Genomic DNA, 57671 nt, shown 5'->3' on the forward strand with positions numbered 1-57671 from the left:
GGAATGACATCTTTATTAACAGCCAGTACAATAAACAATGAAATCAAACCAGTTCCTTTACCAAACAAAGCAAATCTTCTGGACGAACATCCCGAAAACAAACTCTATCATAGCTGGGTTGACTTGACAGAAAAAGATATGTTTCTGAAAATGCTCGATCCCTCAGACATTTCATCAGGTAATGTGGTATCGCTTCTCAACTCCAATTTCATAGATGATATCGCTGTAAAAATGATACAATCGGATATAAAAAAATGGAAAGCAGCACCACCCTTTTTTGAAATGCCTGTGAAAGTATTCACTACACTTTCTAACTTAAACGGATTTAATTACAATACCGATTTTAACGGAGGCATCCGAAAAGAAAAATACAATATGGCAGTCCATAATGACTATGCTTGTTTTGAACTTTTTGACGAAAATACACAAACTCCTCTAACATTGGGCTGGATGCCGTTGAATTTCAAAACCGGAGATTTTATAAAAACTGCACGAGATGCGGCAATGGCTACTGGAGCATTTCCTGTCGGTCTAAAATCAAGAATTCTGGAAAGAGACTCATCATATGTAAATGCTATTCCGTGGCTAAAAGACATTTTCCAGAATAGTCCAGTTACCGAAAATCCGCTAAAAACACTGAATGTTGATGGAGGAATGATAAATAATGAGCCTTTTGAAAAAGTGAGATACCTGCTGGATGAAATTACAATAAAGCAAAGAAACTCCGAGTATAACACTCTGAATAAGGATGAAAAACAAGAATTCCTTAATGAGATTAACTCACTTTACAAAAATTTTGAAAATACGGTTTTAATGATTGATCCTTTCCCTAGTCTGGATAAAACAGAAGACTTTAATTACAGTCAAAACCTAACGAATATTATATCCGAAACTTTTTCGGCAATGACAGCCCAAATGCGTGCAAAACCAATAAATTACCGCAGCGCAATGGAACAGGATGATGCCAGTCAATTTATAATTTCTCCTTCTCGAAAAAGAGAAGATATCGATGGTACGTTCAAAGATTTTTTTGGAGAAAAAGCAATCGCTTGTGGGACAATGGGCGGATTTGGCGGTTTTTTGAATAAAGAATTTAGAATTCATGACTACTTTTTAGGAAAATACAATTGTGAAATGTTTTTGAGAAAGTATTTTACAATTCCAGAAGAGGCACTGCTGGCAAACCCAATATTTTCAGAAGGATACAGCGGAGTCGATAAAAGCAAATATGCAGTTGTAGGTGCCGATGGAAAAAGAAGCTATCCGATTATCCCCATTTTCAAGCCCGAAGCAGCACCAGATACATTTCCGATACCTACTTTTTCCTGTGGTGGAAATTGGCCAAAAGTCTCAGAAAATTTCATCAACGGATATGAAAAACCAGTAAAAAACAGAGCCGAAAAAATTATATTAAATATTGTAAAACTAAGTTCGACAACTCTTTTCCTACTAAAAGTTGGTTCTTTTGCAATACTCAATAAAATAATATGGAAAAAAGTGGCCAGCTCAATTAAGAACTCTCTTTACAAATCGAATCTAATAAGCAATTATTCTCCAAATCGAGAGGAAACGTATTAAAAACGAGGGAGAAACAGTTTTTTGAGGTAATTTTAAGAAAACGATTTCGCTGATTACCAATATTGTAATTATATCCGCTGTAATTAATCCGCAGAAAATAAAAAATATTATTAATTTTTATTTAATTTGCGATACAATTTAATAATCGCCATAATGATAAAGATCACCAGACTCTTTGATTTTCCTTACTATCAGCTAGAAAATTACAACAAATCAGATGCTTTGGTGACAAAGCAAAACGGAGTTTGGGAGAAAACCTCAACCCAGGAATATATAGATAAAGCAAATGCTGTTTCGAGAGCACTGCTAAGAATGGGCGTACAGAAAAATGATAAGATTGCAGTCATTTCCAGCAATAACAGAACAGAATGGCATATTATGGATGTTGGTGTTTTACAGACAGGCGCTCAAAATGTCCCTATATATCCAACCATTACCGAAGAAGATTATGAATATATCCTGAATCATTCGGAGGCCGTGTATGTATTCGTTTCGGATATAGAAGTTTTCAATAAAGTAAACAATATAAGAGCCAATGTTCCTTCGCTAAAAGAGATTTATTCTTTTAATGAAATTGATGGATGCAAAAATTGGAATGAATTACTGAAATCAGGCGAAGACAAAAGCAATCAGAATATTTTAGAAGATATAAAAAACAATGTAAATCCAGAAGATTTAGCCACAATCATTTATACTTCGGGAACAACCGGAAGACCTAAAGGCGTAATGCTTTCTCATAAAAATATTGTTTCCAATGTTTTGGACAGTGCAGACAGAATCCCTTTTGATCCAGGAGTAAGCCGTGCTTTGAGTTTCCTTCCTATCTGCCATATTTATGAGCGAATGGTAACTTATATTTATCAGTTTTATGGCTGTTCTATTTATTTTGGCGAATCCATAGAAAAAATATCCGATAATATAAAAGAAGTAAGACCATCAGTAATGACTGGCGTACCAAGACTTATTGAGAAAGTTTACGAAAAGATTATTGCCAAAGGTGCTGACCTGACCGGAATCAAAAAGAAACTTTTCTTTTGGGCTGTTGAAGTGGGTTTGAAATATGAGCCTTATGGCGTAAACGGATTCTGGTATGAGCTACAGTTAAAACTAGCCCGAAAACTGATTTTCAGCAAATGGAAAGAAGGACTTGGCGGAAAATTAGATTTAATAGTAAACGGAAGTGCTGCATTACAGCCAAGATTAGCAAGAGTTTTTGCCGCTGCAGAAATATACATTATGGAAGGCTACGGATTATCTGAAACTTCTCCTGTAATATCTGTAAATGATTTTAGAAACAAAGGCTTTAAAATTGGCACTGCCGGTAAAATCATAAATAATGTAGAAGTAAAAATTGCCGAAGACGGCGAAATCCTCTGCAAAGGTCCAAATGTAATGATGGGCTATTACAAAGACCCTGAAAAAACAGCCGAAGCCATAATTGACGGTTATTTTCATACTGGAGATATCGGAAATGTTGATAAAGACGGATTTTTATCGATTACTGACCGCAAAAAAGAAATGTTTAAAACCTCTGGAGGAAAATATATTGCTCCGCAGCTTATTGAAAACACGATGAAACAGTCTCGTTTTATCGAACAGATTATGGTAATTGGTGACGGTGAAAAAATGCCTGGCGCATTCATACAGCCGAGTTTTGAATTTGTCAAAGAATGGGCTAAATTACATTCGGTTCAATTAGGCACAACCAATCAGGAGATTATTTCCAACCCAAAAGTGATAGAAAGAATCCAGCAGGAAGTTGATACTCTAAACGAAAAATTCGGAAACTGGGAACAGGTCAAACGTTTTGAATTAACTGCTGATGTCTGGTCAATAAACGGCGGACATCTCACTCCTACTCTAAAATTAAAGCGTAAAATCATCAAAGAAATTTACAAAGATCTTTATCAAAAAATTTACGGGCATACACTGTAAATAGTTTGACATACTAAAAAATAAAGTCCTGACGGTTTTCTGTCGGGATTTTTTTTTAACAAAACTTTTAATTCGAAATAACAGAAATTCTTTAAATAATTCTATTTTTGAAAGAACGCAGATAAATAAACTTCTTGTTATTACTATTTACAAAAAACTATGAAACAATACACAGAAATCATTGACTGGATGGAAGTTTGGGAATTTTCCAAACAATTTATTTTGCCAAATATCGGGTTGTTTCTATTTTGGACAGTACTGTTTGTTATGCTCGGACTAATTTTGAGCATCGTTTTGAATATTGTTTTGTACAGAAAAAACTTTTTTGACCGTGACAAAAAATATTACAACTGGATTGTAAAACTATGGATTCCTTATTTGATAATTGTTTTTCTGTATTTCTTCAGTATGATTGGTCTGCTGTACGGAGGGCATTCCATTATGGAAAAAGAAAATAAAAATATAGCAGCACATATTTATTCGAATACAATTGGGACTGCTTTTTCATCAGAGAAAGAAAAAAAAGATTTTTTGCATTCCCTCCAAAACATATCCAATTCTTCAGAAGGTGTCAGCAGATCCATGGCACAAGCTCTGGCTGTTTATATCAAACAAAATAACAGTGGCTTTGCATCTGTAGATAAACTTAAGAATTCCTCGACCTCCTATCTGCTCAAAAAATACGAATCAGATGTTTATAGCGCCTGTGTATACGGTTTCATGAAAGTGGCGGATGATAAGGCAGATATGAAAAACGTAAAAAACATTGATTACGCTCAATTCAAATCTCTTTTAAAAAAATTAGATCAGGCAGAACCTCAAAAAATTGAACTTTCATTACAATCTGAAATGGGACATAAACTGCAGTCTGTCCTTGATTTTGTTTTTAAAGAAATCCTGAAACATGAATTACTATTTTTCGTGTTTTTTCTATCACTTCCCTTTATTGAATACCTGATTTATTCCAGACTTGTAAAAAGACCGGAAACTGATCAGAATACAGCTTCTGTCTGACTTTTATTAATCGAAATAATTTAACCAAAAGTAAAAAGGCTGTCTATTATAGCCTTTTACTTTTGGAACAAATACTTTTTTATTTTCTTTTTACTTTAAGTTTATAATACATTACATCTTTGATGATAGATTTATTCTTTTTGTTAAAATAAATTAACTCAGAAACAATTTCAGGTCTTTTGTTAACTCTATCAGCTACAATTTCATAGGCAATGTTTTTAGTTATTCCTTCTAAATTCTGATTCCTTTTAAACTCATGTTTCATTACCTGCAGAAACATTTCAGAATTCTCCGGCGACACCTCTGCATTGTAAATTGATATTATGGATTCTGATAATTTTTCAGTCGATTTGATGTTTACAAAATAGTTGTTTAAACAATTGGCCGCATCTTTGTTGTTTTTCCAGCCTGTCAAAAGTATCTCCTGTGCTTCGTTTATATCATTGATTTTATCTTTGTAAATAAAGGAAGCTTTCACGTATTGGTTATTCCTTTTATAATTTTCTATAACTATACTATAATGCTTGTCAGCCTCTTCTTTGTTTTTCAAAATACTATACAAATCACCTACTTTTTCATGCTGGTTAAGTTCAATATATAGTTCGATTGCCTGTTTGTAAACATGTCCTTTTTCATAACATTCGGCAGATTTGTGTTTATTATTCAAGTATTTTAAATAAATAGCAGCAGCTTCACTATACAATTCTCCTTTTTCAAGTACCTCCGCCGCCTTAGAATGATTTTTAAGCAGTTTCATATAAATATGTGCTGCTTTTATGTAATCTTTCTTTTCAATAAACTTCTCTGCCAGTTTTTCATACCGGCTTTGAATAGTCGCAAACCTTTCAGAATCAATTAAAGCAGAACTTCCTCCCGAATATTTTTTAGATTGGGAATAGTCTATAGAAGGACTGGAAGAGTAGCTGCTATTTATTGCCATTACAACAATTAAAGCGAGCAGTAAAATGACGATAAATATTACTACAACTGGGTTAGCACCTAAATGTACACTGTTAAAATCACATCCTCTGATATTAAATAGAATGAATAGTACAAAAATTATCCTAAAAACAATTACATAAGATTCGCTTCCTGATCTATTAAATATATTCTCTTTGCCTCCTGCAAAAGAGCCTCCGCCGGAATTATTTCCTTCAAAAGAAAACTGTCCATTATAACCTCCTCTTGCTGAACCTAATATATCGAGCGGAATTGCCATTTTTAAAGCTAATTCTGGATTTTCATCAAAAAATTTTAAGAACTTATCCATCTCATCTTGGTTTCCTTTCATAATCTCCCGCAGATCAAAAGGCAGCTCATTCATGGCTTCTTCTTCTGAAAACGGCTGTTCAATAACCTCTAAAACCTTTTCGGGATCTACTTCATAACGCAATGACGAAATATACTGAGGTATGGCAATTGTTTTTGATGGCTGCTGTATTTCAGTATTCCTTACAACTGGTGTTTCTAGTATATCTATCCACGAAACTTCCTCTTTTAATTCAATCAAACCAATTTCAGGATGCAAAAAATGATAGTTTTCTGAAAACAGGTTATGCCATTCAGTTTTTGTCAATTGCGGTGTCACGATTGCATTTTCAGGGATAAATAATTTATTTTCAATCAATTGACAAAAATTATTTTTACCAATCTCATCAATTTTACTTTTCTCCTGATTAAATACTATCAAACAGCCAAATAACTCATTAGCACGAATAGCCGGAACGGGGAAAATTTTTACTGCGTCAAGAGTTAACCCTAAATTTTGAACTTCACGAAGCCATACTTCCGCTGAGGCACTTTTAATTAAAATGCCTCCCTTCGGATATGTATTTTTAGAATTTATTCTAAGTTTAAGTTCCATGCTGTTTTATATTATGTATAAATGGCTCTATATATTTTTCCATGAACTCTTTTTCTTTTATGCTTTCCATAACAGAATCAGAAATAAAATAATCATTCCCCGAATACTCAATTTCTGTCGCCATAACGGTTCTTCCGTCAATTATAAAAGGAATATAAAATTTAGGTATTTCGTCATTGCTGCTTTCAAAAATCAGAATTCCGTCTTTATTGGTTACTTTACTTCCATCTTTAGACTCAAAAAACAATGTTTCTATATAACAAACCGCTCCCTTGCTTTCTATAATTTTTTTTAGTTCTTCAGCGTTTTCCCTTGTTACATTATTTAAAACAACTCCAAGTTCATCTTCAACAATTTCTTTACTTTTAACCAAAGACTGACCCGTATTTTCTTTTATTACTTTAACAAGATCCAAAAATGATTCTCCTCTGTTTTTTAGAATAAGATTAACCTTTTCATCAAAACGTATGGAGACATCTCCAGACTCGCCAGCATAATAGTAATGTTTCTTTGAAAATTCTAAATGAACGAAATCGAATCCGTTAACTTCTATGCGATTGTTTACAATTGAAAAACCTTTTATCCTTTTAATTACACTGTATTTAAATTTACTTTTCATAAAATTATCAATAAAGGAAGTTCGTTTTCGAGTATAATTTAAAAAAGCTTCTTTTACAACATCCCTGTCCGCATACTCTGTTTTTAAATCATCATGGATTTTCAAATATGACACATCATCAGTTAAATAGAACTCCCCGCTAAATTCAAATGCGGTAATTTTTGTACCGCTCAGTTCACTATAAGAAAGTACACCATTCTTTAACTCTTGCGTATCAAGATTCATTATACTAACATTCTGCTCACGATCATGGTAAAAACATAAAAATAGTTTTTGTCCATTGCTATTTATTTTTATTGCCAACACACCATCTCCAAAAGGAAGATTTGATGCTATTTTTTTTAATCCTTTGTTAAAATCAGTATCAGTAAATAGAAATAAACTTCTATTTATATACATATAGTAATCCTTACCATCATGAAAAATATTTTTATAATTTCTTTCAACCGGATATAGCAGCGGAATTTTATCTATTGATGTATCTCGAGTTTTTCGAGGTAAATCCTTCTTTTCTTTGTACCACAATTCATCCAAAGGCATTATAATCTGCAGGAGCATTTTCCTGCCTTTATTCTGATTTTTATAAATCTTGATACTTTCCATCTCCATCTCGAAAACGTACTTAATTTCAGAAAAATATTCACTCAAAACCTTTTGCATAGGAGCCAGTTTTAAACTTTCTTCTGAAGAAAAAAGAAAAACTTCCTGATTTTTACTGCTAATTTCATTTTGCTGAAAGAAAGAATTAATTCCTATTGAGCAGTCCAGTTTAATACTAAGCTCGCCCAACGCATTAATTACCTCATGAACATTTTCTAAAGAGACTTGTTTAAAATCCTGTCCAACCACAAAAATTCTGCATTTTATATCTGTTTTAGGATGTCTTGCAATAGCAATGGCCGAAGCATAAGATAAAATCTTAGGGTTTCCCCAATTCTTAAGAGATACATCGATTAACAAAATCCGCTCAAACTTATCTGCTTCCGGCGGAACTTCTCTTTGAATATACAATGCTTCATTATTTGCAATTCGGGACATAAACACATCATCATCATAAGCAAATTCAGAAATAACCAATTTATCAAAATCTCCTTTATTGGTTAAATCCGAAATCCCTCCCATTGGCTGTTCACTGGGATGATTATGATGCAGCGGAATATGCAATCCCGACCATAATCTCCTAATAAGACTTCCAACCTGAAACGTACGGTCATCCTGAATAAGTTCTTCGACAAAATCAGCAGAATCTGACAGATTCTTTTCTTCTAAAATTTCCTCTTCCAGTTTATCTTTCAAGTCCTCATACGGCACACCTTCCATCGCATTTAAAATTGACTGTACTTTTGGAAACCTTACTTTCAGCATAGCCAGCGTTCTGAAGTCCTTTATGAAATTAGCTTCATTAAATTCTTCTTTAACTGATGCTCTTACCAGATGATGCCTGTGATTTTTATATTCATCCAGAATTTTCTCAGCTCTATCAGAAGAAATTCGGTTATGACATTCCTCAAAAATCGTCTGAAACAGTTTTAATCTTTTTTCTCCGCTTTTATAGTCATCAGGCAAAGCCGAAAGCTGTTTCATAAACCCAATCGCAGCTCCTAATCTAAAGGAATGTTCAACGGGAAAAGTTTTGCTTATTTCTCTGCTTTTTGCCCATGTATCGATCATAGCAATAGCCTGATCACTGTCATGATTGGTCGCAATTATCGCCAGCAATAAGGTTCCAAACGGCGGAATACTATTTTGAGAAAGATGCTCTAAAATTTCAAAGACAAATTTTTCATAAGCAATAGTCGGTCCATTCGGAATTGTAATCGTCTCAAATACGCTGTCCGAAGAAAATATTTGATTGTCCCATTCCCAGAAATAGTCGGCAAATGATTGAAAATATCTTTGAAATTCCATTTTATTTTATGAAAAAGTTAAGCGAAATGAACTAATTGACAGTTCTTTAATATTATTTTTAAGTATGGAAGAATAGCTGCTGTCCTTGTTCCAGAATATGATATTCTCTTCAAAAGGATTTAATTGTTTCTGAAGTATTTTTGTCAAAACATTCCATTCAAAATCATATCCGGAAGGAATTAAAAAATTGTTATCAAACCAATACGAATCACCTTTTAAGGGCAGTAAAGGAGTTCCGATAATCAATACTTTTTTATCAATTACAACCCAGCGCAATGGCTCCAGCCTATATTTTGGTGCTGTTAAAATATATGACTTCGCTTCCTCATAATCTGCCAATAAAGCATAAGCTTCTTTTACATTTTCTGAAGGCTTTAAAACCATTTTTATTTTTTGATCAATACCAAAAAAGTTATGATTAAACTTTGGAAGAGAAACAGGCAAAGCTCTCAAAATGGGTGTCCACAATAATCCAGAAGGAAGTTTTTTTACTGGTAAAAGTTTATCTTTTTCAAAAAGTAAATTCTCCTTTAACACAAATATTTTTGCATACGGAATCTGCAGTATTTCGACCGAATTAATTTGTTCGGTAGAAAAATCTTTAACCCAGATTGTATTAGTTTCATAAGCTGTTTTAAGGTTTTCCCAATGACGTATTGTGCCTAAAAACTCTTTGTGTTCTTTATTGATTTCTAAAAAATACATATTAAATAGTTTGTAGAATTCTCTGCCACAAAGACTCTATATGATCCTGAATGTATTTTTTCTTTTCTGCGTCTTTAATCCAATCACAGCGCGTTTGAATATATCTCAGTTTGTCTTTAATCACATTTTGTTCCTCAAAAGAAAGATTCTCATCCTGCCATTTTTCGGTTAAAAAACAGACTTCTTTCATCACACTTTCTGAGTCAGGCGTTTTATTGTACAAGGCCTGCGGATGTGCTGATTCAGAATTATCTTTCTCAATAATTTTATTAATTATTCCTTCTAATATCTCAATTTGTTCCTCATTGTCCCAGATATATTTCAGCACCCAAAAATCAGATACAATCGCTTCATTTCTGCCGCACATTAATGCACTGGCAGCGATAAGATTCTGAAGTTTTACGGCACGTCTGTCCGATACTTTTATTCCTGTATTTCTAAGACTGTGAATTATATCAACATATTCATTTCGTACAGCAGTCAAATCAATTTTACGGCAAAGCTGCTGCAGATCACGAACCTCATCAGCCGAAATTGTCGGTGTTTCTTTTGAATCCGCACTTTCTAATTTCCATCCTGCTAATAATACCTGATGCAGTAAATCTGGTTCTACATAGTCACATTTTATACGAATTAAGAAACGGTCTAATAATGCGTTCAATGCTTCATCTTCCGGCAAAACGTTACTTGCACCAACAAACATAAGTGCTGGTAATTTTTTAGTTTCTTTACCGCGTCGAAATATTTTTTCGTTAAGTGCCATCAGCAAACTGTTCAAAATTGCCGAGTTAGCATTGAAAATCTCATCAAGGAAAACCATTGAAGCTTCTGGCATCATACCTTCTGTATTTGTTATTAATTCGCCTTCTTTAAGTTTGCGAATATCAAAAGGTCCAAAAATTTCATTTGGTTCTGTAAAACGGGTTAAAAGATATTCGAAGTTTTTATCTCCTTCAATTCCTTTGGACAATGATCTGATAATCGCACTTTTGGCAGTTCCCGGAGGCCCAAGTAAAAAAGCATTTTCTCTTGCTAATAAGCCAATCCCCAACAGATCAATAATTTCATTTTTTCCAACAAAAGTTTCTTTTATATGCTTTAAAACAGCATTTAATTTATCGGTAGCATTCATTTATTTACTTCTAATTTTTATTCGTTTAATTAATTTACAGCTGGGCCCAGAATATTTTTTTATAATCTCCAAATCCTATTTCTAATTGCTTTTTGATGAAATCAGATTGAGCAGATTTCACTGCTTTTCTATGTACAATACGATCAATATAAAGCTGCAGCAGACATTCATTTACCGAAACAATATCGTAGTTTATACTTTCAGTATCAATATCAAATCCAATAGCGGAATAATGAAACTGAATTAAATGTTTTTCTAAAATAGGAATCACTAAATCCTCTGGATCTATTCTTTTCATTTCAGCAGCAATCTGTGGCAAAAAACGCAGACATAGATCAGCGGAAATAATTGCAGAAGCATCCTGCTGTCCTTTCCATTTTGGCAAAAGCAGTTCCAAATCACTTATTTTATGTGCTCTGTTCAATAATAGCTGGGCAGCTAAATATACCGTTTTGGCAGCCCACAAAGCAGCCTCTTGATTAAAAACCGGTACGATTCCAGGGTATTCTAAAATTTCCCTGTCATATTCCATTTCTAAAAACAAAATAGTTTCTGTTTCTTCTTTTTTTGAAATAGTAATTAATTTATCATACAAAATAACCTGTTCGATAGTTCTAAGATGGTAAATGGTATCTAAAAAAGGTATTTTCGTTTCATTCATAATTCTAAATTATGTTTCTTTCTATTAAAAATTTATTTATTAGAGAAAACCCTTTAATAAACATATTCCTGCTAAACTGCTTAATAGCAAATATATCATTAAATCTGGCATTTGCTGAAAATTATATAATTAAAAAAGCTGTATTCTCTAATGAAAATAGAAACTGCAGATACCAAATAACTGCAGTTTCCTTCTATAGCTCTCTTAATCGGCGGCAGCTATTTTCTTTTAAAAAAATCTAGTTTTTCAGACACCAATGCAAAATTTTAGCGATGTTTTTTGCGTCATCAATGCCTCTATGATGAGTTCCTTCTAACGGAATAGTAAGCAAATGCAGAGCGCCGTTCATTCCAGTTGGTTTTACTAACCCAAACTTCTCTTTAAAAAGCTCTTTTACATTAATATGCTCTGCTCCCATCGGATAAGGAACTCCAAACAATTTACACTGTTTTGTAAGCATATTCAAATCGTACTGGCCGTAACTAGCCCAAGTGTACAAATCCGGATTGTACTCATCAATCAGCTGATTGACGGCATCTTCGAAACTAACTCCGTTTTTATCCAGTAAATCCTGGGTAATTGTGGTCAGTTCGGTACAAAAGGAACTCACCGCTGAACGCTGCGGTTTTATCAATATTCCTTTATTCTTAGAAATTACGCCGGTTTCTGTATCCAGAACGGCCAAGCCAATTTCAATAATTTCGTTTTGCTGGCCCTGCGGAACTGTGCCCTGCCAGCATGTGGCTTCTAAATCGATAATAATAATTTTATCTGTAGTTTTCATTTTTTCTAATTTTTAAAAAATTTACAATTCTCTGTCTCCAAAAGGAGCTTTCCAGTCTTTCTTCAAAATGAGTTCTTTCACTTCATTATAAGAAAGCGGTCCATAATTATGACAGTCAACCCCAACATCAAAAGAGCGGGAAGTTTCGTCATCAAACAAATGGCCGTGAGAGTGGCCGTATAAATGCCAAGTACCTCTAAAAGAACTTCTCCAGACTTTCATTGCGTAGTGAAATAGGATTATTTTTTGTCTTCCGTTTGAAGCGTCTTCATCGGTAACACTTAATTCGTAGTAATCCTTAATCCATTCAAATCGTTTCGCATAACTCAGTGCTGATTTATCGTGATTGCCTTTCACCAGGAAAATAGAACCATTTAACTGGTCCAAAATTTCTTTTGTCCGTTCTGGTCTCGCCAGCGAAATATCCCCTAAGTGATAGACAATATCCCGCGGACTCACCTTTTCATTCCATCGTTTAATGAGTTCCGCATCCATTTCTTCTACCGAAGCAAACGGCCGTTCACTAAACCTGATTATATTCGTATGACCAAAATGATGATCAGACGTAAAAAATATATTTTGATTCATTTTTTAATTTTTTAAACTGAAACCATTCTTTACACAAATGATTTCTCTTATTCTTTTCTTTAAATTCATAATCAAATATTCAAATTACACTGCGCAATTATTTTGCGCAGTGTAAAAAAATTAATTGATCCATTCAATTACAGCCGACAAATAAGCTTGTCTGACTTCTTCAAACCTTGTTATGTTCGGAATATGATTCACTTCTAATAAATATTTAGAGCCGTCTTTTGCCACGATGTAATCATTTCCAATCATATCCATTTTCAAAGCTTCTTTAATATGAAGTGTATCAGCAAGCAGATCATCATCAACAGGCATAAAACCAGCATTATCAGGATGAATCGATTTCAGCCAATTGTCTCCTTCTAACTTAATCTGCCAGTAGATATCTCCTATCATCATAATCCGAACGGCTTCGCCTTCATAATACGGTTCAATGGTAGCGGTAAACTCACTTTCCCACTCTCCTGTAAAACGGTGTTTGTTTTCACCGCAATGCCAGTTGCCCCATTTTGCAACTGTATCATTCGCAGTACTTACAGAAGCCCCGGCACTTACAAAACCTCTCGGTGCGCTAAACCTTGACAGAGATAAAGCTTTTACCAGACAAGGAATCTTAAATCGGCAGTCCAGCATAGCAGAAGCTTTAGGATAACAATCTCCATTCCAAATGGCAAGACCTGAAATAAAATCAAAATCATTATCGTAAATTCCGTAGTAAACCACTTTATCTACAGGCAGCATTCCAATTCCATTCGATTTTTCCATATACAAAACAGTATCTTTTACCACAATTTTTGGTATTGACTGGTGCCAGATAATATGACCGGAATATTGCGCTTTTATGCTATCATATTCTTCCTGTTCAATTCCTACAAGGGCTATACGGTTGTATTTTTGTTTCATCGTTATTAAATTTTAAATGTTACTTGTATTTATTTTTTATACTGCTTCAAGTTTCAGGCGTTTAATTCCAAAATCTGTTTTTCTCAATTTACACATCCTTCCATCTGAAACGTGGTGGAAAACAATTCCTTCAATATCATTTTCTGACAAAAATGTTTCCAAATCATCAAATTCAAGACTTACAAAATCAAGGATTTCACTGCCGTGTTTTACCAAAGTATGTTTGTCAAACTTTTCAGGATTTCCCTGTACTTTGGGGCCGCACAATTCGTAGGTTCCGTCTGTTTTATTTTCTAAACGATCGAAAGCTTCAAAGAAATGTTTGTCTTCCGATTTTGAACGGTCACATTTTAACCAGTGCGGGTGATGCCCTGAAATTGGATCTGCTTCCTGACACGGAATCGCTCCTGCCGGAATCGTCCTTCCTTTTTTAGCATCGAATCTTTTAAATATTTCTCCTCCAATAATAGCTGCAGATGTACCGTCAAATTTTCTGGTCGCAATGGCTTGTCCATCAAAAACCCAATTGTTTTCAATATTGATTTTATTAATTACTCTTCCTAAATCAGCAGGGTTTTTAGCAAATAATGTACTTATCTTTTTCATTGTTTATTTTTTAATTAAACTTTTCTTTTTGTACAGGAAGATAGACTTGAACCCTCAAAAAACTGATCCTAAATCAGCCGTGTTTACCATTTCACCATTCCTGCTTTTAATTAATCCTCAGGATTCAAACCTGAAATTTGTGGAAATAGTAGGATTCGAACCTACTCAGTCAAAAGACAGCGGTTTTACAGACCGACCTAACTCTCCAGCTTTAGCGTATTTCCATTTTGTCTGAGAAACAGTCCCGATAGCTATCGGGAGAACCTACAGCCTCCTGCGTCCAAAGCAGGTAAACTGCCAATCGTTATCTTCCCAGTTATTTTTTGGGTGTTTTCGGGGATCGAACCCTGTTCTTCGGATTCACAGCCCGAGGCTTTACCAAATAAACTAAAAACACCGTGTGCGGCTCATACGGGAGTCGAACCCGTTTCTCCCGAGAGACAGTCGGGAAGGTTAGCCAGTAACCCCAATGAGCCAGTTCCTTCTAGAGAACAAGTGATTTTGGAAGGATTCGAACCTTCGGCCATCTGCTTAGAAGGCAGACGCTCTATCCAGCTGAGCTACAAAATCATTATTTTTTGGGCATAAAAAAAGCACCCGGTTAAAGGTGCTTTATAAATTCAATATGACATAACTATCCTATTGCCTGTATCTATGCACCTGTATTGTTAAACATCCAAGATCCATTCTCGGGTTTAGCAGTTGTGTGTTATATATTTTTAAATTGAAATTCATTTTATATGCTGTATTATATTCTGAAATCATTTTTATCTGAAAATCTTTCTTATGATTTTCTTCGGCAAAGATAAAGTCGAAAAAATCAATTATCCAAATTATTTTTTAAATTATTTTATTGATTATCAATTATTTACGCTCTAATTAAATCAATAGAAATTCCTGTCCGCATACTGATGCAGATTCCTTAATTGTATCAAATGACTGTCTCTCATTAGATTACTTTTCAAGATTATATTTCGTTATTTAGTTTATGCATTAAACATTTAATCATTTATTTTTTAGTTTATTTTTTAGTTTATTTTTAGTTAAGCGTTTATTTTTATCCTTTTTTGTGTCATAGAAAGCAAAATCTAAGTGCTTTTTGATTCTATTTATCGAAATTTAAATGTCATAAAACAAAAAAAGCGTCCCATTTTGAGGACGCTTCTATATTTATGTTGAGTTTAAAACTATACTTTACACTTCAATTCCATAAAAATACTATTACATCCTGAATCCCTAGCCGGAAGATATCCTGCTAAATGGTCAAAATTTTGTTCTATTGAAAGTCTCATATGTATTTCTTTTATTTTAATTCGACGCAAATGTAGTCCTTTATATCTTAAATTAACAGATTTTTATGAAATTAAAATTTCTTTTTTCTGTCCATCCCTTTTTTAAGCATACGTTTTATCATTCTGACTTAAAATAATTGGGTCCTGAATATCATCATCTTTAGCAAATAATAAAACTTTAAACATAACCTCTGCTGATTTCGGATCATCATCTGGGGGGAACAAACGTCCTCTGTTCGGCGAATCAATGGCAGAACCAATAAATATTTTAAATTAAATTAAAAAGCCAAACCCCGCAAATATTGGTGATTTGCAGGGTTTGGCTTTTTATTGGTAGAAAAACGGGTTTAATTTACTTTGGCAACGCTGATTTTTTCCAGTGTAACTTTAGCATCTCCGCTTCCGGTCTTTTTAATGATAATTTCAAAATCAGAAGCAGAATTCGATAAGTCATCTGAAATAAAATAAGAGAAATTCAATTTTACGCCAGTTTCGCTTATTTCATGAGTACCTTCTAATCCGTGATCATGGGCAACGCCAAAGAAAGTCATTGTACCCACGTATTGGTCAGCTTTTCCAGGATAACGAATATAAACGCTGTAAAAATCTTTTGGTTCTTTGTAAACCACTACATCCAGATTCAATACGATTTTTGAATTAACTTCAGCTTTCAAAATTTTATTAGTGTTTTTAGCAAAGTTTGAAGTTACTTTGTGAGTAAAGCTAGTACTCTCAAGCGGTTTACCAATTTTTTGTTCCCAGATAATCTTTTCTTTTGAGTCCTGAAACGCAATTACTTTTTTCGTTTTTGCATTTTTCGCAGCTAAAACAGGTTCTTTTGATTCATAAAGCAAATTGTCGTATTTGTAATCTAAATTGAAGACAATATTATATATTTCTTCCATTGTATAAGTTACATGATCTCCGTTTGGCGCAATAAACTCATAAGGCCATGGATTTGCTTTCAGCTGTTCTAAAGTCGGACGCTGTCCGTAAGCCGAAACATCCCACGATTCCCAAATACGATCAATCATACTGTGGTGAAGCCAGAAAACAGGATCAAACCCAGCAGAAGGCACATTGGCCATTAAACCTGAGAAATTCTGCTTTTGGTAAATTTCATTGTAGAATGTTTCACCTGGATCTGCATATTCGCCGCCAATTAAATCATGCATAAAACCGTGAGGCGCGATTTCTAAATTTTTGCTGAATCCCGCAGATCCTGAAAAGGAAGGATTCGTTTTTAATTCTTCCAGAGACAACTGAATTTGTTTTAACTGATCTGGAAGAATCTCTTTTCCATCATTCAAAATACTGTATCTCGATGCAATGTACAATGAACCTGATTTTTCTCTTATTTTTTCAGGCATAATATTGTCTTTGTTTGCAACACTTCCATAATTCCAGTATGGAAGAGCAAAATCTTTTTTACCGGATAAATCGCGAACAATTTTTTCCAGATACCAAATGTACATTCTGTGCCATAACAAAAAATTCAAAGAAGCACTTTCTGTTTTTTTATGAGTGCAATCTCCCCACGCCCACAATTTATCTTTAGAAGTTTGGTATGCTGAACAAAGCTGGTTCTGTCCCTGAATAACGTCCGGTATATTATGAATCGCTCCCTGATAGTACCAGCTCAGGCCTTTTTCGCAGCCCATTTCACGCATTTTCTTGAAAGCAACATTCATAGCTTCAAGATCTGCCTGTGCTTCAGGTGTATTGGCATTTTTTCGTACATATTGTACATTGTTTTTATTTTGACCAAAGCAAAAACCTGCAATCAAAATAATAAAGAATAAAGTAACTTTTTTTTCCATTTTGTATGTTTTTGGGTTAATAATGATTTGTTTATTGATATTAAAGAGCTTCTACCTGAAAGGTTAGAATTTGAGCATAATCAGGGTTCGCTTTATCGTAGATCTTAAACTTTACAGTACCGTTTCCAGTTTTATTGGATGGAATAACATGAATTGCAATAAATCCCTGCTGATCTGCATTGAGTTTTCTAAAAGCAGAACCTTGGGGAATTCCGATCTGACAGGCACCGTGCTGGCACATCGAGCAATCCCATTCTTTAGGAAAAGTATTCGATACCGTTTCCCAAACCAGATAAATAGGCTGATTGGAAATATTTTCGACTTTGATTTTAGAAATATCCAGTCGTTTGTTTTTTTGCACACTTTCTTTGTTTGTTGCGTTTCCTATAACACAAAAAGTAGGTTTGGTTTGTGCAAAAGCGAAAGAAAATGAAAGAAGAAGAATAAGGTAAAGTAGTCTTTTTTTCATGAGAAATGAGTTTAAATTATTAATAAAAGACAGGAATTGCCGCTTTGTAACTTGTTTTCTTTAAAGCGGGATTTATAAAACGATATTTGATTTTTTCTGTTTCTCCTGTATCGCCTAAATAAGCCAGCAGTTCGAAACATTCGCCTGGATGCAGTTTTAACTGATATCCTTTTGATACTGCTTTGATATTAAAATCTTTTCCATACAGTAAATGAAGTTTGGTCCGGGACGGAAACACAATTTCGTGTTCATACAAACCTGCATTTACTAACCGGAGCAAAAGCGTATCTTTTTTGTGCGCCAATGACTGTAAACCTTTATTTTTTGAGAACGTTTCTCCGTTAATCAGAAAATAATCAGGCTTGTATTTTGGAAGAATGACAGCTTTGTTTGAAGGATCATATTCGGTTCCCATAATGGTATCAGTGTGCCATTGTGAATCTAGTTCGTTACTGCACCACATTACTTCTTTTGAAGGTTTAACAGACGAATATTCATTTTCTTTAGGCCGAATAACAATTACACCAAACATCCCAGCCTGAAGATTGAAAGGATAATTTTCGGGACTGTAATACAAATAGGTTCCTGATTTTTTAGCCTGAAAGGAATAAAATCCGTGTTCCATATGATGAACGGCTTCTTTTACTTTCATGACCTCGTTTTCCTTATCATGCTGCACAAACTCAATTTCCTTACAGTATAATGAAACAGGATTTCCCTGCGAGATATTCCAAAAATCAATAAGGATACTATCGCCTTCTTTTATATCGATATAAGATCCCGGAAAAGTAATTTGTCCCGAAAGCGAATCGGCAAAACCAAAAGCCTGGATAACGGTATTATCCAGTTCCAATTTTCCTGTTGTTCTTCCGATGATTAATCTTTCGTTTTGGGAAAACAACAAAGCCCTAAAGAGTAAAAAAGAACAGACCCATATGATTTTATTGCGATTTTTCATTTCTAAACCTGAATTATTGTTCAATACCCTTGTTGCTATTGAAATTCAAATTTAGAACTATAAAAAATGAAAAGACTGCGTACAAACACCTGTTTTTGCAGTATAAATCCTAAAAATAATTCATCTCATTTTGGTTTTCGCCTGAATAAAATTAAGATTTCCTTGAAACTGAATTGGGCAATAACAAAAAAATCTCCCTTTTGGGAAGATTCTGCTTTTATGAATATAACTCTTCTCTGATTTTAATTAAAGTCTGAATTGCTTTTTCTTCATCCGGTTTTCCCGGCAAAGTCGAAGTTTGATACTGCTTTTCGATGGAAGCGATTAAATTATCCGCCATTTCAAGTAAATCATCATATTCCATGTTTCCTGCTTTCCTAATATAAATCCTCCTCCTAAAAAGATCTGCAATTTTTCCACTTTTGTTTTATATCACTCCAAAATTAAGTATTGGAACTGTCCAAGAATCAAATATAAACATTAATAAAAGGGTGTGCCTGGACTCGAACCTGCACTTTCAGTTTAGCAAACTGTTGTTCTTCCAATTGAACTAACACCCTAGTGGACAGTTGGGACTCGAACCCAAAACTTTTCCGGTGGTTGGAATGTTTTTCCAATTAAACTACTATCCAAAATTTTACCAAGAGGAGATTTTATAGTTTTTCAATAAGACCCCAAAGATACTTTTTCCATTGATTCCCTGAACTATCGGATCAAAAATCCTGCTGGCTCCATCAACAGAATCCAATGGAGGAATATATCCTTCTTCAAATTGTTTTTTTCTTAAACTTTCTTTTGCTCCTGTCGAAATCCAGCCAACATCTACACTTGTCATAAAAATAGAATCAATAGCAAATTCTTTTGCCGAAGTTAATGTCATCATATTCAGCGCTGCTTTGGTCATATTTGTATGCGGATGAAAAATCGTTTTATTGGTATAACTAAATATACCCTCAGATGAAGTAACATTTATAATAAAACATTCTTTAAACTTTGAATTTAAAAATAACGGTTTCAGTTCTTTTATCAAAAAGTAAGGCGCAATTTGATTAATTAGGTTTACCTCAACGAGTTCGTACATACTGATTTCCTCAAGAGTTGAATTCCAACTTGTTTTTTCACGATTGTCAACGGGCTGTCCGAAACGGGAAAGCGCTATTTCTGTCTTTTCTACATATCCATATTCGAGAGCTTTTACTTCTGATGCAACAGGTGTTTTATTGGAGATCAGCTTTGTATTTTGTGAAAACTTAACTAACAGTTTTCCTTCTTTCCTGATTAACGGTCTGTAATATTCATTTGGATATTTAATAGTTTGTGCCGCATTGTTTATCAGAATATCCAAAGTGTCGAATTTGGATTTGTAAAACGATATAAACTCATTTATGGCATTTAAATTTCGTAAATCCAGTCCGTAAATAATCAGGCTGTCTTTCCATTGCTCAAAATCATTTTCCTGTTTAAACTGTTCCAGAGCAAGTGCCGGAAAACGGGTTGTCAATACAACATTGGCTTTATTTCTTACTAATTTTAAAGCTGTGGCAAAGCCTACTTTTACACGTCCTCCAGTCAAAATTACATTTCGTCCCACTAAATCAATATTCTGAAAACGTTTTTCATAATTTTCTTCGGCACATTCTGGACAGAGTCGCGTGTAAAAACTATGCGCCAGTTTATATGAACGATTACAGGCGTAACAGTTTTTTGGGAGATTTAATTCGGTAAACTGCTGTTCGTCCGGATTTTCTTTTTCTGCAAATAACGTTTCGCCGTTTAATGCCCTGAAAACTGATGAAGAACTTAGGTTTACCTTAAAGTCTTGCTCCTTTTTTGAAGTATAACTTGTACTTCGGATATTCTTTTTTGCATTTTTGTGAATCTTCGTAATCAATCCAGCAAACAAATCATTATCCGGATTATTAAACGGGTTATCTTTTAAGGTCAGTAAAACCTTTACACAAGTTTTCCATTCTTCATCACTAAAAGCATAATTGCTATTTTCTTTCATTTTTATTCACAAGAGATTATGGTTTCATGTATATTTAACTGTACCAAAACATATTTCATCAAATTAAAGTTGGCGGAAGCATTATCCAAAATCCAAGCGTCTGAAGTTACCGCTATGTAATTACTTTCAGCTATTACCTTATCGGGATTGTTTACTAATTGCAATTCCCAATTTAAATTATTGTTTAAAGCAATTTCTTCTATCATTTGTTTTAATTTTCCACTGTTTGAAACAGGTTTGTCAAATAACCAAAGTGCCTTTTTAATTTTTTCATTTCTAAAAAAATCTCCAATCAATACAATAGCCTCAGAAGTTTGTTTTACTTTTTTATAAGTTCCATACACACTTGACAAATCTCGGATAAAACCGTCTTGTCCTTTAAAAACATAGGCATTTGATAAAATACTTTCAAGTAAAATCAGAACATTAAATCCATCAAAACAAATCTCTTTTCCTTCCAGATCCTGACTTTCAATTTCTTTTGCTTTTCGGTCATCAATCTGTTTTTGAGAAGCACTCATTCCACGAATCGCTTGTTGCTGCCGAGCATTTAAACGATAACGGTTTCCTACTAATGCTAATGTCGATTTTTCGCCATAACCTCGGCTTAAAAAATAATGCATATCTGTCACAGCTTCTTTTAATTTGAACTGCATTTTCTCAGTTCCAAACAAAGCGTCATCGCTAGCTTCTTTTCCTCGGTTTTTGAGATTTGTCATTGATAAAATTTTTCTATTTCAATTGAGACCTAAATATTTTAATTTCTAGGATTATTTGTTAACCACCATTTAGCCTTTTCCATAACTTTTTGTTCAATATTACTAATATTTACTCCTCTATACCAGTAATCAGCATCATATTTCATATCAAGCCAAATTTCACTAAGAACACCAAAATCAAGCTCTTCGTCTGGATGTGTTTTTCGACCATCTCCATCACAGAATATTGAAGCATAGAATGAATTTGTTTCCACATCTTCTCCTTTTACAACTTTATTAAAATGATACCGTGCATAACATATTTCAGCTTCATCATTATACTTTTCTTTTAAATTTAGTTCTAAAAAAGTACGCTTTAAATAAAGCATAATTTCATCAGGATTAATGGGCTTATAAAAAGTAGCTAAGGTATAAAGAGCTTCATTCTCACATCCTAAATTGATTAATTGTATTGCCCAATCTTCAATTGAATCAAAATCAATAAATTCGACAAAATCAAATCGTTGCATAAATTTAATTGACAATATATAATCTGTGAGTATCTCGAAATCTTCATTTTCTTGTTCCATAGCTGTTTTTTCTGTAAATTCATATTAAATTTTTAGAATTTTAAATTCCAAAAAAGCCCATAGCAGTCCTAGTCATTTTTTCTACCACTTTATCCAAAAAAATCCGAAACCAAACGCTGTTTGAATCGGTCAATGGGTTTCAGATCAACATTGGTATCACCATTGAAAATATCAAATGGATCATCCAGACCGCTAATCAGTAAATACAGATAACAAAATATAAACGTTATGGCCGAGGTCACTAGATAGTCGGCAGACGGGCTTTTGAATTTGGTAATCAGCAAAAGCGACATCACTATAAACAGAATGCTTTGGAGCAAAGTGTACGCTGGCTTTATGAAGTTGTTTCTCGAAATCGAGTAGGCACGCGTGAGCTGTTTTCGCATGGCATTGGTATTTTCCTGAATGCCTTTTATGGCTTCTTTATCGACACCTCTTTCGGCAAAATAATAGGCAATTTCATTGGACTTACGAATCAGCGGAAAAATCACTGTAGAATCTTTTCCACTGGAATAAATCCATGAAATAATACCATCGGTAATCGCAAGCATTTCCTTACGCAGCAAAGTACTGTTTAATTCTTCTTTACACAAATCAGTAGTTCCTGTTCTTGGTGCTCTGAAAGCAAGGTAAATCCAGTCTTTGATCGCTTCCAGATTTGAAGCTACTTCGCCCGGTATTTTTTCACTTTCCTTAAAATCAGTCATCGTTGCGGCCAATAATAACCCGAACACAAAAAACGCTCCCGTAAAAATAATCGTAATATCCGAAAGTTCGATTAAGTCATGAAAATCCTGCCCGCAAAGCGAAAGATGCTTGAAAATAAAATTTTTGATTCCCAATATGGCTAATGCTGCAATAAATGACTTTAGGATTATAGTTCTGTTGGATATAAACTTCATGGATTTGTTTTTTTAGCAAAGTAAGAAAAATAAACAAACCTCTTACTTATTTTTTTTCAAAAACCCAGCTGTTTTCCCAACTTAAACTACCAAGATTACTTAGGAATTAGAACTTTTCTAATTAACTCAAAAACCTAACAGGTTTTTGAAACCTGTTAGGTTAACTTAATCCTCCCTGCTCCCGTCATCAGCCATTCTTACCATTTTTGGCGTAAACTTGGCGACTACGTCAACCAAATCCTGCTGTGCTTCCATCACTTGATTGATATCTTTGTATGCCATTGGTGCTTCGTCAAGACCGGCACCAATAAGAGTAACTCCGTGATCATTCAAGATGGTCTGCATTTCGGTTTGGGTAATGCTTTTAATCGCCTGCGTACGGCTCATTTGTCTTCCTGCTCCATGCGAAGCTGAATTGATAGCATTCCCCTCGCCTTTTCCTCTCACCAAAAATCCCGGAGCTGTCATACTTCCCGGAATGATTCCCATCACGCCTTTTCCGGCTGGAGTAGCACCTTTTCTATGTACAATCACTTCTTCACCGTTCCAGATTTCTTTCCAGGCAAAATTATGGTGGTTTTCTACTTTAGCTAAAATCGCAACACCCAAAGCTTTCTCCATTTTGTTGTGAATAATCTCGTGACAAGCCGAGGCGTAATCACCAGCCAAATTCATCGCCATCCAATATTCCTGACCTAATTGGGAGTTCATATCCAAGTAGGCTAAATTTCTAGCTGCTTCTGGAAGTTTACAAACGTCTTTAGCAATTTTGGTATAATGTCCTGCAATTGTTGCCCCCATTCCGCGCGAACCGGAGTGTGTCAATAATGCCACGTATTTTCCTTTTGGGATATTTAAAATCGTATCGTCTTTTGCAAATTCCATAATTCCGAACTCAACAAAATGATTTCCCCCGCCGGAAGATCCTAATTGCGACCAAGCTTTGTCTTTTAAATTCTGTACAAACGGGGTCATATTAAAAATATCATTCTCCAAAACCGCATGATCTGATTTGTATTGACCATGAAATCCATGACCTGCCCCAAACTTGGAATGTGCGATTAATTCTCTTTTAAATTTAGCCTCATTTTCAAAGTAAAAATCCTCTGGAATATCGTAAACCGACAAAGCCATTCTGCACCCAATATCGACTCCAACTCCATACGGAATAATCGCGTTTTTAGTTGCCAAAACACCTCCTATCGGCAGTCCGTAACCTTGATGTGCATCGGGCATTAAAGCTCCGGCAACGGTAACGGGCAGTTTCATTGCAACTTCCATCTGCTTTCTGGCACCATCTTCAATATGATCTAATCCGTAAGCCGAATAGGCATTCGGATTTTGATTTAAAGCAATGAAATCTTCCGGTTTTTCATTTGATTTTTCGATTAAAGCAACAGCCAATTTACTGAACACTTTATCGTCCATGTAATTTTCCGGAGCTTCTAAGACGTTTTTAAAATTTGTAATCATTTCGTCTCTTGTAAATCCGTTTCTTTTACTGTTTATTTTTAAGGCAATCCCAATTATTTTTCCTTCAGGAAATCCTAATTCTATTATATCTGTACCGTTTATTTGTGTTTTCATTGTTTGTCTCATTTTGATAGTACAAAGGTTGTTTAGCACTGCGCAGTTATTTTGCGTAGATAAATTAAAACCTTAAAAAATCATTTTTAAAAAATTCTATCAAATTATTACCATATACAATTATATCAGCCCCCATAACTGAAATAACGGGTGAAAGATATTTATTTCTAAAAACTACTATAGCTCTATGATGGTAAATTGGGATATAACCAATTATTTGAGAAACATCAAATCCAGCTTCAGTTAAAGCTTCTTCCACATAAATCTTGAATGTATTTATGTCTTCAACAAGCCATTTTGACTTTTCAATATCTCTGGAATACTGATAGAAAAAATTGTCAAATCTTATTTCATCTTCTCTGTCTGGATCAAGAGAAACTTCTTCTGTATCTAATCCACTAATATTTAAAAGCATTTCTCTGTAATCCCAAGGAAAATCAAATCCAAAAATTGTTTCTAATTTATCAATTTCTTTTCTACTGATACCTTTTAAAAACTTAGTATTTGGCTGTATTTGAAAACCATAAAAATCATTTTGAAGTTTTTTCTTTTCAAATATTTTTTCAGCTTTATATTTTATTTCTTTGAAAGTCTTCATTTAAGGCATTTTTTTTAATTAAATAATTATAAGAGGTAACATTTAAGAATGGTTTAAATTTCATTTGGATCGAAGGAACCATTTCCTGACGACACTCTTTTTTTAAGAGCAATAGCTTATAAGTGGCAATTTAGGACTTGAACCTAATAAAATCAACCAACGAAGTAGCACTTTATAAACGGCATCTTATAAATTTGAAAAAGTAACAATTAGCAAGAGCTTTTGATTCCTTAAACGAAGTAACTCTAGGCACACGACATTTTTCAGTTTTAAAAAGAAGTAAAAAGCAATAAGAGAAACGGGGCTTGTCTTGCCAGAGTCGAACTGGATAACCTTGCTGCTTTTACAGCTTCGCTATTCCTCCCCAAATTTGAGACGAAGTAACTCTTATTTACGACATTCTTTTTTATTTTAAAAATAAGGCAATAGTCAAAAAGTGACATTTCCTGCTCTAACCGCTGAGCTACATTTTCATGATTACACAAAAATGGAGAGATTCGAACTCCCGACCTGGGCGTTAAAAAGGCGAAGTAACACTTAATTACGGCACTTATTTTTTTGTTTTCAATGAGCTTATTTTTTTACAAAGATTTAAATACTGCTGCGCAATTATTCTGCGCAGCAGTATTTAATTTACAATTCTATTCGGTTTATATAATTCAAAGCACTGCCTTTATCTTCTAAAGCATGCAGTACATCAAACACTTTGTCTGACCAGCCGGCTATTAAATAAACATCATTTTTCTGAATATTTATTGGCACTTGACCGTAACCAGCCAAATCAAACAGATACAATTTAGCATTCGGAGCTATTTTTTTGTAATTCTCCCAAGACTTGCTAAAAGTATGATTAGTCTGGTTGCTGTTCCACATTTGAACATCGGTAAACAGCATTACTTTATCTGTAATTTGTTTTCGTTTAATCAAATCTTCCAAAACCAAATGACCATTGGTAGCATAACCAACTTCACCTTCGCGTTTGTAGTATTCGTTTACATTTGACAATACATTACGTTTTGACATATTGATTATTTTCCAGGTATCACCAAACATACCGCTCACCACATTCTGACAGCGGTTTTGCATCAGCATACCCAGCATCAAACCGATATCGTAAAGCATTACTTTGCTTTTTGGCGAAATCGCTTTTTGCATTGAACCAGAAACGTCACAGGCAATCACAACCGAAGTATTGATATCAAAACCTTTTATGTTTCGGGCGCTTATCATTACGGCATCTTCCAAAGCATCTAAAACCATAGTAGTATACTTGAAGTTCAATTCTTTCACTTCACGGTAAGCTGCTAAAAATCGGAAAGGCAATTGTTTTGAATTCAAAACTGCTTTTTCATTCGAAAGATACTCACAAACTTTCATTAGATGAAAACCTGAAACATTGGCTTCCAATATATTTCGCAGATTACGCATCAAAGCCATATAGCCTACTTTATTGCTGTCGATCAATTCCTCCCATTTTTGAGTGAATGCCTTTTGTTTTTCCGCTTCATTCGAGTATTTAAACTGACCCAATTGTGACAGCTCAGTTTCCCAAGTATAAGGTGTTTCCAAAGTATCGTTTACTATTTTATTAAACAATTCCTGCTGTGCATCGTCTTTTGCTTTTGGATGAACCAAAAACAAAGCATCTTTTAATTTAACAGCACCATCACGGTTGTATTTTGCAAACTGATATTCATCAAATTTATTAAAAGAAACTGCCAAACCTTTCTGTATTTGTTTAGACAGACGGTTCAATTTCTTAACACCATTTCGGTCATTCGCCATTTGGTAATAAGCCAAAAGTTCAGTTATTTCATCGGCACGCTGAATTACGTATGTGATCATTTTGCTGATTAACGAATCACCTGAATATATTTTGGCCAATTCTACTACCAAAACTAACGGAACCGAACGCATGTGCATTTCGTTACGTGCATAAACCGCAAGCTTGGCAACAAATACCGGATTGCATTTTTGGATCAAAGTTTTTATTCGCTCCAAACGTGTAGTATCATTTTCATAAAACGAAGCATTCAAACTAGTTGTCACAACTGCTGCATACAATTCATATTCTGCTGTTAATGGAAAAGCTTTTGCATTTTCGTGATTAACTATAGTAGTTTTTTCTTTTGATAAAAAATTGAATTTCATAATTTCTGGTTTTTAAAATTAGACAATTGGTTATTGTTTTATTTCTTGAGCAAAGATTTCAAACCTACTGCGCAATTATTTTTCGCAGTAAAAAAAGAATTTTAAATTTGAGGAAAAAACAAGATGAATTTGAAGAAAATTTACAGCGATTTACTTCTAAATATTGGTTTTAACGAAAAGGAAAATCAGCAAAACTGGTCCGATTTAGAAAAGGCATATTCCAAAAAATCAAGGCATTACCACAATCTAACTCATTTAGAAGAGATGATTGAATGTTTCGAAACCTATTCTGAAAGGCTTCAAAATCCGAATGAAATATTATTTTCAATTTTTTATCATGATTTTATTTATTCAAGTTCAAAAAAGGATAATGAACTGAAAAGCGCTGAATTTGCTTTGTCTATTTTGCCTGAAAATGCAAAACTTGATAAACAGCTTATTTTTGATGCCATCTGTGCGACACAGCTACATGCGCACAATTCGGCTGAAGATGTCAATTGGTTAATCGATTTTGATTTGAAAATCTTAGCGAAGGATTGGAACGACTATAAAATCTATTTTGAACAGATTAGAAAAGAATACCGCATTTATCCTGATTTTCTCTACAAACCTGGTCGTGCAAAAGCTTTGAAACATTTTTTGGAAAATGAATTTATTTTTCAAACCAATGAATTCAGGAGTTTATATGAAGATCAAGCAAGACGAAATATTGAAAAGGAGATTTCTTTATTAATTTAAATTATAAACCCGACAGAGTTTAAAAACCTGTCGGGTTAAAAATATAGTGCAAACCTGTTATTTGCCTGAATAATTAGGACAGCCAAAGCATTTCTTGGTCAAATCAAACTGGTAAGATAATGAGACTTCATATATACCGCCGGTTCTTCCTATTTTAGCTGTGTTTATATCGTAAGAAAGTCCCAGTTTTAAGTGTTCGTATTGCAAACCAGTTAAAAGATTGATAGATGTAAGCAAATCACCGTTGATTCCGTTTTTGGCTGGATTTGTTACTGCTGTCGCTCCAAAAAATATTTTTTCGAACAGAACTGAAGCTCCAAGATCAAATCGGTTATAGCGTCCTTGCTGCATATAATTTGAGGTTACAAAAAACTTGGTTTCGTATGGAAGGAGTACAACATCTATGTAATCAATAACCAAAAATTCATATCCTGCACTAAGCGAAAAAAAGGTATTTAAAGGTACATTTCCTTCTGAACTGAATGAAATATTGGGTCTGTTGAGATGTTTCATTGATAATCCAATCCAGATTTGATCTGTATTGAATACCATTCCGGCAGACATATCAAAAAACGTCGTTTTTCTGTTTAGTAACATTGGATCCATAGAACTGGTATTAATAGCTCCAGTTCTAATGTTGATTTGGTCCTCAAGTAATAAATTTTGAAATGCAAAAGATTTCATTCCTAATCCAGCTTCTATCGCCGGTCTAAAGTACCAGTCGTCATTTAATCGCACACGATAGGCATAACTACCGTTTATTTGCGAAAAATTGTAATTGGTTACATTTTCTCTTTGGTTTAAAAAACTAATTCCGAAACCGCTGTTGAGTCTTTCGCTCCACGTATTAACAGAAGCATAATCGGTATCTATTTTAAGGTCTAAATCCGGCCATTGTTCTCTATGAAGGATACCTATAGATGTAGTTTCTGTAAATCCAATAAATCCTGAATTTAAGGTTTCGGGTACTAAGAAATATTGTGTAAAAATTGGATCCTGAGCTCTTGCCTGTAAAAAAAAGCAGCTTGTGATTAGTATAAAAAATAGTTTTAATTTCATTTTGTGATTCGTGCTGCTTATTTAATTAATGTGAATGCGCCTTTTTCTACAACGGTATGATTGTAGAAAGTTTTCAGGGTAATTTTATAGTAGTAATTCCCATTTTCTGCATCTATATCTTTAATTCTTCCGTTCCATCCTCTAATGTTTGTTCCAGTTTCTGAATATATTACAGCACCCCAAGTATCAAATACGTCAAGTGTTATGTCAGATAATCCTAAAAATACAGGAGCAAATGTGTCATTATAGCCATCATTATTTGGCGTAAAGGCGTTTGGCATGATAAGGCTGTATCCTTTTTCGACTTTTATTGTTGTTGAATACGAATACTGACAGCCAAATGGATAAGTAACTGTTTGTTTGATAGTATATGTTCCTACACGAGTATAAATGTGCTGCGGATTTTCTTCATCTGAAAAATTTCCATCTCCAAAATCCCATGAAACCAATGTAAAGTCGCCAGTTGCCAGATTGGTAAATTTTATTGGATCATAAATAGAATACAAATCATACATGTCTTTTCCATATGATCCTACTGAGAAATTCGCAGTACCCAAAACAGGTATATTGACATTGTATGCTACATCTGCTTTACATCCAAAACTATCTGTTACAGTAAATATAACAAGACCTTTATTGTCGGTATTCATGATTTCATTATTAGCTCCAGAAACCACTCCATCTGACCAGCTTAAAGTATATGGCGGAATTCCACCTTTTACGTGTCCAATAAAAGTTTGTTTTACATATTTGGTTTCACAATTATGATCCGTTATTACTTCTATTGAAGGCGTGAGCTGATCAAATCGGGTAATTGTCCAGGTATCAGATTGTTTACAGCCATTAGCATCTGTTACAACGACAGTATATTTGCCCGGAACAAGGTTTACTAAATCTTCTGTTTTAGCACCATTCGACCAACTGTAAGTATAAGGCTGAGTACCTCCGGTTACAACCAGATTGATTGCTCCGTTATCGGCTCTTGCGCAATCTAAAGTGTTAGAAACTTTTCCTTTTACTTCAAGCAGTAAAGGTTCTACAATTGTAAAAGATTCTTTTATAACACAATTTTTAGCATCGGTAATAGTTACCGAATATTTTCCCTGTCCCAAATTATTTCTTTCTATTCCCGCTGTTGCATCATCATCCCAAACCAGACGAACAGGAGCTTTACCTCCAACTAGATTTAAACGTATGTGCGCATCTTTCTGACCAAAACAAGAAATCTGCTTCACATCTGGTTTTATTGTAAATACTGGCGCATTATCAATAACAATCGTGAACACTTTTGGACAGCCTAATGCATCTGTAATACTGATTACATAAGTTCCTGCCGATAAATTATTCTGTACACGTCCGGATCCTAAATTACTCCATTTTATAATGTACGGTTCTCCTGTTGCAAATGGAACTCCTCCTGTAATATTATTTATAGTTATCGATGCATCGGCATAGTTATAACACGCTATTTCTGTTTTTGTATAATCTAATTTTATTTCATCATTTTGAAGTAAAATCACCTGTAATTGATCTGTACAGCCTGAATTATCTGTTACTGTTAAATTATAAGTTCCCGCTGCTAAATTTCTTGGATTTTTAACTGTACTTCTATATCCGTTTGGTCCTGTCCAATTGTATCGGTAATTGAAAACTCCCGGAGATATTTCTGTTACTCTTCCACCAGTTGTAGTAATATTTATTTCTCCTGTCGAATATCCATAACATAAAATATCAACCTGGCTAACATAAGACAGCTTTAATAAAGGCGGTTCGATAATTCTAAAACTTTTGTTTAAGACATCACAATTGTTGACTTCGGTAATAGTTACATTATAATCACCGGGTCCAAGATTAGACGGATTCCCTTTATTAGCACTATAAGGATTTCCATCTTTTGTCCATACGTATGTATAAGGCTGTGTACCGCCAGATACTGAAACATTAATTCTTCCGTCATTTAATCCAAAACAAGTCACATCACTTTTAGATTCTCCAACAACTTGAAATTTTCCGGGTTCACTAACATAATAGCTCCTAGTAAAAGGACATCTTCCGTTATCAATAACTCTCAGATTATAATATCCTTGTTTTAAATTAGAAATATTTTGGTCAGTACTTACAAATCCGTCTGGACCGGTCCATGAAAAAGTATACGGATTTCCTGTCGCAAAAGGAATACCTCCAGCTACAGAAATGGTAATACTACCATCGTTTGAACCAAAACAAGTTCCTGTTTTTATGGTTTCAACTACTTTAATTAATGGATCAACAGTTACGGTAATTGTAAAATCCGGTCCAGGACAAACTGTAGAAATTGGCGAAACCGTATAGGTTACAGTCGCTGGTGTGTTAGTATTATTAGTCAGAGTTTGTGAAATATTTGTTCTTGGTGATGTTTGTGCACTAGCGCCGCTTACCGTACCCGCAGGAGAAACAACTGGAGCTGACCAAACATACGTTGTTCCTGATGGTACATTATCCGTTCCGTTTGTAACTGGTGTAACCTGAAAAGTATTTCCGCTGCAAATTTGTACCGTTTTGGGTGATATAATTGGTGATAAAACCGTATTAACCGAAAAGTTAGCCGTTTTAGTTGTAGTACCACAGCTGTTTGTTACACTAAAAATAGCCTGATAATTACCACTTGTGGTATAGTTAATAGATCCCGGATCCAGCGATGTAGAAGTAGAAGGTGTTCCGCCTGGAAAACTCCACAAATAAGTAATTTCACTAGCAGGAGAACAGGTTTGTTCCACTTTTGCAACTGGTTTAATTGTAGCTGAATTACAAAAATCAGATATTGGTTCAAGTGTAATAACCGGCGGTTTTTTTACATCAATTGTTTTAGTAATTGACCTTTCAATTCCACATGAATTTGTGGTAGTCAATCTTACGTAATACGTTCCCGGCATGGTGAAATTAAAAACCGGATCTTTTGAATTGTAATACGTATTATTGGCAAAATTCCATTGCCCTCTGTTTAATCCCGGCACTGCCTCTTTACCACAAAAGCCTTCTACATAATAGGTAACTTCCCAATAGTATCTTTCGGTACCGCATCCCAAACTCGTATCAGTCGTATTAGTTATCTGAAGATTGGTTGAAGCACAAGCATTTCCAAAAGTAAAATTTGGTTCTAGAATTGGTTCCACACAAATTGTTCTTGTTGTAGAAGCTCCTATACCACAGGGTGTTTGCGCAGAAAGCTTAATTGTATAAGTTCCCGGTCTTGTATATACATGCGAAGGATTGACTTCTCTTGACACTGGAGTTCCGTCTCCAAAATCCCAAGTATAAACATTATAAGTGCTGCAATCATTTGTGTATCCAGCAATTGTTGTATTAAAAAACTGCGCATAAGTATTGGCACAAATAATATTGTTCACATTAAAACTTATTCTAGGCACATCTAAAATAATAATAGGTCCGGCTGTTAAATAAGTACTTCCGCAAGATGTTGTTATAGTTAAACGAACTGTATTTCCTGACGGACAATTAAATCGCGTAAAAGTATGAGGAATAGGAAAATTTTGTGAAGCCTGAGGATTTAAGCTATTATAATAAACAGAACTTTCCAGCTGAGCTTGAGTATAACTAATAGCTGTACCGTCACCATAATCAACATAATATCTTGTATCTGAAGGATTAAGTCCCCATGATCCAATAGCAAAATCCATAGGCTGAACCGGCGTACATAAATTAGTCGTATTTCCCGGTGCAATAAGCGCTCCCAACGGGTTATTCGAATTTTTAACTACATAAGTAATAGCATTACTGCATGTATTTGTACCCAAAGCCGTGATGACCATATTAAAAGCACCTAATCTTTGATACTCATGAGTTTTTGGAAACGTAACATTTGTTTCTGAATTTCCATCGCCCCAATCTACATTGTAGGAAGTAATACACCCAACTGAATTTGAAGCATTTCCGATATTAATCGTATATTTTGGATTTGAATTGTTATCCCCGCATCGCTCAAATGGTTTATTCGATCCCGGAGCATTTAAATCTGTAAACTTTAAATCTGGCTTTTGTTTTACATCGACCGTTTTGGTTACAGTATTCGTTTCTCCGTTAGCATCAGTTACGGTTAGTTTTACACTAAAACTTTGTACCCCGCAGCCAAGTGCAGTAAAGCTGTGACTTGGTGTTGTATTCGTAGAACTGCTTCCGTCTCCAAAATCCCATTTATAAGTAAAAGGTGCGGCGCCGGATACCGTTGCATTAAAAGTTACAGGCGTTCCAGAACAAGCATTGTTATTAGTAAAAACAAAATCTATTGTTGGAGGAACAACCCAATTCGTAAATGTTTCAGGAGGTAAATTATTTTTTTTGGAAGTAAAAGAATAAACCGAAGTAGTAATTAATAAAATAAGGTTTAGTTGCAGAAAGTAAAGTTTCCCCATTATGGTGTTTTTCAGGTTGAGGCGGTAAATGTATATGATTTTTTTTAACAAAAAAATAGTACAAATACTCATTTCTGTAAAATGTTAAATTTAATCTACGCAATCGTATTACGCAGTAAATCAAAAATTGTATTTTTAACTCTGATTAATTTATTTCTGTCATGATTTATTTTCTAAAATAAATTTCATTGCCATAAAAATTGTAAAAATATGTCACAAAATAAAAATGCCTTAATCCGTTACAAAACAATTGACAAATGCCTGCAGAATCGCTACAGGCAATGGACTTTGGAGGATTTAATCGAATGCTGTTCGGAAGCGCTATTTGAATACGAAGGACGCGACAACCCAATCAGCAAACGAACCATTCAGATGGATATTCAGCTGATGCGGAGCGAAAAACTAGGTTATAATGCGCCAATTGTTGTTTATGATAAAAAGTTTTATAAATATGAAGACGAAGATTTTTCGATAACAGATATTCCGCTGACGGAAACAGACATGAATGTTTTGACCGAAACGGTTTCGATGCTGAAACAGTTTAAGGATTTCTCTTTGTTTAATGATGTTTCGGATATTTTACAGCGTTTGGAAGATAAAATCTACGCCGAAAAATCGCATACACAGCCTGTGATTCATTTGGATAAAAACGAGCATTTGAAAGGGCTGCATTTTCTGGAAGAAATCTATCAGGCGATTGTAAAAAAAGTGGTTTTGGTGATTACTTATAAATCATTTAAATCGGCTGAAGAAAAGGTTTTCGACTTTCATCCCTTTATTTTGAAAGAGTTTAATAACCGCTGGTTTTTGATCGGAAAAAGAAAGGAAAACCAGCCGATTACAAATCTCGCGCTCGACCGAATCATTTCGATTGATTACAATTTGAATCTGCCATACTTGGAACAAAAATTCAATCCTGAACTCTATTATAAAAACGTGGTCGGCGTTACTGTAAACACAGGTTTACAGCCAAGACGCATCGAACTCTGGATTGATGCCAATAATGCTCCTTATGTTATTACAAAACCTTTACATTCTTCCCAGCGATTGATTAAAGAAAATGAAGACGGCAGTATTATTGTCCATCTTTTTGTAATACAAAATTATGAATTGGAACGCATTTTATTAGGTTTTGGCGACAGCCTGGAAGTGCTTAGCCCCGAACATTTGCGCAACCGCATGAAATCAATTCTCCAAAAAGGATTGCTGCGTTACGAAAGTGATCCAGATTAATAAGGATTTTTCAATTATCCCAAATGAATATTTTCGAACTTTTTATTTAAAGCTCAATTAGCAGTGTTTTTTGCTTTTTACAAAAAATACAAGGCATGCATAATATTTACTCAGCACCTTATTTTAAAGGACTTTTTTATCTATATTTATAAAAAATAAAAAAAAGAGATAAAATATTATGCGTGCATAGTATTTTTTTTATTACATTTGAAATCGATATAGTAGCACTATGAAAAACAAAACAATAGATTATATCCTAAGAGCAACTTGGCAGGCCGTATCCAGAATGTACAACGAAGAGGCCAATAAATATGATGCAACAATGGCAACCGGATTTGCTTTATTAAGCATCGACAGAGAAGAAGGAACACCTTCGACGGCATTGGGTCCAAGAATGGGGATGGAAGCGACAAGCCTGACCAGAACCTTAAAATCGATGGAGGAAAAAGGATTGATTATCCGAAAGAAAAACCCGGAAGACGGCAGAGGTGTTTTGATTTACCTGACCGATTTTGGGAAAGAAAAAAGAGAGCTTTCAAAGAATACTGTTTTGAAATTTAATGACTCTGTAAGACAGCATGTCTCAGAAGAAAAAATAAATAATTTCATAGAAGTAGCGGAAATTATCAACGAACTGATTCAGAATAAAGACATATTCAACCAAACAGAAAACAGTAATGATGAAATCACCAAGCCTTAAAAATTAATGGAGAATGGCGATAACATATTTACAAAATTTAAATAGTAACATTATATGAAACGCAGCATTAAAAAAGTAGCAGTAATCGGATCCGGAATCATGGGTTCAGGGATTGCCTGTCATTTTGCCAACATTGGGGTTGAAGTTTTGCTTTTGGACATAATTCCAAACGCGCTTACTGATGCTGAAACCAAAAAAGGACTGACGCTTGAAAGCAAAATTGTCCGCAACCGTGTAGTAAACGACCACTTGGCTAATTCATTAAAATCGAAGCCCTCTCCTATTTACAGCCAAAAATTCGCCAGCCGAATCACAACTGGAAACACAACAGATGATATGGCCAAGATTGCCAATGCTGACTGGATTATCGAAGTGGTTGTGGAGCGTCTGGACATCAAAAAAATAGTTTTTGAGCAAATCGACCAATTCAGAAAACCGGGAACTTTGGTAACATCTAATACTTCGGGTATTCCAATTCATTTTATGAGCGAAGGACGAAGCGATGATTTCCAAAAACATTTCTGCGGTACACACTTTTTTAACCCAGCGCGTTACTTAAAATTATTTGAAATTATTCCGGGACCACAGACTTCTGCAGATGTTTTGGATTTCTTAACCACATACGGAGAAAAATTCTTAGGCAAAACTTCGGTTGTTGCCAAAGACACTCCGGCATTTATCGGAAACCGTATTGGTATTTACGGAATCCAGAGTTTGTTCCACTTGGTGAAAGAATTGGGATTAACCATTGAAGAAGTTGACAAATTGACTGGACCAGTTATTGGCCGTCCAAAATCAGCTACTTTCAGAACTGTCGATGTGGTTGGACTGGATACTTTGGTACATGTTGCTAATGGAATCTACGAAAACTGCCCTGCAGACGAGCAGCACGAATTGTTCAAACTTCCAGATTTTATCAGCAAAATGATGGAAAACAAATGGTACGGAAGCAAAACAGGTCAAGGTTTCTACAAAAAAGCAGACAAAGACATTCTTTCTTTGGACTTAGATACTTTGGAATACCGAACTGCCAAAAAAGCTTCTTTTGCCACTTTGGAATTAACAAAAACAATAGACAAACCCATCAATAGATTCAAGGTTTTGGTTAAAGGAAAAGATAAAGCAGGCGAATTCTACAGAAAGAGTTTCGCTGGAATGTTTGCTTATGTTTCCAACCGTATTCCTGAAATCTCAGATGAATTATATAAAATTGATGATGCGATGAAAGCTGGTTTTGGATGGGAAAATGGTCCGTTCGAAATTTGGGATGCTATTGGTGTTGCCAATGGAATCGAAATCATGAAAGCCGAAGGTCTTGAGCCTGCAGTTTGGGTTACCGAAATGCTTGCTTCCGGAAGTACTAGTTTTTATACTGTAAAAGAAGGAGCCACATATTTCTATAATATTCAGACAAAATCACAGACAAAAGTACCGGGACAAGATTCTTTTATCATTCTGAACAACATTCGCGAAAGCAAAAAAGTTTGGAGCAACAGTGGTGCAATTATTCAGGATTTGGGAGACGGAATTCTAAACTTGGAATTCCAATCCAAAATGAATACTATTGGCGGTGATGTACTTCAAGCAATTAATAAAGCGATAGATTTATCTGAAAAAGAATACCAAGGTCTGGTTATTGGAAACCAGGCAGCTAATTTCTCTGTTGGAGCCAATATCGGAATGATTTTCATGATGGCTGTTGAACAGGAATATGACGAGTTAAATATGGCGATCAAAATGTTCCAAGACACGATGATGCGTGTTCGTTATTCTTCAATTCCAGTTGTTGTAGCGCCTCACGGAATGACTTTTGGAGGCGGATGCGAAATGAGTCTGCACGCTGACAAAGTAGTTGCTGCAGCAGAAACCTATATGGGATTGGTTGAATTTGGCGTTGGGGTTATTCCAGGCGGCGGCGGATCCAAAGAAATGGCTTTGAGAGCTTCTGATTTATTCCGCAAAAATGATGTGGAATTGAATGTACTGCAGGAATATTTCTTAACAATCGCAATGGCAAAAGTATCGACTTCCGGTTACGAAGCTTTTGACACCGGACTTTTACAGCATGGTAAAGATATTATCGTAGTAAACAAAGACCGTCAGATTGCCGAAGCCAAAAAACATGCTTTATTAATGGCAGAAGCAGGTTACACACAGCCTATCCGCAGAACCGATGTGAAGGTTTTAGGGAAACAGGCTTTAGGAATGTTCTTAGTGGGAACTGACCAGATGGAAGCTGGAAAATACATTTCTGAACACGACAAGAAAATTGCTAACAAACTGGCTTACGTTATGGCTGGAGGTGATTTATCCGAATCTACTTTGGTATCTGAGCAGTATTTACTGGATATCGAAAGAGAAGCTTTCTTATCACTTTGTACCGAAAGAAAAACATTGGAAAGAATTCAGTATATGTTAACTAAAGGGAAACCGCTTCGTAATTAGAAAATAGAAGCTAGAGCCAAGAGAAAAGACAAAACTCTGTTTTGAAATCTTGCTTCTTGCATCTTTCTTCTAATAATCTTAAAAAAGAAAAAAAAATGAAAACAGCATACATAGTTAAAGCATATAGAACGGCAGTTGGAAAAGCACCAAAAGGACTTTTTAGATTCAAAAGACCTGATGAATTAGCTGCTGAAACCATTCAGTACATGATGAATGAACTGCCTGATTTTGACAAAACGCGTATTGACGACGTTATGGTTGGAAACGCCATGCCGGAAGCAGAACAAGGTTTAAATGTAGGACGTTTAATCTCTCTGATGGGATTAAAAGTAAATGATGTACCTGGTGTTACTGTGAACCGTTATTGTGCATCGGGTCTGGAAACTATCGGAATGGCAACTGCCAAAATCCAGTCGGGAATGGCGCACTGTATCATTGCCGGCGGTGCCGAAAGTATGAGTTATATCCCGATGGGAGGTTACAAACCTACTCCGGATTACGCTGTCGCAAAAGCGGGACACGAAGATTACTACTGGGGAATGGGTCTCACATCCGAAGCGGTGGCTAAACAGTTCAATATTTCACGTGCAGATCAGGATGAATTTGCTTTTCAATCACACAACAAAGCCCTGAAAGCACAGGCTGAAGGTAAATTCGACAAACAGATTGTGCCTATTACAGTTGAGCAGACTTTCATTAATGAAAATGGCAAAAAAGAAACCAAATCATACGTTGTAAACAAAGACGAAGGACCAAGAGCAGGAACTTCACTGGAAGCATTAGCGGGTCTTAGAGCTGTTTTTGCTGCTGACGGAAGTGTAACTGCAGGTAACTCTTCGCAAATGAGTGACGGTGCCGCTTTTGTACTGGTGATGAGCGAAGAAATGGTAAAAGAATTAAACCTTCAGCCTATCGCCCGATTAGTAAACTTTGCATCTGCCGGTGTTGAACCAAGAATTATGGGAATCGGCCCTGTAAAAGCGATTCCGAAAGCATTGAAACAGGCCGGACTGACTCTAAATGATATCGAATTAATCGAATTGAACGAAGCTTTTGCATCACAGGCTTTGGCCGTTACCCGTGAACTGAATCTGAACCCAGATATTATCAATGTAAATGGAGGAGCGATTGCCCTAGGTCACCCGCTGGGCTGTACCGGAGCTAAACTTTCTGTTCAATTATTCGACGAAATGAAACGCAGAGGTAACAAATACGGTATCGTGAGTATGTGTGTGGGAACCGGACAGGGAAGTGCGGGGGTTTTTGAAGTTTTGTAAAAAAGAAAAAAGAGCAAAGAGGCAAGAAAAAAGAATTAAAACTTATGAGACACAACTTTAAGAATTTGAAAATTTGGCTTTTAGCAATGGAAATTACTAACGATATATATAAGCTAACTTCAACTTTTCCAAAATCAGAAACTTATAGTTTGTCTAGTCAAATGAATCGATGTTCGGTCTCAATGCCTTCAAATATTGCAGAAGGATCAAATAGAGGAAATAAACATTTTCAACATTATTTGAATATCAGCTTAGGCTCTTCATTTGAGCTGCAGACACAATTATTAATAGCTTACCAAAACGACTATTTATCAAAAGAAAAAACAGAAGCAATAGAAAATAAAATAATTGAATTTCAAAAGATGACAACAGGTTTCATAAGCAAGTTAGATAACAATCTTTCTTCTTGATTCTTTCATCTTTCATCTTAACAAAAAAAAAATAAAAGTCATGAGCGACAAAACAAGAGGTGGTCAATTCATCGTAAAAGAAACAAAATGTGAAGACATCTTCACCCCAGAGGATTTCAACGAAGAGCAGCTGATGATGCGTGACTCTGTAAAAGAATTTGTGGACAAAGAAATTTGGCCGAACAAAAACCGTTTTGAAAATAAAGATTATGCTTTTACCGAAGAATCCATGCGCAAAGCCGGAGATCTTGGTTTCTTGAGCGTAGCTGTACCTGAAGCTTATGGCGGAATGGGAATGGGATTTGTCAATACCGTTTTGGTTTGTGACTATATTTCGGGAGCAACGGGTTCATTCTCTACAGCTTTTGGAGCTCACACCGGAATCGGGACAATGCCAATTACGCTTTACGGAACAGAAGAACAAAAACAAAAATACGTACCAAAATTAGCTACAGGCGAATGGTTTGGTGCTTATTGCCTTACTGAACCAGGAGCCGGATCAGATGCTAATTCTGGAAAAACCAAAGCGGTTCTGTCTGAAGACGGAACACATTATAAAATTACAGGACAAAAAATGTGGATCTCTAATGCCGGGTTCTGTTCTCTTTTCATCGTTTTTGCACGTATTGAAGACGATAAAAACATCACAGGATTCATTTTGGAAAACACAGCCGATAACGGAATTTCATTTGGCGAAGAAGAGCATAAATTAGGGATCCGTGCCTCCTCTACCCGTCAGGTGTTTTTCAATGAAACAAAAGTTCCAGTTGAAAACATGCTTTCTGAAAGAGGAAACGGTTTTAAAATAGCAATGAATGCTTTAAACGTTGGCCGTATCAAATTGGCTGCTGCCTGTCTGGACGCACAGCGAAGAGTTATCACAGGAGCTGTTCATTATTCTAATGAAAGAATCCAGTTCAACACTGCGATTTCACAATTCGGAGCTATCCGTTCTAAACTGGCAGAGATGGCGGCTTCCTGCTATGCAGGTGAAAGTGCTACCTATCGTGCAGCAAAAGACATTGAAGACAGAATCATTGCCCGCGAGACTGATGGTGTTTCGCACCAAGAGTCAGAATTGAAAGGAGTTGAAGAATATGCTATCGAATGTTCTATCCTAAAAGTGGCCGTTTCCGAAGATGTTCAAAATTGTGCTGACGAAGGAATCCAAATCTTCGGCGGAATGGGATTCTCTGAAGATACTCCCATGGAAAGTGCCTGGAGAGACGCCCGTATTGCCCGTATCTACGAAGGAACAAATGAAATCAACAGAATGCTTTCAGTGGGAATGTTAATCAAAAAAGCCATGAAAGGCCATGTTGATTTACTTGGACCAGCTTCCAAAGTACAGGAAGAATTAATGGGAATTCCGTCATTTGACACTCCTGATTATTCTGAACTGTTTGCTGAAGAAAAAGAAATGATCGGCAAACTGAAAAAAGCATTCTTAATGGTTGCTGGCGGAGCAGTTCAAAAATATGGTCCGGATTTAGAAGGACACCAGCAGTTACTGATGGCAGCTTCGAATATTTTAATCGAAATCTATATGGCCGAAAGTGCAATTTTGAGAACCGAAAAGCTAGCCAAATCAAATGGTGCTGACAAAGTAAAAGAACAAATCGCTATGGCGCAATTGTACTTGTACCAAGCCGTTGACATCGTTACTCAAAAAGGAAAAGAAAGCATAATTTCTTTTGCCGAAGGCGATGAACAGCGCATGATGCTAATGGGATTACGCCGTTACACAAAATACACCAACATGCCGAATGTTGTTGGTTTGAGGGAAACGATTACCTCAAAACTAGTTGCTGATAATGCTTACTCTTTCTAATATTTAAACTCTCTTTTAGTTTTTTATTTGTAAAAAGCCGCGTTTGTCCCTGAATGACAAAGCGGCTTTTTTATGCAAATTATTTTTTATGACTATACACTAAGCTTTCTATTTTTGATGATTTCCAAAAAAATCAAGCATTATTTCCAACGCATTTTCTGAGTGCATTCTCTCACCATTTTCAAGAGATTCCTGAGCTTTTGCAGAAGCTCTTTCTCTCATGTCCGTTTCATAAACAGTAATTGCTTCCTGCAGAGAATCGTATTCATTTGAAGTTAAACATCTGCTCATTTCCAAAGCATCACGCATCGCCGCATTCACTCCCTCACCTGCAAACGGAGGCATCACATGCGCTGCATCCCCGAGCATTGTCATGTTCGGCATGCTTTCCCATGTTTGATCCAATGGCATGCAATAAATTGGACGGGGAACAAACGGAGTTACAGCACTTTCAAATAATTCATGCCAAACATCGCTCCACTCTGAATATTCTTTTTTGAACCAATCCAGCATCTGTGATTTATCCGAATAGTTCAAACCATTATTTACAGCCCATTTTTCATCGGTTTTGAAACTTGCATAGAAACCAATTTCGCCATTGTCTTTTTGTCCCATCAATAAATCCTTCCCGTTTCCAAAAGCCATAATTTTTCCGCCATTCAGCAGCGCATTTATTTTTGGAGCAGTTTCTCCTGCATTATAAATATTACCTTCCAGCATGGTAACTCCCGAGTAAAAAGCTTTTATGTCGGTAATATAAGGCCTGATTTTAGAATTAGCTCCATCAGCAGCAACGACAACGTCGGCATAAACCGATTTATTATTTTTGAAATGCAGTAACCAACCGTCGTTTTGAGTTTCCATTAAAAGAAAATGACTGTCCCAAACAACTGTTTCTGGTTCCAGCGATTCAAGTAATATTCTTCGTAATGCTCCCCTGCTTATTTCCGGACGAAAATGTTCCTGCCCAAAATTCTCTTCAGGTTTAGCTTCATGATCGCTGAAAAAAACCGCAGCCTGTTCATTCATAATCTGCAGACGGTCTGCACCGGGCATGTAATTCTTTTTGAATTCATTCAGCAGACCAGCTTCGGTGATAGCTGCCAATCCGGATTCTTCATGCAGATCAAGCGGTGAGCCCTGAACGCGGGCATCTTTATTGATATCCCTTTCGTATACATTTACATTTACTCCTTTCAACTGAAGGAGTTTTGCAAGTGTCAATCCTCCTGGGCCACCGCCAATAATTGCGATTTTTTTATTTTGTAACAGCATAATTTTTAAATTTTATGCAGCAAAATTACTTCGCGTGATAGACCAAAAATTGTAAAAATCGGTCATTTTGATTTTTGAACAATTCTTTTGGGGAAACTCCCGAAAGTTTTTTGATTTCTTTTATAAAATGGGACTGATCGGTAAAATTGAGCTGCGGTGAAAGTTTACCATCTTTGATATGATGCAGCGAAGCCTGAAAACGTAAAATACTGCAATACGTTTTCAATGAAATCCCCAGCTGCTGATTGAAATACCGGTTGATCTGGCGCTCGCCCCAGGAAACTTTTTTGGATAAATCTTTAATATTCACTTCCCCATCAGCAGCAAAAATTAATTCAAACAATTGAAGTTTTTTTGAGTCAATTATATTGGATAATAACGATTTAATTTTTTGCGAAACTTTTTTACAGAAAGCATCGAAATCATCCAGATCATGAATACCAAAACCCCAAAAATCATTTGGCATTTCTTTACCGCTGTCTACAAATTCGGCAATAGATTCATGAAAAACATATTCTAAAGCAAGCGGATTAAAACTGACAGCAAAAAAAGTTTCTATATTTAATTTTGGCATTGGTTTTGGCTTTGTCTCCAACCCCATAAGTACAATTTGAAAACGATTGTCAGCTGTTTTACAAAACAGCAGATCAATTTTTCCATTGGGAACAATTACTCCTCCAGTAAAATTTGACAGATTCTGCAGGGATGAATAGCAGTATACAAAGTCAGAAAGTGACGAATCTGGTTTATTAATAGTATAGCGAAGGGCATTATTCATTTTTGAGCATTTAAAAGCAGTTCATTTAAGACTGTCAAACTGCTTTTTACTAGTTTCTTATCACAATTATCAATCTCTATTTATTCTTTTGCAAAGTTAAAAATTTGTCCTGACTGTTTTAAGAGCATAGAACTGTCAGCAGCATTAAATTCTAAAATTATTCCTTCGTCAGTATAGCTGAACTTATCTTTTTCTGTTGCCTGCAAAGCAAAAGACTGCTGTCCTGTTGCCTGAGCGATTAAATTGACATTGTTTTTTGTAATAGCAATTTTGATGGGCAATTGCGCACTTGCATACGTTCCTAAGTATTTATCCAAATCTTGAGTTGTGACTTGAAAAATATTTACCACTGGCAGTGGAATATAATTATACGGAGTGTAATTTTCCCAGCGCCAAGGCGTAAATTTATCACCAATGGAATACTCCAAAAGCTCTTTGAAAAGACTTTCTCCATTATCATTATTCGTCATAATCACAACAGCAATTTTCCTATCTGGAAAAGCAATTGAGTAATGTCCCCAGCCTTCATCATGGCCTTCCTTGAAAAATGCTCTGCCATAGGGAGTTTTAAAAGTACCAACTCCCAATCCGTATCCTAACTGGATATTGTCATTATCGGTGCTGTCAATTTTGGCAAGCGGTCCGAATTGGCTTCTTGACCTGATTCTAATCTGCTGGTTTGTCATTTCTTTGAAACTCTCTTTTGAAAGACCTTTACCACTAATCAAAGTGGCATAGAATTTCGTATAATCTTCCAAAGAAGTGCTCATAGAACCTCCAGCACTTGCCTCTTTCCATTTCATAAGTTCATACGGTTCTCCTTTTGCATTGTGGCCGTAACATATATTTTCATCAAAGCGAGCCTGCCAAATCTGACTGGTATTTGCCATCCCTAATGGTTTAAAAACTCTTTCTTGCGAAATGGTTTCATAGTCTTTGCCTGTTATCTGCTCCAATACAAATTGCAGCAGATAAAGTCCTTCGCCGGAGTAGCTGTAACGGGTTCCAGGATCAAACTTGAATTTTATTTTTTTGTCGGCTTCAAACCAACGCCAATTTGGAAAACCTGTTGTGTGTGCCAGGCACATGCGGGCAGTGAGCTTCTTGTAACGCAAATCCTCTTTCAGGTCTTGATAACCTCGTCTAAAACCATTTATTTTGTAATCAGGCAACGGTTTACTTAGATATTCCACAAGCGGTTTATCAAGATTAATGACTCCTTCCTGTACATACTGCATCGCAATGTAAGCAAAAACAGACTTAGCAAAAGACGCGCCATACATAATAGAAGACTGTTGCAGCGGAATATTCTTTTGAACATCAGCAAGACCAAAAGTTTTACTGAAAATTAGTTTATTATCATTAAAAACAGAGATGGCAACACCTGAAACATTTGCAGTTTTCATCAAATGTTCGATTTTAGTATTTAAACTGTCTGCTGTGAGTTTGCTACCATCAACTCGTTTAATGGTCTGCCCAAACAAAATTACCGGAAATACCAATAAAATTACCGCAATAAAGATTTTACTTTTCATTGGCTGTTATGTTTTTAGTGAAGTATTCATAATGCACATCGTGTCGGTGATTTACGTTATCACTGAAAATCAACCATTAACGTTCAATTCATCACGAATATAGCTAAAATTTACTAACTCAGCCAGATTGACAAAAAATTCTAATTTACAGAATATTACAAAACGTGTTTTAAAACTTCTTCTGTTCTGGTGTCAAAAATTAAAATTCCTTCGCTTTTATCATCAAGCTGTCCAGCCAGATTCCCTTGTCTGGTCCAGACAGCACTTTGTCCAGCGCTTGTGAAATTATCGCAATAGCCAACACAATTGGACATCAAAACCGGTATTGAAAATCTCTTGGCAGCCACAGAGTAATGATTCATTGCTTTATCAACGCCGGTTTGTGATTTGGCAACACTGACCAAGTAAATTTCTGCACCAAGTTTTACAGTATTTTCAGAATGATCAGCTAGCAAACTTTCATGACAAATCGCAGGAGCAATTTTGCAATCATCAACGGTTAGAATGATTTGGTTTGAACCATTTACAAAAAAAAGGAAATTCGTCAGCGTGTAATTGTTATTTCGAATATACCTGCCTTAGCGTGTTTGGCTGAAAAATCACCATGCTGATTTGGATTCCAGATGCTGTTTTTGTCGGCATACCAACGCCAATAGTGATTTTATTTTCATCACTTATTTTTTGGAACTCATCAAAATAATAACAGTCCGCATCAACAGCTAATTCTTTGGCCAGCTCAGGTTCATATCCTGTCAGCGAAAGCTCCGAAAAAAAACAGCATCAGATTTATAGTAAACAGCAAGTACAGTCATTTTTTTATGAAATTCCATATTTGCAGGAATGTTTACCTTGATTGGTTTTGTTTGTTCGATTGCTATTTTCATTGTCGAAGAAATTATATCAGGTTAAAGCTGGATTAAACAAAGAAATAACCGCAAAATGCTTATTTTAAATAGTTTATTTAAAACCGTTAACTTCTTCCTTATTTATTTTTATATGTCTGTCCGCAAATAATACCTGTATTTTTTTTGCCGCTGATTACACAGATTTTATTACTGCCTTTTTTTTAAAAAATCTGTGCAAATCTTTTTAATCTGTGGCTAATTCGATCTGTTTGGTATTAGTTAAGAATAGTCAATGTATTTTTAAATTAAAGTCAGCAAATAACCAATGATTGAACCGCCCAAAACTACAAAAACACTATTCATTTTCTTGTAACCAAATGTTATAGAAATACTCAAAACGGCAATCAAAATTGTACGCCAATCAGTAATTGTATCTTTTCCCATATCAAAACAAACAGCTGTAATAATTGCAACCGAAGCCACATTAACGGCATCCAAAAATACCGAAAACAATTCTGAATCCCGCATTTTCTTTACAAGTGGATTGAGCAATGCTACAAATACAAATGACGGAAGAAATATCGCAACTGTCGAAACGATCGCTCCTGTCAAACCGTTGATTTGATAACCGATAAATGTCACCGAAGAAAAAACAGGACCAGGCGTAAATTGTCCTACTGCAATGGCATCTATCAATTGCTGTCGTGTCAAAATTCCTGTTGAAACCAATTCGGAGTCGAGAAATGCAAACAGTACATAACCGCTACCGTAAAGTATTGCACCGATTTTAAGAAAAATCAAAAACAGCTTTCCGTTGCTCGTAGAAAGCATCGTTTGGTCATTTATCTGCAAAAATGCCAATGGCAAAAAAACATTTAATTTGTTTGATTTACTGTTTTGCCAATAGGACAAAAACAACGCAAAAAATCCCGCACCAAACATCAGGTAAATTTCGTTGGAGCCAATCATGGAACCAATCAATACAATCAACCCGATAATCACAAGTTCGATTGATTTCATGGATTTTTTTGCCAAAGGAAAAACAGCACCAAGAATAATTGCAATAATAGCCGGTTTTATTCCGTAAATGAAAGGCTGTACTTCGGGAAGGTGACCGTATTCTTTATACAGCCATGCAAAAATACCCGTAATAAAAACAGCTGGAAGAATAAAACAAAGCCCTGCTATGATTAAACCTTTCCAACCGCCTTTTTCGTGCCCGATATGGATAGCCATTTCGGTGCTGTTGGGACCGGGAATCAGGTTTGTTGCACCTATTAAATCCAAAAAATGCTGTTCGCTAAGCCATTTTCTTTTTACAACCACTTCTTCCTGCATCATCGCAATGTGTGCCGCAGGCCCGCCAAAAGCAGTAACACCTAACCTCAAAAACAGCTTTGCGATTTCTTTTAGGTTTTGGTTATTGTTCATCTTCGATAGAATTTCTTGAAACGTGATTATTTCAAACTGATAATGTTCCCGATGGCACATATATACACAACGATAGAGCAGAATTTTATTGTGTGCTATCGTTGCCGAGACATATCAAGGTCGTTCGGGTATTAAACCAAACCGCTGTTAGTAACAAATTTTATTTATTAAGTACATGTAATTGATACTTCAGTTTTTTTTTGACCTTTAAAAAATGTAATTGTTAATAAGCAAATGTCTTTTTCTTCTGAAGAACAGTTGTTTTCAATATAATATTCTAAATAATTAGCATTGTCCGATTTCGAAAATTTATCAGGTTTTCCTAAAGTTTCAAGTACTGATTCGAGTGTACTACTTTCAATTTTCAGCTCTTTGATTAACACTTCTGTTTTTTCAATAGTCCTAACGCCATTGCAAGCATTTTTATCAGATTTCCATTCTGATAAATATTCAGAATTGTTTTTTTGGCAACTTTGAATAAATAAAGAACATATAAAAATCAACATTAAACTAGTTTTCTTCATTTTTGTTTTGAATAATTATATATAGTATGAAACGAATACGTCTGAAATTTGCTACTAACTTTTAATACACCCGATAACACATATATACGCAACGATAGAGCAGAATTTTATTGTGTGCTATCTTAGATATCTGCTTGGGCGGGATGTCAGAATATGCAGTTTAATTCAAAATTTTAATTGTCAGCCAAAAAACAAAAAATATTCCGCTAATTATTAAAATTCGATTTCCTTGTTTTCTATCATTTTCTGAATAAGCATAAATTCGGTTTCCATTTGGTAACGTTTTTTTATAAGTTAGCAAATGCCAACCAATAAAAATCCCCAAGAATCCGCCCAAGAATGCAGTTAAATATCCTAAAATAATGTAAACCTTTTGACCTTCTTCGGGCTTTGATAATTCTACAATTCGTTGTTGTTTAATTTTTTCGATTTCCTCGGGTGTAATTTCTTTGCCTCTTTCTTTAAGTAATTTTTTAGCAAGTGAAACATCAAATTTATTCCATTCATCGCTCTTTGAAACTACATCAATTAATTCGTCATCAGAAAAACTCAACAAATAATAATCTTCATCAATATCATTAATTTCATTTACCGCTTTATCCGTTAAAATTTTGTTGGCTTTTTCAAAATCACTTTTCTTGAGTTTTATGCAATATTCTTTTCCAAAACCATTGTTAGCAAAGGTTGGATCAAAACTCAAAGAATTATCTTCTAACAAAAATTCAATGTTTTGTTCAGCTATTAATTCGCCTAATTCTTTTGCTGAATTTTGGTCGTTAAATTTTTCAAATGTTATAAACTCTTCTTTCATAAATATTTTGTTTTTCAACTAATTGTTAAAGTAATAAAATAATCTTTCTCGGTAGTTGTTGCTTTGTATTTTGTTGACATACCATTCTTTATTCTTACAAATACAAGAAGTGTAGCATTTAATTGTGCTTTTTGAATGGTCTAATTTTATATACTTTGTTTGCTTCACTTTGCGGGCAGAGAATGCACCCGAGCGATAGCGAACTGACGAAGTAATTCTGCGCTATCGTTACCGAGACATATCAAGGGCGTTCGGGTTTTATTTTTTCGTACTATTATTATAAAATTTGCCGTCTTACTTTTTGTTTATAACCTCGTGTTGTTTAAACAAAAAATCTTCTTCAAGTATCATTTGAATTTATCAGTTTTATAAACATTTGGGTTAAAAAGTTCCATATACAGTTCTGGATTTGGTAATTTAATAAATCCATACTTTTCGTAAAGCCAATCTGCTGTCGAAGTCAATAAAATCCATCGTCTCAATCCTTGTAAATTTGGGTGTCCCATTACAGCCTCCATCAGTTTTTTTGAAAGTCCTTGCCCGCGATAATTGTCTAAAACATAAATGTCGCCTAAATATGCAATAGTAGAAAAGTCGGATATTATCCTTGCAAACCCAATTTGTTTGTTGTTATGAAATAATCCGAAATTTAGAGAATTATCAACAGAAGCCTTAACCCTTTCAAAAGGAATGCTGTCACTCCAGCCTGAATATTTTGATAGGAAGTCGTGGATAGCAGAAATATCCATTTTTGACTTGTCTGTCGTTATTGTAAAATTATCAAAAGTGATTTCAATTATTTCCATTTCGATTTAATTTCAGTTTCTGTTATTAGTTATTATGTTCAGTTATTCTTCTTATTTAGCTGATATTGAAGTCACTGTTGGCTGAATTTTTCCTTCAAGAATATCAATTACACTTTTCTTCAAGTCTTCATATTTAAAGTTATCGTTAAAACCAATGTTGAATGTCGAATGAGTATCTCCTTTTGTTCGACAGAGTAAATATTTTACGCCCCCTTGTTCTAATGAAATTCGAGAAAATTCTGTCTGAATTCTATATTCTATTTTGCCTTCTTGATTTACAACATAGAACAGATGCTTGTTGTATATGCCTTTTGAGCCGTCTTCATATCTTTCAAAAGCTTGGATTAATTTGTCATCCCATTTGAACTGATCGAAACAAAACATATCTTTTAAATTGTCTTTTAATTTATTGTTCTTGTGAGCTTCATACAATTTATCTTTATATGGTTTTGCTTTGTCATACTCTTTTCTATAATAATATATTTGAATAAGTTTAGCATATGCGTGATAGTCTGCCGGGTCTAATTGCAAAAGTTCAACAAAAGCCGATTCAGCTTTTTCATAGTCCCCTTTTATAGATTCAAGAAGTCCTATATTAAATAATGCATTTATATATGATTTCGATTTTTTGTCAATTTTTGATTTTGCGACATAAAATGCCTCTAGAGCTTTGTCGTTATTTTTCTGGTCAGAATAAATTTGAGCTATAAACGAATAAGGTCTGTCAGAACAATCCTTTTGTTCAGTGGCCTTTTTGTATGCTTCTAATGCTAAATCTAATTTTTCTAAATTATAGTAGGAATCACCAAGTCCGCTATAAAATTCTGCATCATCCGATTTTAAATTAATTGCTGATTGAAAACTTTTTACAGCTTCACCATATTTTTGCATATAATTTAAAGCAGATGCCTTAATGTAAAATGATGCAGGATCTTTTGAATCTTTATCTATGGATAAATTCATAAACTTGATACAATTATTATCGTCTTCTTTCATATAATAAGCAAGTCCGGTATAATATAATGACTTTGCGGAATAGTCACTAGATTTAGAAGCGTGCTCAATAATTTTATCGAATTGTCTATTATCAGATAAAATTTTCAGATCTGTAGTTGTTTTGTCTTGAGCAAAAAATGTCAAGCTAGAATTTATCAGAACAAGTGTTGCTAAAATATTTTTAATTGTCATTATGCAGTAAATTTTATAATTGAGGATGACACTTTATTTTTTCACATAATAATTCCAAGTTAGTTCGGTTTGTCCTAAAAAATGAGTAGAAGTTAGGATTGTTAGAAGGATTAAAATAGTTCTTGTCATTAATGTATTTCAATATTTATGATTAAGCAGTGATTTTACAAAATTAACATCAACATTAGGCCGCTTCACGACGTTGCGGATCAAAGCGGGCTGAGTTCTCTCTGCCGAAGATAATGTTTCTTCGTGAAACCGCAGCTTCCGGCTACCGGAAACTCCGCAATGTCGATGAAACGGCGGTTATTGGTAGGGCTATTAGATTTTAACACACATCCATGTAGCTTTTAATATTTTTACATCTCCAACGTATGCAGTCCCTGATTGTTTGATTATTTTTTCACTTAGACGAACGTTCTGGATTACAAATTTTATTTGATCGGTAAATTTTGCTGCTGCAAAAAATTCAGCATCTTCAATACTAACAAGACCAAATATTCCGTCAGTAATTCCTAAAAGTTTCACGCCTGCGCCACCGCATTGTGCCATTGATTCTATTAGAATTGTCCCAGGAACAAAATTGAATTCAGGGAAACTTCCTTTTAGCCAATTGTCTTCTTTATCAAATGTCTTTAAGCCAACGATTGTTTCGGAAGTGAATGATGTAATTTTATCTACAAATAAAAACGGCGTTCTATGCGGAATTAAATTTTCGATTTCTGACGACATAATTTTTTTCGGTAAGGTAGTGATTATTTCTTAAAGCATTACCCACAACTTGTTGTTACTACAGCGGGTTTGAGATTAAATTAAGTCAATTGCCTAAATCTATTGTAACAAGTGTTGGCAGGTGTTAATTTTCAAGTCTATCAAAGTTTCCCTTATAATAACTATACTTTTCTTCGTATGTTTTTTTGTCTAATTTTAGTTTTTGACTTTCTAAGAGCCTGTTTAAGTTTTATTTATTGGCTCTCTTATGACGATTTTTGGCTACAACTTCGTTAAATTTTTATACAATAGCTCTGCTATTTTATAAAAATTTGCCTAGTTTCACTCAAAAATCATCTAATAATAAATCTCAAAAATAAAATTTAAACAGGCTCTAAGACGTTTAATGCATTTTCATATGATTTTTTTGCTCCTTTGATGTCACTAATCTTTTCAAGAAATTCTCCTTGACTATCGAAAAGATTAGGTTCATTTGGGAATTTTAGAATTGCCCATTGAATAATTTTGATTGCTTCATTTGGTTTTTCATTCCAAAAGCAAGTATATGCTAATTAATTCATATAATCAGAATCTAGTTTTAATAATTTCTTAGTTTCTAATTCGTTATTATAGCTAATTATATGCCAACGTTTGGCTAGTAGGCGATGGTCGGGGTTAAGTAATCCTAATATTTCGATTAATGACTATTTTTACAAGTACAAAACTATCTTTAAATTAAGCCTCATTCCCGACTATTGCTTACTAGCGGTTGGCAGTAGTGCTTTTTTTAGATTAGTTCACGTAAATCCCATTCTTTTTTATTAAAGCCTGCATCGATTCCACCTCCGACATTTAGAATATGTTGCTTGGGATTAATATCGTGAAAATTTTTCTTTTCCAAAGAAGCTCCATTTCTGATTAAAAACTTAATTATTTCATATACTTCAACTTCTCCACGATAAATACCAACTGCTCTCATCAATGGCGTATTCCCATATTTATCTTGAATTTCAATTTCGGCATTTAATTCTAAAATAGTTTTTACTAAATCTAGATCCTTTTTATGAACACATAAATGCAGAGCGGAATTTTCGTCTGCTCTTTTATTTCCTTTATGATTTATTTCAATTCCACAACTGACAAGAAAAGTTACAAGTTCTATTTTGTCATATTTAAAATCAGTATGGTTTTTTATATAATATTCCAATATGTTTATTCCATCGTAAGAATCAGTTGCTATGAAATTTTGTCCCTTTTGCTTTTGGTATTGTAATTTTTTAAAATCATTTATACGCAAAAGTTCTATTATCTCTTCAAAGGTTAGTTTTGGGATTTCTTTTGTCTTAAAAAATGGTATTTTCATTTTATGTTTTTCTACGGGCGCATTACTGCCAACGTTTGGCAGCTTGGCGATATGGCAGATTAAGGAAGCCTAATCTTTCGATTAATGACTAATTTTCCAAGTACAAAACCAACTTTAAATTAAGCCAAATCCCGCCATATTGCCAAGTATAGTGCTTGAAGCTAATTAATAGTCAAATTGTCAATCATTTGTCGTAATAATGTAGCATTTTCGGCGGTAATATTTGTTTTTTTATTAAGGGAAATGATAAATATTTTGTTTTTTAAAGTTATTGTACACCACTTCCAATAATTATCACTTTCTTTTATATCACATTCTAAAAGATTGTCATACTTTGACTTATATGAGTTAAAATCTTTATCTTCTAATTTAATCGAGAAATAATCATTAAAATAATTTTTCATCAAAGTAATAGTTTCTTCTTTCGAAAATTTTTTGTCAACTATATAATTACTTATAGTGATATTATTCTCTTCTTTTTCGTTACTGTCTTGGCTTTTGTTAAAAATGGTAACTATGCCTTCTTTATCCTCTTCAGTGATATAATTTTCTGGGTAATAAATACTATAGGAATTATTTTTTGGACTAAATATTTTCACATTTGTGTTTGGTTGATTTTGTCCAATCAAAAGATTTATTGTAAAAAGTGTAAATAGAATTAAGTATTTGTTTTTTTTCATTCTTGTTCGGTTTTTAGCATCATACACAACGTTCCCTTGCTACAAGAGGTTTGGGGTTAAATTAAGCCTTGTTTTCGGATTTGCCTAAACTTCCAAAATACAAGACCATTTTCAAATTAAGCCAAATGCCCAAATCTCTTGTAGCAAGTGTTGTAGGCAGTTATATATCCTCAATTACAAAATAATCTTCATCATCTTCTAATTTATTGTAAATATCATTTTCAATAATATCTAATAGTTTCTTAATTATGTTTGCTTCTTTCAAATTTTTATTTTCAAGTTCTGCGTTTTCATTTTTTACAATTTCTTCTTTTAACCTCAAATAAGCATATGCTTTTAAAAATAAATTATTAAATCTATATAAGTTAGAATTCTCATCATATATTAGAATTTCACTTCTTGTTGGCGAACATAATTCTGTAAGAAATTTTGAAAAATTTGCTTCATTTATTTGACTTTTATTCATTTGATTGAATATTTCAGAATGTGAAAATTCATCTTTATTTATCTCTAAGCAATTTTCCAAAATTACTTTTGGGATGTTAATTTTTGTCCCATTTCCAACTTTAATTGATTTATCAAATTCAGCTTTAAGAGTATCTGATTTTTCTTCAACTAATTTTGAAATTGCTTCATCCAAGTCGTCAAGATTTATTGAGACTTTAGTTTTAACCGTTTCATATATTTTTTTGTTGAAGCAAATATTTAAACAAAGTTGGTGACAAATTGAAGGTAATCCACAAGAGTATTTAATAATCTTCGATTTAACTTCTTTTGAAAATATTAAATTTAAAAGTTCTTCCCCAGTATCTATTATTCGTTCTATTTCATCAGGCTTCATATAAGGAATAAAAATTTCGGCGACACGATTATTCATTTCTCTATCGTATTCAATAACTTGTCGTGCAGTACCAACGGCTCCTAAAGCAATAATTTTCAAATCTTCGTATTCTTCGGACATATCCATAAAAACTTTCATCAATTGAGAAGTTTTAGTTCTGTCTGGGCCTTTAATTTTATGAAAGTCTTCTAAAATCCAGCAAGAATTTGAAGCACCATAGAATTTTGCTAATCGTTGAGGCGTTAATTGTGGGGGAAGTATATGTTTGGTTGTTTCTGTTTTTTGTTTTGTATAATCTCCAAGCTTTATAGTTGCTTTAATATCTGCATAACTTATGTTCAATTCGGGAGATATTTTAAAAGTTTTAGAAGAACTATTCTCATTATACAAACCTGAAAGCTGGTCAAATCCGTCAAGTATTATGTTTTCAAAAGTCATACCTTCCATACATCTTGTTGTATATGAGTTTTCGTAAGTTTGACTTATTTTATTTGTTAACAATGTTGTCTTTCCACAACCTGAATGTCCATATAATACAATTTGTTTTCCAGGTGTATTTAAGGCATCAACAAAATGATTATTTAATTTTCCTTCTCTTTCTACAAATGTAAATTTTGCTGATGAAGTTGGTGTGAAAATTTTTTTTGTTTTATATATAATTAACTTTTCGTCTATCATTTTCGGTTATTTTTGGTCTAATTGCCTACAACTTGTATATACACGCAATAAATTGCCCCTTACACACCCAAATTGAATTAATTGGCGCCATTCAATAGCGTATTATTACTTTTCGAAGATAACAAAACATTCTTATAAAATCTAAGAGATTAGCAGGGCATTCGCATTTAAAAAAAGACAAACACGAATTTCACCAATTAACACTAATTCTTATCAAAATTGAAATCATATTTTACAACTTTTACAGTTTCGAATATTTTGTGTAATTAAATAACAATCTTAATTCGTGCAGATTAGTGTAATTCGTGTCAGAAACTTTTAAAAGCGAATGCCGTGCCTTTTGATTTCGAATTTGCTTTTTAAAAATGGTATAATTATTTTCGTAAAAAAGAAAAATCATGACACTACTAGGAATAGGTTCCCGCATTGAGCATCCAGAATTTGGAAAAGGAGTTATTACGAATGTTTCATCCAAAGAGTATTGGGTAACATTTATAGAAAACGGACTTGAAACAATCCCATTAAACGATGAATTTAAAGTTATAGAAGCAACTGTAGACGAAGTAGATACAATAAGTTTCTCGGAAGTAGAACAAAGCCTCAGAGATCTTTTGAAAAAATGGTCTGATGTTTCCGAAATTGTACCTATCGGAGACAAATGGAAAGGCGGTAAACTTATTTTGGAACCGGGTCAGGCTGGATTAGCGTCAAAAGAAATCCCAATTGATACCTTTTTTCATAAAATTATAATGGTTCGTGACCGTTTGCGCGTAATGGAACAAAAAATAAACAGCAGCAAAATAGAAGAAATTGAAAAAATTGAACTGCAGCAGTACATTACCCGTATTTATGGCAGTTTGACTTCTTTCAATATATTATTTAAATCGCCAACTAATCATTTTGTCGGAGAAAAGTCAAAGTAATATTACTAAGATTCTGAGTTTCTAAGTTACTAAGACACTATGAAAATTAAAAAACTTAGAAACTTAACATCCTAGAGACTCTGTAACCTTTTTTATACGTAATTTTATAATCCAAATTGTAATATTTCAAATCATGAAAAAAATAATCTTTTCTGCTGCCGTAATTATCGCGTTAGTCATTGGCTGTAAAACCAATAGCAAATCCAGCGGCTCTAAAAGCCTAAACCTTACTTTTGAATCAAAGAGTAACAGCAATGTCACAGGAACTGCCACATTTACCGAAAAAAATGGCAAAGTGACTTTTACAGCAAAAATTTCTGGGCTAAAACCAGGAATTCACGCCATTCATATTCACGAAAAATCTGACTGCTCTGCGGCTGACGGAAGTTCGGCGGGAGGACACTGGAATCCTACTTTCAAAAAACACGGAAAATGGGGCGATGCAGAACATCATAAAGGTGATATCGGTAATTTTACTGCAGATGAAAAAGGAAATGGCACCATCACTTTCACAACAGACGAATGGTCTATTGGCGGTGAAGATGCAACAAAAAACATTCTTGGAAAAGGACTTATTGTTCACCAAGGAGCCGATGACTATGTAAGTCAGCCTGCAGGAAATGCCGGAGCAAGAGTAGCTTGTTCAGCAATTATTAAATAAAAAAACTGATTTTCCTTGATAGAGAAAGAACAGCATTATTTTAAAAACACATCAGAATGGCGGGAATGGTTACATGATAATCATAATTCGTCAGCTGGTGTGTATTTGATTTTTTATAAAGTAAGCAGTCCTTTTGAAAGCATGCGCTGGGAAGAAGCGGTACAGGTAGCAATCTGCTACGGATGGATTGATTCTACAGTAAAAAAAATTGACGAACACCGCCGAAGACAATTATTCACTCCAAGAAAAGATAAAAGTATTTGGAGCAAACTCAACAAAAGCTATATTGAGAAACTCATTGCTGCCAATCTGATGCATGAAAGCGGATTATCTAAAATTGAGACTGCCAAGCAGAATGGCTCTTGGACATCCTCAGATGCAACCGAAGATTTAATAATACCTGAAGATTTAAAATTAGCTTTCGAACAAAACAAAACAGCATACGAAAACTACCAAAAGTTCAGCCCATCTTATCGAAAAGGTTATCTACATTGGCTCAATCAAGCCAAAAGAGAAGAAACCCGAAACAACCGAATTACCTCAATAATAAACCTTTGCCATCAAAATAAAAAATCAAGGGATTAATTCATTATAACATTCACTGAGCAAAAAAATATTTGAGTTAAAATTCCAAATCAAAAAAGGCATTGAAAAATTAAATTCACACTGTAGTCTGGTTCAAATATGCAATTTCACAAAAAACACCAGATAAACAATTTTATAACCCTCTGAATTAGGTATTGATTCATAAAAAAACATAGTTTTGCATAATCAAAACAAAACAATGATTAACCCTTCGGCATCAGGTTGGATAGATAAATTTTTTATAAAACTAAAGTTATCAGAACACAACGTCTCTGAAACTGAGGCTGGCTTTTATAAAAATTTAAGAAATACAGGTTTTATCTACGGTCATATCATTTCGCTTGATACTTCTTTTGAAATACAAACTAAAGACTGGTTTAAAGAAGAAATTTCCAAAGTAGCTTTACTGAATGCTTTGTATGGTATTTTTTCATTAACAAATAAAGAGAAAGAACCTTCGGATTTTATTGAACAAGCCAATCTTTTTTACAAAGAAATGCATCCAGAAGGATTTAGTTTATTCAAAAAAATTGTCCCAAAGAATTCACCTTCCTTAACTTT

The 57671-nt window shown here is 34.5% G+C and carries 49 protein-coding genes and 7 tRNA genes (2 of these 56 cut by a window edge); 14 read left to right on the forward strand and 42 right to left on the reverse strand.

Translation table 11 applies throughout. The annotated features are described in order from the left end of the window. The 3 genes from IRZ80_RS00260 to IRZ80_RS00270 form a co-directional block, all read left to right on the forward strand. Positions 1–1578, forward strand: the 3' portion of a protein-coding gene (locus tag IRZ80_RS00260; protein ID WP_194639045.1) for a patatin-like phospholipase family protein. The gene continues 183 nt to the left of window position 1, outside the view; the window shows 1578 of its 1761 coding nt (coding positions 184–1761); the start codon falls outside the window, past its left edge; it ends in the stop codon at positions 1576–1578. A gap of 153 nt (positions 1579–1731) precedes the next feature. Continuing rightward, positions 1732–3513 (forward strand): AMP-dependent synthetase/ligase, encoded by a 1782-nt coding sequence (locus IRZ80_RS00265; protein ID WP_194639046.1) that lies wholly within the window; start codon positions 1732–1734, stop codon positions 3511–3513. 159 nt (positions 3514–3672) lie between these two features. Then, a complete protein-coding gene (locus IRZ80_RS00270) occupies positions 3673–4527 on the forward strand; it encodes a hypothetical protein (protein ID WP_194639048.1) in 855 nt (284 codons plus the stop codon). Positions 4528–4606: 79 nt separating this feature from the next. On the opposite strand, the gene IRZ80_RS00275 is transcribed toward IRZ80_RS00270, so the two are convergent. The 27 genes from IRZ80_RS00275 to IRZ80_RS00405 form a co-directional block, all read right to left on the reverse strand. Next, positions 4607–6391, reverse strand: coding sequence for a hypothetical protein (locus IRZ80_RS00275; RefSeq protein ID WP_194639050.1), 1785 nt, complete (start codon positions 6389–6391; stop codon positions 4607–4609). Further along, positions 6381–8918: a ribosomal protein L7/L12 gene (locus IRZ80_RS00280; RefSeq protein ID WP_194639052.1), complete on the reverse strand. Its 2538-nt coding sequence runs from the start codon at positions 8916–8918 to the stop codon at positions 6381–6383. Before IRZ80_RS00280 ends, IRZ80_RS00275 begins: the two co-directional genes overlap by 11 nt. A 6-nt stretch (positions 8919–8924) precedes the next feature. Further along, entirely contained in the window at positions 8925–9623 is a 699-nt protein-coding gene (locus tag IRZ80_RS00285) for a hypothetical protein (protein WP_194639054.1), read from the reverse strand. Between the two features lies 1 nt (position 9624). After that, positions 9625–10755 (reverse strand): AAA family ATPase, encoded by a 1131-nt coding sequence (locus tag IRZ80_RS00290; protein ID WP_194639065.1) that lies wholly within the window; start codon positions 10753–10755, stop codon positions 9625–9627. A 34-nt stretch (positions 10756–10789) separates the two neighbouring features. Further along, positions 10790–11416: a hypothetical protein gene (locus IRZ80_RS00295; RefSeq protein WP_194639067.1), complete on the reverse strand. Its 627-nt coding sequence runs from the start codon at positions 11414–11416 to the stop codon at positions 10790–10792. A gap of 238 nt (positions 11417–11654) precedes the next feature. Further along, complete coding sequence (locus IRZ80_RS00300) at positions 11655–12200, reverse strand: 3'-5' exonuclease (protein WP_194639069.1); 546 nt, start codon at positions 12198–12200, stop codon at positions 11655–11657. A gap of 21 nt (positions 12201–12221) precedes the next feature. Next, positions 12222–12788 (reverse strand): metallophosphoesterase family protein, encoded by a 567-nt coding sequence (locus IRZ80_RS00305; RefSeq protein ID WP_194639071.1) that lies wholly within the window; start codon positions 12786–12788, stop codon positions 12222–12224. Positions 12789–12908: 120 nt separating this feature from the next. Next, the gene (locus IRZ80_RS00310) at positions 12909–13694 is read right to left on the reverse strand and encodes a hypothetical protein (RefSeq protein WP_194639073.1); all 786 of its coding nucleotides are present in this window, start codon (positions 13692–13694) and stop codon (positions 12909–12911) included. Between the two features lie 36 nt (positions 13695–13730). Continuing rightward, positions 13731–14300 (reverse strand): DUF5565 family protein, encoded by a 570-nt coding sequence (locus tag IRZ80_RS00315; protein WP_194639075.1) that lies wholly within the window; start codon positions 14298–14300, stop codon positions 13731–13733. 31 nt (positions 14301–14331) lie between these two features. Further along, positions 14332–14404 (reverse strand) — tRNA-Leu (locus IRZ80_RS00320). A gap of 36 nt (positions 14405–14440) precedes the next feature. After that, positions 14441–14524, reverse strand: a tRNA-Tyr gene (locus IRZ80_RS00325). 102 nt (positions 14525–14626) lie between these two features. After that, positions 14627–14697 (reverse strand) — tRNA-His (locus tag IRZ80_RS00330). A gap of 6 nt (positions 14698–14703) precedes the next feature. After that, a tRNA-Asp gene (locus IRZ80_RS00335) sits at positions 14704–14776 on the reverse strand. Positions 14777–14796: 20 nt separating this feature from the next. Beyond that, positions 14797–14870, reverse strand: a tRNA-Arg gene (locus tag IRZ80_RS00340). 1069 nt (positions 14871–15939) lie between these two features. Continuing rightward, positions 15940–17412, reverse strand: coding sequence for a tyrosinase family protein (locus IRZ80_RS00345; RefSeq protein ID WP_194639077.1), 1473 nt, complete (start codon positions 17410–17412; stop codon positions 15940–15942). Between the two features lie 40 nt (positions 17413–17452). Then, on the reverse strand, positions 17453–17881 hold the full coding sequence (locus tag IRZ80_RS00350; RefSeq protein ID WP_194639078.1) for a hypothetical protein: 429 nt from the start codon (positions 17879–17881) through the stop codon (positions 17453–17455). Between the two features lie 19 nt (positions 17882–17900). Further along, positions 17901–18839, reverse strand: coding sequence for a multicopper oxidase domain-containing protein (locus IRZ80_RS00355; protein ID WP_194639087.1), 939 nt, complete (start codon positions 18837–18839; stop codon positions 17901–17903). 217 nt (positions 18840–19056) lie between these two features. Further along, positions 19057–19203, reverse strand: a complete 147-nt coding sequence (locus tag IRZ80_RS00360; protein WP_194639089.1) for a hypothetical protein — start codon at positions 19201–19203, stop codon at positions 19057–19059. A 123-nt stretch (positions 19204–19326) separates the two neighbouring features. Then, positions 19327–19399 (reverse strand) — tRNA-Ser (locus tag IRZ80_RS00365). Between the two features lies 1 nt (position 19400). Beyond that, a tRNA-Trp gene (locus IRZ80_RS00370) sits at positions 19401–19471 on the reverse strand. 5 nt (positions 19472–19476) lie between these two features. Beyond that, positions 19477–20847: an SDR family oxidoreductase gene (locus IRZ80_RS00375; RefSeq protein ID WP_194639091.1), complete on the reverse strand. Its 1371-nt coding sequence runs from the start codon at positions 20845–20847 to the stop codon at positions 19477–19479. Between the two features lie 2 nt (positions 20848–20849). Further along, complete coding sequence (locus IRZ80_RS00380) at positions 20850–21566, reverse strand: DUF434 domain-containing protein (RefSeq protein WP_194639092.1); 717 nt, start codon at positions 21564–21566, stop codon at positions 20850–20852. Between the two features lie 38 nt (positions 21567–21604). After that, positions 21605–22135 (reverse strand): hypothetical protein, encoded by a 531-nt coding sequence (locus IRZ80_RS00385; RefSeq protein ID WP_194639094.1) that lies wholly within the window; start codon positions 22133–22135, stop codon positions 21605–21607. Between the two features lie 89 nt (positions 22136–22224). Then, positions 22225–23037, reverse strand: a complete 813-nt coding sequence (locus tag IRZ80_RS00390) for a hypothetical protein (RefSeq protein WP_194639096.1) — start codon at positions 23035–23037, stop codon at positions 22225–22227. Between the two features lie 165 nt (positions 23038–23202). Beyond that, positions 23203–24624 carry an RtcB family protein gene (locus tag IRZ80_RS00395; RefSeq protein WP_194639098.1) on the reverse strand — a complete coding sequence of 474 codons (1422 nt, stop codon included), beginning with the start codon at positions 24622–24624 and terminating at the stop codon, positions 23203–23205. 64 nt (positions 24625–24688) lie between these two features. Beyond that, positions 24689–25222 carry a hypothetical protein gene (locus IRZ80_RS00400; protein ID WP_194639100.1) on the reverse strand — a complete coding sequence of 178 codons (534 nt, stop codon included), beginning with the start codon at positions 25220–25222 and terminating at the stop codon, positions 24689–24691. A 633-nt stretch (positions 25223–25855) separates the two neighbouring features. After that, positions 25856–27373: a TROVE domain-containing protein gene (locus IRZ80_RS00405; protein ID WP_194639102.1), complete on the reverse strand. Its 1518-nt coding sequence runs from the start codon at positions 27371–27373 to the stop codon at positions 25856–25858. Positions 27374–27496: 123 nt separating this feature from the next. On the opposite strand from IRZ80_RS00405, the gene IRZ80_RS00410 reads away from it, so the two are divergent. Then, the gene (locus IRZ80_RS00410; RefSeq protein WP_194639104.1) at positions 27497–28111 is read left to right on the forward strand and encodes a hypothetical protein; all 615 of its coding nucleotides are present in this window, start codon (positions 27497–27499) and stop codon (positions 28109–28111) included. Positions 28112–28168: 57 nt separating this feature from the next. Here the strand turns inward: IRZ80_RS00410 and IRZ80_RS00415 are convergent, their stop codons facing one another. Both IRZ80_RS00415 and IRZ80_RS00420 read right to left on the reverse strand, forming a co-directional pair. Continuing rightward, positions 28169–29170: a type IX secretion system membrane protein PorP/SprF gene (locus IRZ80_RS00415; protein WP_194639106.1), complete on the reverse strand. Its 1002-nt coding sequence runs from the start codon at positions 29168–29170 to the stop codon at positions 28169–28171. 17 nt (positions 29171–29187) lie between these two features. Beyond that, positions 29188–33579, reverse strand: coding sequence for a PKD domain-containing protein (locus tag IRZ80_RS00420; protein WP_194639116.1), 4392 nt, complete (start codon positions 33577–33579; stop codon positions 29188–29190). Between the two features lie 210 nt (positions 33580–33789). Here IRZ80_RS00420 and IRZ80_RS00425 point away from each other — a divergent pair, with 210 nt between their 5' ends. From IRZ80_RS00425 to IRZ80_RS00450, 6 genes are all read left to right on the forward strand, one after another. Then, complete coding sequence (locus IRZ80_RS00425) at positions 33790–34812, forward strand: helix-turn-helix transcriptional regulator (protein ID WP_194639117.1); 1023 nt, start codon at positions 33790–33792, stop codon at positions 34810–34812. 229 nt (positions 34813–35041) lie between these two features. After that, the gene (locus IRZ80_RS00430; protein WP_194639127.1) at positions 35042–35512 is read left to right on the forward strand and encodes a MarR family winged helix-turn-helix transcriptional regulator; all 471 of its coding nucleotides are present in this window, start codon (positions 35042–35044) and stop codon (positions 35510–35512) included. Positions 35513–35566: 54 nt separating this feature from the next. Beyond that, positions 35567–37957 (forward strand): 3-hydroxyacyl-CoA dehydrogenase/enoyl-CoA hydratase family protein, encoded by a 2391-nt coding sequence (locus tag IRZ80_RS00435; protein ID WP_194639129.1) that lies wholly within the window; start codon positions 35567–35569, stop codon positions 37955–37957. A gap of 95 nt (positions 37958–38052) precedes the next feature. After that, positions 38053–39234, forward strand: a complete 1182-nt coding sequence (locus IRZ80_RS00440) for an acetyl-CoA C-acyltransferase (protein WP_194639131.1) — start codon at positions 38053–38055, stop codon at positions 39232–39234. A 44-nt stretch (positions 39235–39278) separates the two neighbouring features. Further along, complete coding sequence (locus IRZ80_RS00445; RefSeq protein ID WP_194639133.1) at positions 39279–39644, forward strand: four helix bundle protein; 366 nt, start codon at positions 39279–39281, stop codon at positions 39642–39644. A gap of 40 nt (positions 39645–39684) precedes the next feature. Beyond that, positions 39685–41475 (forward strand): acyl-CoA dehydrogenase family protein, encoded by a 1791-nt coding sequence (locus tag IRZ80_RS00450; protein WP_194639137.1) that lies wholly within the window; start codon positions 39685–39687, stop codon positions 41473–41475. Between the two features lie 108 nt (positions 41476–41583). Here the strand turns inward: IRZ80_RS00450 and IRZ80_RS00455 are convergent, their stop codons facing one another. The 13 genes from IRZ80_RS00455 to IRZ80_RS00515 all read right to left on the reverse strand — a co-directional run bounded on the left by IRZ80_RS00455 (position 41584) and on the right by IRZ80_RS00515 (position 54941). Further along, positions 41584–42750, reverse strand: coding sequence for an FAD-dependent oxidoreductase (locus tag IRZ80_RS00455; protein WP_194639138.1), 1167 nt, complete (start codon positions 42748–42750; stop codon positions 41584–41586). A 25-nt stretch (positions 42751–42775) separates the two neighbouring features. Further along, positions 42776–43528 (reverse strand): helix-turn-helix domain-containing protein, encoded by a 753-nt coding sequence (locus tag IRZ80_RS00460; protein WP_194639139.1) that lies wholly within the window; start codon positions 43526–43528, stop codon positions 42776–42778. Positions 43529–43608: 80 nt separating this feature from the next. Beyond that, positions 43609–45063 (reverse strand): serine hydrolase domain-containing protein, encoded by a 1455-nt coding sequence (locus tag IRZ80_RS00465; protein WP_194639140.1) that lies wholly within the window; start codon positions 45061–45063, stop codon positions 43609–43611. 155 nt (positions 45064–45218) lie between these two features. Further along, complete coding sequence (locus IRZ80_RS20875) at positions 45219–45632, reverse strand: nitrilase-related carbon-nitrogen hydrolase (RefSeq protein ID WP_317174702.1); 414 nt, start codon at positions 45630–45632, stop codon at positions 45219–45221. Positions 45633–46208: 576 nt separating this feature from the next. Beyond that, a complete protein-coding gene (gene chrA / locus IRZ80_RS00475) occupies positions 46209–47339 on the reverse strand; it encodes a chromate efflux transporter (RefSeq protein WP_194639141.1) in 1131 nt (376 codons plus the stop codon). Between the two features lie 167 nt (positions 47340–47506). Continuing rightward, positions 47507–47863: a hypothetical protein gene (locus tag IRZ80_RS00480; protein WP_194639142.1), complete on the reverse strand. Its 357-nt coding sequence runs from the start codon at positions 47861–47863 to the stop codon at positions 47507–47509. 160 nt (positions 47864–48023) lie between these two features. Further along, positions 48024–48674 carry a hypothetical protein gene (locus tag IRZ80_RS00485; RefSeq protein WP_194639143.1) on the reverse strand — a complete coding sequence of 217 codons (651 nt, stop codon included), beginning with the start codon at positions 48672–48674 and terminating at the stop codon, positions 48024–48026. Positions 48675–49021: 347 nt separating this feature from the next. Then, positions 49022–49480, reverse strand: a complete 459-nt coding sequence (locus tag IRZ80_RS00490) for a GNAT family N-acetyltransferase (protein ID WP_194639144.1) — start codon at positions 49478–49480, stop codon at positions 49022–49024. A 51-nt stretch (positions 49481–49531) separates the two neighbouring features. After that, positions 49532–50668 carry a tetratricopeptide repeat protein gene (locus tag IRZ80_RS00495; RefSeq protein WP_194639145.1) on the reverse strand — a complete coding sequence of 379 codons (1137 nt, stop codon included), beginning with the start codon at positions 50666–50668 and terminating at the stop codon, positions 49532–49534. Positions 50669–50989: 321 nt separating this feature from the next. Next, positions 50990–51400: a 3-hydroxyacyl-ACP dehydratase FabZ family protein gene (locus IRZ80_RS00500; RefSeq protein ID WP_194639146.1), complete on the reverse strand. Its 411-nt coding sequence runs from the start codon at positions 51398–51400 to the stop codon at positions 50990–50992. 766 nt (positions 51401–52166) lie between these two features. Then, positions 52167–52742: an ankyrin repeat domain-containing protein gene (locus tag IRZ80_RS00505; protein WP_194639147.1), complete on the reverse strand. Its 576-nt coding sequence runs from the start codon at positions 52740–52742 to the stop codon at positions 52167–52169. A gap of 161 nt (positions 52743–52903) precedes the next feature. Next, on the reverse strand, positions 52904–53422 hold the full coding sequence (locus IRZ80_RS00510) for a hypothetical protein (protein ID WP_194639149.1): 519 nt from the start codon (positions 53420–53422) through the stop codon (positions 52904–52906). Between the two features lie 160 nt (positions 53423–53582). Beyond that, a complete protein-coding gene (locus tag IRZ80_RS00515) occupies positions 53583–54941 on the reverse strand; it encodes a hypothetical protein (protein WP_194639151.1) in 1359 nt (452 codons plus the stop codon). A gap of 398 nt (positions 54942–55339) precedes the next feature. Between IRZ80_RS00515 and IRZ80_RS00520 the strand changes: the two genes are divergently transcribed. The 4 genes from IRZ80_RS00520 to IRZ80_RS00535 form a co-directional block, all read left to right on the forward strand. Next, positions 55340–55864 carry a hypothetical protein gene (locus IRZ80_RS00520; protein ID WP_194639153.1) on the forward strand — a complete coding sequence of 175 codons (525 nt, stop codon included), beginning with the start codon at positions 55340–55342 and terminating at the stop codon, positions 55862–55864. 133 nt (positions 55865–55997) lie between these two features. Then, positions 55998–56525, forward strand: coding sequence for a superoxide dismutase family protein (locus IRZ80_RS00525; protein WP_194639154.1), 528 nt, complete (start codon positions 55998–56000; stop codon positions 56523–56525). A 15-nt stretch (positions 56526–56540) separates the two neighbouring features. Continuing rightward, entirely contained in the window at positions 56541–57110 is a 570-nt protein-coding gene (locus IRZ80_RS00530) for a YdeI/OmpD-associated family protein (protein ID WP_194639166.1), read from the forward strand. Between the two features lie 199 nt (positions 57111–57309). Beyond that, positions 57310–57671, forward strand: partial view of an LETM1-related biofilm-associated protein gene (locus IRZ80_RS00535; protein ID WP_194639167.1) — the 5' portion only. It continues 841 nt past the right edge of the window; only the first 362 of its 1203 coding nucleotides appear in the window; it begins with the start codon at positions 57310–57312; its stop codon lies beyond the right edge, outside the window.

The sequence above is a fragment of the Flavobacterium sp. HJJ genome, assembly GCF_015351475.1.
Classification (GTDB): domain Bacteria; phylum Bacteroidota; class Bacteroidia; order Flavobacteriales; family Flavobacteriaceae; genus Flavobacterium; species Flavobacterium marginilacus.

Excerpts from the sequence above, each read along its gene's own strand:
- IRZ80_RS00405 (WP_194639102.1), bottom strand. The coding sequence starts at position 27,373 with ATGAAATTCAATTTTTTATCAAAAGAAAAAACTACTATAGTTAATCAC.
- IRZ80_RS00295 (WP_194639067.1), bottom strand. The coding sequence starts at position 11,416 with ATGAATGAAACGAAAATACCTTTTTTAGATACCATTTACCATCTTAGA.
- chrA (WP_194639141.1), bottom strand. The coding sequence starts at position 47,339 with ATGAACAATAACCAAAACCTAAAAGAAATCGCAAAGCTGTTTTTGAGG.
- IRZ80_RS00385 (WP_194639094.1), bottom strand. The coding sequence starts at position 22,135 with ATGGAACAAGAAAATGAAGATTTCGAGATACTCACAGATTATATATTG.
- IRZ80_RS00280 (WP_194639052.1), bottom strand. The coding sequence starts at position 8,918 with ATGGAATTTCAAAGATATTTTCAATCATTTGCCGACTATTTCTGGGAA.
- IRZ80_RS00500 (WP_194639146.1), bottom strand. The coding sequence starts at position 51,400 with ATGTCGTCAGAAATCGAAAATTTAATTCCGCATAGAACGCCGTTTTTA.
- IRZ80_RS00350 (WP_194639078.1), bottom strand. The coding sequence starts at position 17,881 with ATGAAAAAAAGACTACTTTACCTTATTCTTCTTCTTTCATTTTCTTTC.
- IRZ80_RS00285 (WP_194639054.1), bottom strand. The coding sequence starts at position 9,623 with ATGTATTTTTTAGAAATCAATAAAGAACACAAAGAGTTTTTAGGCACA.
- IRZ80_RS00275 (WP_194639050.1), bottom strand. The coding sequence starts at position 6,391 with ATGGAACTTAAACTTAGAATAAATTCTAAAAATACATATCCGAAGGGA.
- IRZ80_RS00305 (WP_194639071.1), bottom strand. The coding sequence starts at position 12,788 with ATGAATCAAAATATATTTTTTACGTCTGATCATCATTTTGGTCATACG.
- IRZ80_RS00435 (WP_194639129.1), top strand. The coding sequence starts at position 35,567 with ATGAAACGCAGCATTAAAAAAGTAGCAGTAATCGGATCCGGAATCATG.
- IRZ80_RS00390 (WP_194639096.1), bottom strand. The coding sequence starts at position 23,037 with ATGAAGTTTATATCCAACAGAACTATAATCCTAAAGTCATTTATTGCA.
- IRZ80_RS00415 (WP_194639106.1), bottom strand. The coding sequence starts at position 29,170 with ATGAAATTAAAACTATTTTTTATACTAATCACAAGCTGCTTTTTTTTA.
- IRZ80_RS00450 (WP_194639137.1), top strand. The coding sequence starts at position 39,685 with ATGAGCGACAAAACAAGAGGTGGTCAATTCATCGTAAAAGAAACAAAA.
- IRZ80_RS00395 (WP_194639098.1), bottom strand. The coding sequence starts at position 24,624 with ATGAAAACACAAATAAACGGTACAGATATAATAGAATTAGGATTTCCT.
- IRZ80_RS00430 (WP_194639127.1), top strand. The coding sequence starts at position 35,042 with ATGAAAAACAAAACAATAGATTATATCCTAAGAGCAACTTGGCAGGCC.
- IRZ80_RS00265 (WP_194639046.1), top strand. The coding sequence starts at position 1,732 with ATGATAAAGATCACCAGACTCTTTGATTTTCCTTACTATCAGCTAGAA.
- IRZ80_RS00525 (WP_194639154.1), top strand. The coding sequence starts at position 55,998 with ATGAAAAAAATAATCTTTTCTGCTGCCGTAATTATCGCGTTAGTCATT.
- IRZ80_RS00355 (WP_194639087.1), bottom strand. The coding sequence starts at position 18,839 with ATGAAAAATCGCAATAAAATCATATGGGTCTGTTCTTTTTTACTCTTT.
- IRZ80_RS00360 (WP_194639089.1), bottom strand. The coding sequence starts at position 19,203 with ATGGAATATGATGATTTACTTGAAATGGCGGATAATTTAATCGCTTCC.
- IRZ80_RS00375 (WP_194639091.1), bottom strand. The coding sequence starts at position 20,847 with ATGAAAGAAAATAGCAATTATGCTTTTAGTGATGAAGAATGGAAAACT.
- IRZ80_RS00445 (WP_194639133.1), top strand. The coding sequence starts at position 39,279 with ATGAGACACAACTTTAAGAATTTGAAAATTTGGCTTTTAGCAATGGAA.
- IRZ80_RS00455 (WP_194639138.1), bottom strand. The coding sequence starts at position 42,750 with ATGCTGTTACAAAATAAAAAAATCGCAATTATTGGCGGTGGCCCAGGA.
- IRZ80_RS00505 (WP_194639147.1), bottom strand. The coding sequence starts at position 52,742 with ATGAAAATACCATTTTTTAAGACAAAAGAAATCCCAAAACTAACCTTT.
- IRZ80_RS00315 (WP_194639075.1), bottom strand. The coding sequence starts at position 14,300 with ATGAAAAAGATAAGTACATTATTTGCTAAAAACCCTGCTGATTTAGGA.
- IRZ80_RS00290 (WP_194639065.1), bottom strand. The coding sequence starts at position 10,755 with ATGAATGCTACCGATAAATTAAATGCTGTTTTAAAGCATATAAAAGAA.
- IRZ80_RS00300 (WP_194639069.1), bottom strand. The coding sequence starts at position 12,200 with ATGAAAACTACAGATAAAATTATTATTATCGATTTAGAAGCCACATGC.
- IRZ80_RS00465 (WP_194639140.1), bottom strand. The coding sequence starts at position 45,063 with ATGAAAAGTAAAATCTTTATTGCGGTAATTTTATTGGTATTTCCGGTA.
- IRZ80_RS00485 (WP_194639143.1), bottom strand. The coding sequence starts at position 48,674 with ATGAAAGAAGAGTTTATAACATTTGAAAAATTTAACGACCAAAATTCA.
- IRZ80_RS00460 (WP_194639139.1), bottom strand. The coding sequence starts at position 43,528 with ATGAATAATGCCCTTCGCTATACTATTAATAAACCAGATTCGTCACTT.
- IRZ80_RS00490 (WP_194639144.1), bottom strand. The coding sequence starts at position 49,480 with ATGGAAATAATTGAAATCACTTTTGATAATTTTACAATAACGACAGAC.
- IRZ80_RS00310 (WP_194639073.1), bottom strand. The coding sequence starts at position 13,694 with ATGAAACAAAAATACAACCGTATAGCCCTTGTAGGAATTGAACAGGAA.
- IRZ80_RS00380 (WP_194639092.1), bottom strand. The coding sequence starts at position 21,566 with ATGACAAATCTCAAAAACCGAGGAAAAGAAGCTAGCGATGACGCTTTG.
- IRZ80_RS00410 (WP_194639104.1), top strand. The coding sequence starts at position 27,497 with ATGAATTTGAAGAAAATTTACAGCGATTTACTTCTAAATATTGGTTTT.
- IRZ80_RS00270 (WP_194639048.1), top strand. The coding sequence starts at position 3,673 with ATGAAACAATACACAGAAATCATTGACTGGATGGAAGTTTGGGAATTT.
- IRZ80_RS00515 (WP_194639151.1), bottom strand. The coding sequence starts at position 54,941 with ATGATAGACGAAAAGTTAATTATATATAAAACAAAAAAAATTTTCACA.
- IRZ80_RS00520 (WP_194639153.1), top strand. The coding sequence starts at position 55,340 with ATGACACTACTAGGAATAGGTTCCCGCATTGAGCATCCAGAATTTGGA.
- IRZ80_RS00420 (WP_194639116.1), bottom strand. The coding sequence starts at position 33,579 with ATGGGGAAACTTTACTTTCTGCAACTAAACCTTATTTTATTAATTACT.
- IRZ80_RS00440 (WP_194639131.1), top strand. The coding sequence starts at position 38,053 with ATGAAAACAGCATACATAGTTAAAGCATATAGAACGGCAGTTGGAAAA.
- IRZ80_RS00510 (WP_194639149.1), bottom strand. The coding sequence starts at position 53,422 with ATGAAAAAAAACAAATACTTAATTCTATTTACACTTTTTACAATAAAT.
- IRZ80_RS00480 (WP_194639142.1), bottom strand. The coding sequence starts at position 47,863 with ATGAAGAAAACTAGTTTAATGTTGATTTTTATATGTTCTTTATTTATT.
- IRZ80_RS00425 (WP_194639117.1), top strand. The coding sequence starts at position 33,790 with ATGTCACAAAATAAAAATGCCTTAATCCGTTACAAAACAATTGACAAA.
- IRZ80_RS00345 (WP_194639077.1), bottom strand. The coding sequence starts at position 17,412 with ATGGAAAAAAAAGTTACTTTATTCTTTATTATTTTGATTGCAGGTTTT.
- IRZ80_RS00400 (WP_194639100.1), bottom strand. The coding sequence starts at position 25,222 with ATGAAGACTTTCAAAGAAATAAAATATAAAGCTGAAAAAATATTTGAA.
- IRZ80_RS00495 (WP_194639145.1), bottom strand. The coding sequence starts at position 50,668 with ATGACAATTAAAAATATTTTAGCAACACTTGTTCTGATAAATTCTAGC.